The organism is bacterium (assembly GCA_026416715.1).
Taxonomy (GTDB): Bacteria; UBP4; UBA4092; order JAOAEQ01; family JAOAEQ01; genus JAOAEQ01.
Genome location: JAOAEQ010000009.1, coordinates 1 through 57671, shown reverse-complemented (window position 1 = coordinate 57671; position 57671 = coordinate 1). Strand labels below are relative to the sequence as shown.

39 protein-coding genes, 1 tRNA gene and 1 pseudogene (1 of these 41 running past the window's edge) are annotated in these 57671 nt (G+C 42.2%); 9 read left to right on the top strand and 32 right to left on the bottom strand.

Features of this window, described 5'->3' with window-relative positions:
- The 8 genes from N3A72_05305 to N3A72_05270 all read right to left on the bottom strand — a co-directional run.
- On the bottom strand, positions 1-1178 hold the 5' portion of the coding sequence (locus tag N3A72_05305; protein ID MCX7919018.1) for a radical SAM protein. 289 nt of this gene lie to the left of the window's left edge; 1178 of the gene's 1467 nt are visible here — the first part of the coding sequence; its start codon is at positions 1176-1178; the stop codon falls past the left edge of the window.
- A 32-nt stretch (positions 1179-1210) separates the two neighbouring features.
- Positions 1211-3082, bottom strand: coding sequence for an ATP cone domain-containing protein (locus N3A72_05300; protein ID MCX7919017.1), 1872 nt, complete (start codon positions 3080-3082; stop codon positions 1211-1213).
- A gap of 86 nt (positions 3083-3168) precedes the next feature.
- Positions 3169-4161 carry a hypothetical protein gene (locus tag N3A72_05295; protein MCX7919016.1) on the bottom strand — a complete coding sequence of 331 codons (993 nt, stop codon included), beginning with the start codon at positions 4159-4161 and terminating at the stop codon, positions 3169-3171.
- Positions 4162-4208: 47 nt separating this feature from the next.
- Positions 4209-4667 carry a D-aminoacyl-tRNA deacylase gene (gene dtd, locus N3A72_05290; GenBank protein MCX7919015.1) on the bottom strand — a complete coding sequence of 153 codons (459 nt, stop codon included), beginning with the start codon at positions 4665-4667 and terminating at the stop codon, positions 4209-4211.
- Positions 4664-4999 carry a DUF1844 domain-containing protein gene (locus N3A72_05285; protein MCX7919014.1) on the bottom strand — a complete coding sequence of 112 codons (336 nt, stop codon included), beginning with the start codon at positions 4997-4999 and terminating at the stop codon, positions 4664-4666. Before N3A72_05285 ends, dtd begins: the two co-directional genes overlap by 4 nt.
- A gap of 355 nt (positions 5000-5354) precedes the next feature.
- On the bottom strand, positions 5355-6575 hold the full coding sequence (locus tag N3A72_05280) for a hypothetical protein (GenBank protein MCX7919013.1): 1221 nt from the start codon (positions 6573-6575) through the stop codon (positions 5355-5357).
- A 2795-nt stretch (positions 6576-9370) separates the two neighbouring features.
- On the bottom strand, positions 9371-15433 hold the full coding sequence (locus tag N3A72_05275) for a right-handed parallel beta-helix repeat-containing protein (protein ID MCX7919012.1): 6063 nt from the start codon (positions 15431-15433) through the stop codon (positions 9371-9373).
- A gap of 345 nt (positions 15434-15778) precedes the next feature.
- Complete coding sequence (locus tag N3A72_05270) at positions 15779-16975, bottom strand: MFS transporter (protein MCX7919011.1); 1197 nt, start codon at positions 16973-16975, stop codon at positions 15779-15781.
- 222 nt (positions 16976-17197) lie between these two features.
- Between N3A72_05270 and N3A72_05265 the strand changes: the two genes are divergently transcribed.
- The 3 genes from N3A72_05265 (at position 17198) to N3A72_05255 (ending at position 24928) form a co-directional block, all read left to right on the top strand.
- A complete protein-coding gene (locus tag N3A72_05265; protein ID MCX7919010.1) occupies positions 17198-18076 on the top strand; it encodes a CehA/McbA family metallohydrolase in 879 nt (292 codons plus the stop codon).
- A 99-nt stretch (positions 18077-18175) separates the two neighbouring features.
- Entirely contained in the window at positions 18176-20569 is a 2394-nt protein-coding gene (locus N3A72_05260; GenBank protein MCX7919009.1) for a CehA/McbA family metallohydrolase, read from the top strand.
- 291 nt (positions 20570-20860) lie between these two features.
- On the top strand, positions 20861-24928 hold the full coding sequence (locus N3A72_05255; protein MCX7919008.1) for a M6 family metalloprotease domain-containing protein: 4068 nt from the start codon (positions 20861-20863) through the stop codon (positions 24926-24928).
- 209 nt (positions 24929-25137) lie between these two features.
- Here the strand turns inward: N3A72_05255 and N3A72_05250 are convergent, their stop codons facing one another.
- From N3A72_05250 to N3A72_05240, 3 genes are all read right to left on the bottom strand, one after another.
- Complete coding sequence (locus N3A72_05250) at positions 25138-26673, bottom strand: M28 family peptidase (GenBank protein MCX7919007.1); 1536 nt, start codon at positions 26671-26673, stop codon at positions 25138-25140.
- A 3-nt stretch (positions 26674-26676) separates the two neighbouring features.
- The gene (locus tag N3A72_05245; GenBank protein ID MCX7919006.1) at positions 26677-27510 is read right to left on the bottom strand and encodes a TIM barrel protein; all 834 of its coding nucleotides are present in this window, start codon (positions 27508-27510) and stop codon (positions 26677-26679) included.
- A 210-nt stretch (positions 27511-27720) separates the two neighbouring features.
- Entirely contained in the window at positions 27721-28965 is a 1245-nt protein-coding gene (locus N3A72_05240) for a peptidase C1 (protein ID MCX7919005.1), read from the bottom strand.
- Between the two features lie 140 nt (positions 28966-29105).
- On the opposite strand from N3A72_05240, the pseudogene N3A72_05235 reads away from it, so the two are divergent.
- Positions 29106-29261: pseudogene (locus N3A72_05235) on the top strand (DUF5009 domain-containing protein).
- Positions 29262-29270: 9 nt separating this feature from the next.
- Here the strand turns inward: N3A72_05235 and N3A72_05230 are convergent.
- Positions 29271-29984 carry a methyltransferase domain-containing protein gene (locus N3A72_05230; GenBank protein MCX7919004.1) on the bottom strand — a complete coding sequence of 238 codons (714 nt, stop codon included), beginning with the start codon at positions 29982-29984 and terminating at the stop codon, positions 29271-29273.
- Positions 29985-30281: 297 nt separating this feature from the next.
- On the opposite strand from N3A72_05230, the gene N3A72_05225 reads away from it, so the two are divergent.
- Entirely contained in the window at positions 30282-30506 is a 225-nt protein-coding gene (locus tag N3A72_05225) for a hypothetical protein (protein ID MCX7919003.1), read from the top strand.
- 322 nt (positions 30507-30828) lie between these two features.
- On the opposite strand, the gene N3A72_05220 is transcribed toward N3A72_05225, so the two are convergent.
- The 20 genes from N3A72_05220 to N3A72_05125 all read right to left on the bottom strand — a co-directional run bounded on the left by N3A72_05220 (position 30829) and on the right by N3A72_05125 (position 52219).
- Complete coding sequence (locus tag N3A72_05220) at positions 30829-31317, bottom strand: hypothetical protein (protein MCX7919002.1); 489 nt, start codon at positions 31315-31317, stop codon at positions 30829-30831.
- Positions 31318-31383: 66 nt separating this feature from the next.
- Positions 31384-32007, bottom strand: a complete 624-nt coding sequence (locus tag N3A72_05215; GenBank protein MCX7919001.1) for a methyltransferase — start codon at positions 32005-32007, stop codon at positions 31384-31386.
- Between the two features lie 120 nt (positions 32008-32127).
- Entirely contained in the window at positions 32128-33015 is an 888-nt protein-coding gene (locus N3A72_05210; GenBank protein ID MCX7919000.1) for a hypothetical protein, read from the bottom strand.
- Between the two features lie 432 nt (positions 33016-33447).
- Complete coding sequence (locus tag N3A72_05205) at positions 33448-34629, bottom strand: serine hydrolase (protein ID MCX7918999.1); 1182 nt, start codon at positions 34627-34629, stop codon at positions 33448-33450.
- 71 nt (positions 34630-34700) lie between these two features.
- Positions 34701-34937, bottom strand: a complete 237-nt coding sequence (locus N3A72_05200; GenBank protein MCX7918998.1) for a zf-HC2 domain-containing protein — start codon at positions 34935-34937, stop codon at positions 34701-34703.
- 9 nt (positions 34938-34946) lie between these two features.
- The gene (locus N3A72_05195; GenBank protein ID MCX7918997.1) at positions 34947-35540 is read right to left on the bottom strand and encodes a sigma-70 family RNA polymerase sigma factor; all 594 of its coding nucleotides are present in this window, start codon (positions 35538-35540) and stop codon (positions 34947-34949) included.
- A 203-nt stretch (positions 35541-35743) separates the two neighbouring features.
- Positions 35744-36163, bottom strand: coding sequence for an OsmC family protein (locus tag N3A72_05190; protein MCX7918996.1), 420 nt, complete (start codon positions 36161-36163; stop codon positions 35744-35746).
- 388 nt (positions 36164-36551) lie between these two features.
- Entirely contained in the window at positions 36552-37574 is a 1023-nt protein-coding gene (gene waaF, locus N3A72_05185) for a lipopolysaccharide heptosyltransferase II (protein ID MCX7918995.1), read from the bottom strand.
- 8 nt (positions 37575-37582) lie between these two features.
- Complete coding sequence (locus N3A72_05180) at positions 37583-38695, bottom strand: Nif3-like dinuclear metal center hexameric protein (GenBank protein ID MCX7918994.1); 1113 nt, start codon at positions 38693-38695, stop codon at positions 37583-37585.
- Between the two features lie 123 nt (positions 38696-38818).
- A tRNA-Ile gene (locus tag N3A72_05175) sits at positions 38819-38894 on the bottom strand.
- A gap of 46 nt (positions 38895-38940) precedes the next feature.
- Positions 38941-40698 carry an RNA polymerase sigma factor RpoD gene (rpoD, locus tag N3A72_05170; GenBank protein ID MCX7918993.1) on the bottom strand — a complete coding sequence of 586 codons (1758 nt, stop codon included), beginning with the start codon at positions 40696-40698 and terminating at the stop codon, positions 38941-38943.
- Positions 40699-40897: 199 nt separating this feature from the next.
- A complete protein-coding gene (gene dnaG, locus N3A72_05165) occupies positions 40898-42706 on the bottom strand; it encodes a DNA primase (protein MCX7918992.1) in 1809 nt (602 codons plus the stop codon).
- Between the two features lie 20 nt (positions 42707-42726).
- The gene (locus N3A72_05160; GenBank protein ID MCX7918991.1) at positions 42727-43212 is read right to left on the bottom strand and encodes a YaiI/YqxD family protein; all 486 of its coding nucleotides are present in this window, start codon (positions 43210-43212) and stop codon (positions 42727-42729) included.
- 164 nt (positions 43213-43376) lie between these two features.
- Positions 43377-43892, bottom strand: coding sequence for a M23 family metallopeptidase (locus N3A72_05155; GenBank protein ID MCX7918990.1), 516 nt, complete (start codon positions 43890-43892; stop codon positions 43377-43379).
- An 83-nt stretch (positions 43893-43975) separates the two neighbouring features.
- Positions 43976-44908, bottom strand: a complete 933-nt coding sequence (locus N3A72_05150; GenBank protein MCX7918989.1) for a 4Fe-4S binding protein — start codon at positions 44906-44908, stop codon at positions 43976-43978.
- A 99-nt stretch (positions 44909-45007) separates the two neighbouring features.
- Positions 45008-46270: a phosphoribosylamine--glycine ligase gene (gene purD, locus N3A72_05145; protein MCX7918988.1), complete on the bottom strand. Its 1263-nt coding sequence runs from the start codon at positions 46268-46270 to the stop codon at positions 45008-45010.
- 68 nt (positions 46271-46338) lie between these two features.
- Positions 46339-47445 carry a phosphoribosylformylglycinamidine cyclo-ligase gene (purM, locus tag N3A72_05140; protein MCX7918987.1) on the bottom strand — a complete coding sequence of 369 codons (1107 nt, stop codon included), beginning with the start codon at positions 47443-47445 and terminating at the stop codon, positions 46339-46341.
- A 375-nt stretch (positions 47446-47820) separates the two neighbouring features.
- The gene (locus N3A72_05135) at positions 47821-49065 is read right to left on the bottom strand and encodes a tetratricopeptide repeat protein (protein MCX7918986.1); all 1245 of its coding nucleotides are present in this window, start codon (positions 49063-49065) and stop codon (positions 47821-47823) included.
- Positions 49066-49206: 141 nt separating this feature from the next.
- Positions 49207-50628, bottom strand: a complete 1422-nt coding sequence (locus tag N3A72_05130) for a radical SAM protein (GenBank protein MCX7918985.1) — start codon at positions 50626-50628, stop codon at positions 49207-49209.
- A gap of 118 nt (positions 50629-50746) precedes the next feature.
- Positions 50747-52219, bottom strand: coding sequence for a B12-binding domain-containing radical SAM protein (locus tag N3A72_05125; protein MCX7918984.1), 1473 nt, complete (start codon positions 52217-52219; stop codon positions 50747-50749).
- A gap of 427 nt (positions 52220-52646) precedes the next feature.
- Here N3A72_05125 and N3A72_05120 point away from each other — a divergent pair, with 427 nt between their 5' ends.
- The 4 genes from N3A72_05120 to N3A72_05105 all read left to right on the top strand — a co-directional run bounded on the left by N3A72_05120 (position 52647) and on the right by N3A72_05105 (position 57414).
- Positions 52647-53312 (top strand): RNA polymerase sigma factor, encoded by a 666-nt coding sequence (locus N3A72_05120; protein ID MCX7918983.1) that lies wholly within the window; start codon positions 52647-52649, stop codon positions 53310-53312.
- Between the two features lie 70 nt (positions 53313-53382).
- A complete protein-coding gene (locus N3A72_05115; GenBank protein ID MCX7918982.1) occupies positions 53383-54771 on the top strand; it encodes a tetratricopeptide repeat protein in 1389 nt (462 codons plus the stop codon).
- A 145-nt stretch (positions 54772-54916) separates the two neighbouring features.
- Positions 54917-56164 (top strand): RHS repeat-associated core domain-containing protein, encoded by a 1248-nt coding sequence (locus tag N3A72_05110; protein ID MCX7918981.1) that lies wholly within the window; start codon positions 54917-54919, stop codon positions 56162-56164.
- A 26-nt stretch (positions 56165-56190) separates the two neighbouring features.
- The gene (locus N3A72_05105; GenBank protein ID MCX7918980.1) at positions 56191-57414 is read left to right on the top strand and encodes a PQQ-like beta-propeller repeat protein; all 1224 of its coding nucleotides are present in this window, start codon (positions 56191-56193) and stop codon (positions 57412-57414) included.
- Positions 57415-57671: the final 257 nt, after the last annotated feature.

Sequence of the window (57671 nt, the reverse complement as noted above, 5' to 3'; positions counted from 1 at the left end):
CGAAGCCGTCTAACCAGCGCTATAAGCGCTTGAATATCCGCCTCAGTTTCTTGCGGTAATCCGAGCATAAAATACAACTTGATATTTAACAATCCGTTCGATACCGCTCGATAGACTTGTTCCATTAATTCATTGTCCGTGAGCGGTTTACCGATTGAGGTTCGCAACGTTTCGGTTCCAGCTTCTGGTGCGAACGCAATCGTTTTCTGCCCACTTTGTTTTAACAATCTAAAGAGGAGATCCGGCGCTTTATCCGCACGTAATGAAGCAAATGAAACCGGAATCTTCCGTTTAAGCATCTCTGCGCAAAACTGATCAAGTTGCGGATAATCAGCAATGGCTGTGGCAACAATACCGATTCGCGGAATAGCGCCGCTTCCAGAAAATCTGCGAGCAAACTCAATTTGTTCATAGATGTGGTGTAAACTTCGATATCGAACCGGTTTATAGAATGTACCGGCTAAACAGAACCGACAGGAATATGGACATCCGCGGCCGAGTTCAATCAGAACCATGTTCTTAAATTCGGTATAAGGAGTAATAATCTGTGAAACGCTCGGAAATTTATCTAATTCGGTAAGATGTAATCGCGTAATATGTTCCGCAGATGTATTACGATCCGGTAAATAGATTCCCGATAACCGTTCAAGCCGGTCGTTCCGTTTCCGTTTATCGTTCATAGTTGCAATCAGAATCTCTAACATTGGCTCAATAATTTCTTCCGCTTCGCCAAGAACCACCGCATCAACGATATTCGCAATTGGTTCCGGATTTGCGGAAACCGCAATTCCCCCAGCGATAAGATATGGATACCGTTTGCTTCGTTCTATGCGGAAAATCGGAATATTCGCTTGCCGAAGAAGCGCAACTAAATTCAACTCATCTAACTCAAATGATAAAGAACAAGCAATTGTATCGAAAGCGGTTAACGCAGTTCCCGACTCGAGCGATCGCGGGATTCCAGTATACCCTGGGATATAAAAAAACCTTTCGCAAACGATGTTCGGATGCGCGTTGAATAAACGATACAGCGTATGTACGGCTAAGTTTGACATTCCAATCGCATATGTGTTCGGATAAATCAACGCAAGTTTTAGTTTACCACGATGCGATTTTCGAATCGTCCCACGTTCTGCTTGTAAGAGTTGAAATGGAGTAGTCGTTAGTAATCGGGACATGAATTTAAAATAGAAAAATAAAAGATTACTCTTTACTTTGTAATCCGGACTAGCCGACACGGGGTTTCTTGTAACACTTTCCGTAATAACGAACTCAATCCGTTATATTCTGCCAGAATTGATACCGGGATAGTTACTGCGGCCTGTTGGTTTAAATAGCGATGGAATGATGATTCAGCAATGATACGGAAAAATAATTCATGCGAGGTAAATTCCGTAAACTGCGCTCCTACCGTATAATATACCCCGCCGTTGGTTGGTTTCCGCTTAACAACTGGAGTAGCTAATATCGGTTCTCTCTCCAAATCAAGCTTGGCAAACCGATATGCAATTTCCGGAATTTCGGTTGGTTCAAGTCGTAATACAAGATTATACGTTTGACTCAATTGCTGACATTGAGCAGAGAGATAAGCAAGAATTTGTCCTGCTAGTGTGCGTGCTGGTTCCGATTGATGTAATTGCGCACCATAGAATGATTCAACAAGTTCATTCAATCCGAGAAGTCCGATTGCGTAGGTTACCTGGGGCACAGTTTCGGCAATTGATGTGAGTAGCTCTCTCAACCGAGCGCCATAAACTCGATTCAAGAAAACCTGTTTTTGCAGATGAGCTTGGATAATAAGATGTAAGCGGGTCTGAATGAGCTGGAATAAATATGGTTCACTTTCCGCTTTTACCGCTTGATACGCGATGTTTGGTAAATTTAACGTTACTTTATGTAAGACCCATTCGGGAGAAATTGATTGGGAATCGTTCAATAATCGGAAATAAAGTTTAGGCACCGGACATGTCGAGGTTTGCTCTTGGGAAAACTCTGCCTTTCGTTCAAGTATCCAATATTCAATGGCATCTAGCAGCGCTTGGCTACCATCTGCACACATATCTTGTTCAGTAATTAAAACTTCCCAATTACAGGACGAAAAAAGCGGTTGGGTCAATTGTGGAAGACATTCAGCAAACTTGGCCAGCGGTACTTGAACGCGGAACTGTGCAGCTAGGTTAAGAGTACATAATCGATTAAATTGTAAATCAGTTTCCGGTAATACGAAGCGAAGTTCATATCCTCTAACAATCTCATCGAGGTTATGCAGATAAAGAATCCCTTGCGCATGCGCATCAACCACTTCGGTTGAAAATACCTTTGCCAGCGCATACTGTCGTTCGATAGCCCTAAGAACCGTCTGGGATAAGGTATTATCTGCTGGAATTGGTTGCGATAATAATAATCGTTCGAAATCATAGAGCGGTAATCCTAATCGTGCATGCATCCTTCTCTCTTTTTCTAACCCGTATTCCAGTAATTTGGCGTTAACCAACTCGCGAATCAATCCTGCGGTGATAATGCGCAGATTCGATTCGATTATTTGCAATTCAACTTCCTTACTGATTTTGGTTGCGACCTGAATATCAAGTTGTGTTTCCCGAACTAGCGCATCAATAATCCGTTGTCGGTTCCAAGCGATAATTTCTTCATCAGAAGTTCTGACTTGGAGTTCCTGCGAAACAAGCGAGGCTTGCGCCGAAGACGTCGATTGTGTCAATTGAATTTGTCGATGTCGTTGCCGAGCCGCGCGATAGAGAATAAACGCTTTAGCGGTTTGCGCATGTCCATGTTCAATCAAAACTTTTTCGATAGCATCCTGCACCTGTTCAACGTTCAACAACCCATCTGGATACGTCCGCGATAAATAGAGAATAACCCGGTCGGCTAACGAATCCGCTAATGCATAATCTTTCCCGCCAACTGATTGTGCCGCTTTAAAAATTGCGGTGGTTATCTTATTCTTATCGAAATCAACCAATGTTCCGTCGCGTTTCTGAATCCGGCGAAACATGAGTTTCGGAACGGTTAATTCAGCAATCGTTTCCTTCGGAAATAAGAAATTATTTTCTGCATCTATCATAATTATTATTCCTCATTAGATTAGCAAGAACGATTCAAGTACCAAAGCTTTTTTATTTTCTAACGTTATACCTCTATTGAATTTAATCAAACTCGTTTTTTCTTTTTCGGTTTCTTAACCGATACTTGAAATGAAGCCGTGGCAATCTGCGATGGCGTGAGTAACCGAACTATAACCGCACAGTCTTTTTCCGGCATAGATAACAACAGAATCCCAGAAAGAGTCGGATTATTCGAATCGGTAATCTCATGTATCCGATACGCATGTAATGGCTCTTGCAAGCTTAATATCGGCGTTGAAAACATCCCGATTGTAGGATGTGGAACACGTTCAGGCAACACCGCGCCCCATTCAACTACTTCCTGGTCAATAACGGTAACAGATAAATTGGTTTCTGCGATAATTTGGGTTTCGTTCCAGTACGCTAGTAGTTTAATGAGATATTCCCCAGGAGATAACGGCGGAATAAGATAGGAGACGGTTTGTTTTTCTCCCGGATATAATTCCATTTCAGATTTTGGAGTTAACAAGATACCTGAAACCGTGCCCATATCTGTTAGATTAACGACATCGAGTCGGTACGTTATTTTGCCAAATCCGAATGATTTCAGCAGAGTTCGGCCGACATTGCGGATTTCGAATAATAACCGATAATATCGGTTACTTCGGAAGCGATTGGTCAATTTCGGAATCGCTGATTTCGAATACTCGCCAGATTTTTTCGTCTGCATCGCCCCTAGATAATTAAACACTATTTCCATTTCTTTCGGAAATGCTGACGTCGTATATACCCATCGGGATAAATACTTTGGGTTCTCAAACGCAGTCGCTTCAACAGCAGCCAATCCGAGACCGGATAATTGATATTCGATAGCTAAATTATTTCCAGCTGTACCTAATTTGGGCACGATAAAATGAGCGGTAATCAAACTGGCGGTTATCGTTGCTGTATATATTTCCGGCTTATTGTCAGGGAATGGCTCGATAGCGACATACATTTTTTGTTTTCCTATGGTTGACACTGAACGTGCTGCGATACATAATGAATGACCAGCTAAGAATAAGGTACATATAACCATTGGTACAACTATCCGCTGATACATAACAATTTCGTTAGTCAGAAAATTTAACCCGTTAATTTCATTAGTTTGCTATCGACAACAAATGTTACTGGTCCATCATTCACCAGTTCTACGAGCATATACGCTCCGAATCTACCAGATTTAACAACTATTCCCTGGGAACGAATTTCAGTAGTTAATATTTCTAATAGTTCAATAGCACGGTCTGGAGATGCTGCCTGCGTAAAACTTGGACGTCGACCACTATAAACATCGGCACATAGAGTGAACTGAGACACTAACAGTAGTTCTCCGTGAATATCCATCAAGGATAAATTCATTTTTCCATTCAGATCTGCAAAAATCCGCATCGTTGGAATTTTTTTTGCCAACAACCGAGCATCTGACTCGGCATCTGTTTGGTCAACACCAACCAATCCTAATATCCCTTGCCCAATTTCAGCAATACATTCCGTATTGACCGTAACTTGTGCGCGTTTAACCCGCTGAAGCACTGCAATCATTGTTTATTCACCTTAGCCACATATTGCATCCGAAGATTAAACAACATTTCCTCTAATGTCTTTTCTTCCTCGGAAGTAAGATTGCCTTTAGTTTTTTGTTGTAAAATTTCTAATAGATCAATGTTAAACTTCGCGAGTGGTAAATTTGGTTCCGATTTATTCGTCCCCGGGTTCGGAATCAGACCGAGCGATTGCATCGCTTGCATACCCAGAATCAACGCTAGTTGAATAAAACTTGCTTCTGGAAGCATGTGTGATTCTTCCGGTTTCTGGTTCGAAGAACTTTCAAATGTTGCTTGATTTGATGGTTCATTTTTTTTCTCTTCTGACATAAGGGTGAATGCTGGTCTCAGTTGGCGCTTCTATGTTCTGATGGAAAAAATAGAAGAACACAGTAGAGACCAAAATGTTCGAGGATGGCAATACCAGATTTTGTCTGATAATTATTGTTAAAAGAAATTATCGCAGAAATTGCCTGTAAAGTCTAGCGGAGGTTACCTAATGCCGTTTAAGGCTAAAGCTTATGCAACCCTCGACTAAAGTCGAGTTGAAAAAAGCAAGTCGCACAACGGGTTCAATTCATTTAAATCTGTCCAAACGAATTACGAAAGTTAGCTCGCGATATTTCGCGTGCATAGACGGTTGGGGTGAGGATCTCATCGGTAGCCCAACCGTTTACTTAGTTCATTATTCTTGGTCAACATAAACATCATCGAAATAAATCGATTGCAACGGTTTCCCGATTGGGTTAATCGTAACAAACTGTACCGCGTTATAGTTCGACATTGGTGTATAGGCAAACTGAATCTGTTGCCAATCCCCCGGATCCCATTTTCCAGGCTGAAGTATTCCATTCCCACTTTCTATAATTTTAGTATATCCGCTATCGAAACTATAAAAATAGAGGTATACTTTCTGAGTATTACTCTTCGAAGTCGAAGTGCTAAACAACCAAATAGAAGCAATACAATTTTTCCCAGCAGCGGGCACAGTACAAAACTGACTCACTTTTCCTTTTTCAGCGCCAAGTTGATTTGCTCGAATCACGCCGTTATGCCCCGACCAGCTCGATACCCAACTCCAAGTTCCGGTACCGGTTCCATCACCATAGATTTCGACTAACCAGTTGTTCGTATTACTTGCAAAACTGCGATTAGCTATGGATACAGTCGTAGAGCCTGGATACCCATTCGGTGGCTCTCGATATACTTCAATTTCATCGAAATAAATCGCTCCGGTAACCTCGGAGTTTGTCGGATTTATTCCTACTACCTGAACGGCGAGAATCGTGCTGGTAGCATAATGCCCTATTTCTAGCTGTCTCCAGGAACCAGCCGTCCCTAATCCGCCTGACCCCGACGCAATAACCTGATTTGCAGTTTTCGCTACCGAACTATCATTCGCTAACTCCTGCAGATAGAGATATACTTTCGGTTGTTTGGAAACGTTACTGATATTCGTTGCGACTTTTGTTTTGGCAATATACCAGCCAGGCGATGAAACCGAGAATACCTGAGTCAATTTCGCTTTTTCACCTGGCGCTTGATTGATTTTCAATACTCCGCTCTGCCCGCTATAACTCGCAAGCCGCGATAGTGTTCCTGGTGAACTCGCATCACCATATCTCTCATAGTACCAATATGTAGTATCACTACTGACCGTGAAATTGCCGTAACTATTGACTGGCCATTTCAGAGTATAGAGGAACCCACGGTCGAGTTTATACATTCCACTAGCTGAAACGTTTAGACCCGGTTGACCGATAGCATCAATTGCTACTTTACGTTCGCTCGTTCGAGTTTTCCCACCCATATCCATGATTTGCGATGGAACGGTATAGGTCGTTCCGTCAACGAATTGATTTGCAGCCCGTGCTAAAACTCCGTTACCGAGAATCCTTATTATCATTAATATCGAAATCGCAAATCCGAAACAAAATCTAACCGAAAAACACGCAAACATTGGGGAAAAAATATTTTTTAGGTTAGTACTAAAAAATAATTTTAGCGAATTCGGCAAGCTCAGTAGTGAAGATTTTGTTTTGATTTCGATATTCGAATATTTGCATTTGTTTTTATAATTATTCATAGGTCACCTTTGCCTTTCGAAATTTTTTGATTACACAGATGTAAGTTTTTAATCAGCGAAATCGGGAAAAATCTATGTAATCCTTTTATGTTATTGATGACCTACAAACACCGGAATTTTCCCTTGACCGCTGGCTAACGAACCGAGCGCTTTCCCAATAACGGTTCCAACCCTCGTTTGGTTCGGGTCTGCTTTCATCGCATATCCCGGATTCGGAGATGTAACCAATAAATCCCCAGGCTGAATCGCACCATAACTCGCATCAACTTTAATCGCTTGATAAGCGCCAAGGGTAACTACACTCACATATTCATTCGGCATAACTAATTGTGCCGCACTGGGCGCTACTTCGACTTCTTTCTCCGGTAATTCAAATTCAGCTAATCCTTTCGCATCACGAGTACAGGTTCGAATACTCCAACATTGATTAACGACCCCAACTACTGCGGAATCATATCCGATATTGGTTTTCGCAATATGCATTAGGGGTATCTGTCCAAGAATCGGAGAACTACTCCCTTTAATCACTACTACATCACCAATTTCAAGCGTTCCTGTCCCGATATTCTTACAGAGGTCAACCACAAATCCGGATTTACTCCCGGTAACAGTTAAATTGCCAGCAATATAAACATTACCGCTAGCATAGATTGCTTGGCTGGCAGTATTTCCAGTATAAAAATATCCTCCTCGAGAGTTCTGGCTTCGTGCTTGGATGCCGTAAGCTAATGCACCGGTAGCAATTGCATAAACCGCATCATAGGTATTACTATCGGTTCGTGCATATACGCCATAACTAGTCCGGCTATACCCATAGACTCCCCTAGAACTATAACTCTCTCCATAAACTCCGTATCCGGTAGAACTATAACCATAAACACCTCTTCCGCTTCCCTCGTTTCGTCCATAAACTGCATTATTGGTGCTATTCGTATACCCATATACACCGGTACCATCAGGAGCTTTTGCATATAATCCATAAGCGTTAGTAGTACCATACGTATATCCATATAACGCTATACCACCCGATGCATATGCTACACCATAAACACCAATTCCATTCGACCCATACGCGATGCCGCCAACCCCGGTTCCGCCTACAGTAGAATAATTATACCCACTTACTGCGCGCCAGTCACCATATTGTAGAGCATTAATAGTTGAATATCCATCGCTCTTGTTGGTAGCTCTTACCGCATTTCCATTCCATCCATCACTTTGTGCATAAATTGCATCGCTAGTAGTTGCATAAGCATATATGCCGAGACCGTCACCGTAATTTTGCACCTGTAATATCGTATTGGATGTTGTTCCAATACCATATAAACTACCCACCCAGGTATCTCCATTAGCGTTCAGGAACCGACTATCAAACGCGCTTCCATCTTGATAACCGCTCGATAAACCTACCGTATCATTACTGATACTTAAACCATTACCAACATTTACATCGAGCGTTACCGACCCGGAACTCCCACCACCACGTAACCCATCTCCTGCAGTCACACCGGTGATATCACCGAAATCACTCGGCACTGACCCCTGTAATGTCTGTGCAGTTATCGCACTTACTGCATTATCCGCATAAAACGCATAGCCGACACTAGTCAACCGTTCCCGTGGAGTCATCTCACTATCCCCAGCAACCTGCACCCNGAGATAATAATTCTGGTTAAACGTCAGATTCAATGTGGTCACGCTCCCTAACTGATGCGTTAAGATCCCGTTGGTTACCGTGACCGTCGCCGTCTCCGCCCACAACGCACTCCCGCCAGTACTCGCCGTGTATAACCGAAACGTTACCGTATAATTCCCATCCGGTAATACTCGTCCTGTCGCTTTATCTTTCAATACCGCTTGATAATTTATTCGCTTCGGTATCGCACTCGCAAGCACTGCAAAACTTAATACTGATATTACTACAACTACCATTAACTGCGGTATTCTACATTGCATAACCGTTCTCCTTTCTCAATAAACTAAACCCATATAACCACACAGTTCCATAAGTTCATCGAACTACATTTTATGGAAATAATTTCGCTTAGTGCTCATTGGGTTTTGTCTCGAGATTTCAATTTCAATCTCAATGTAAACTATTTTTTTCTCCTTTCTTAGAATTGTAGTTATAGCTACAGCGAATGAACTCCAACATGGATTTCAAGTATAGAACTATAAGTCTAGCTCGGCAACTTGTTGTTGACTACGGTGAATCCGATAATGAAATGCACTAACCGGTATAACGACCTTATTTCTCAATCCATCGAATTAGGAATTTTTCGACCCAACTTCAGCTTGAAAAATCTTGAGTTTTATCGCAAATACTGCGAGTTTACAATGATTAGCTTCCGGTGATAAACCAAACCGTTTGGCTCAACGAAATCTCCGTGTCGGTGGTTAGATGTAATTTCAGAATCCGTGTAGAAGTTAGCTTTTGCCTTCAACCGCACTCTAGGAACGATAATTACCACTTAAAGTTGATGAACCCAAATCGCATTCACGGTAGGAAAAAAGAAAATGACAAGACGTTGAACATGATTCAAGATACACGATAATTTCTAGAGAATTCGTTTCCTTCGCACGTGGATACCAGTTTTAAAGTTCAAATTTCGAATTTAAAATAACCTATGGTCCCAGTAATATACAGTATCCTGGTCTTGTTCTATTTTAACGTCATCGAAATAAATCGTCGCAGTCGGTTTCCCGCTCGGATTAATTGCAACAAGTTGTACCGCATTATAATTGGTTAATGGCGTATATCCAAACTTCAGTTCGCGCCATTGACCTGGTGTCCATCTTCCCGGCTGCAATATCGCATTTCCGCTTTCAATAATTTTAGTATAACTACTATTCCAACTATAGAGATAGAGATATATCTTTTGAGAATTCTCGATACTGCCCGCTCCACTATATATCCAGACTGACCCGGTCGCACTCAATCCTGGATTCGAAAACCGATATAACTGACTCCATTTCGCCTTTTCTCCGCCGCTTTGACTTCCTTTCAAGATTCCGCTCATTCCAGCTAATCCGGTATCCCAACTCCAAGTACCAGTACCGCTTCCGTCACCATACACTTCTAATGACCATCCGCTTGTCGTGGTATCAAAACTCGGATTCAGAATATCTACCTGCGTCGCTCCAAAACATCGGGTTACTAGCGGTGGCGCAGGATATACCCAGATATAATCTACATATAGATTTGCGGTTATTCCACTACTTGCTGGATTGATTGCAACCAGCTGAACGGCTAAACTTGTTCCTTTTGCATAATAATTAATTTCAACCTCACGCCAGATACCAGCACCGGCAAACGCTCCTGCGCTATTCGATAATACCTGATTCGCAACTTCAACAACCTGATTCGATGCATTGAGCTCCTGCAAGTAGAGATATACTTTCTGCTGTTTACTTGACGAAGTTACATCAGTCACAATCCGTGCCCGAGCGGTATACCAACCTGATTTCGGAACCGTGAATACCTGTGTTAATTTCCCTTTCTGACCCGGATTCTGATTGATTTTTACTACCCCAGAACCATCGGTATACCCAGTTACCCAGGATAATGTCCCAGAACCACTCCCATCCCCATACACTTCAAAAATCCATTTCGTTGTATCACCGGCAACATCAAAATGCCCATTCTGGTTAACAATCTCGTATACACGCAGTAATGCTTTATCATAATCCGTTCCGGTTGTATCTTTCTGCACCGTGAAAATCACGGAAACCGGTGATTTCAATGCCGTACTCGAAACTATTTCTGCTGTTGAACCACTGAGAGTTACAGTTATTTTTCCGTTATCCGCAGGGTCGTCATATTTCGTTGTGGATTTATATATCGTCGGATACGATGAACTTGCATCTTTAATAATCACTGCCCGTAAATCTAACCAGCAATGTTCAACCTCGTTCCCGTTATCTATAATCGCATCACCCAGTCGTTCGAATAGATACGTCGAATATTTAACCAGCGAGGTTGATTTCGCATACCAGTTCGCACAATAGGAAACCGAATCAATCCCGACAAACGCAGTCGTTCGTGTTAAGGTATAATCAACGGTATTATCCGGATTAATCACGATTCGCGCTTGGTCTATATCCGGATTCGTTTCCCAAGTGAAACTCGCTGCTGTATCCAGTATGTATCGGTCTAAATCGAACACTTCATCTTGCTCATACCCTTTCAACAATTTAATATCCGGTAGCCGCCGTGGTTGTTCCGGATTCTCACGTAACCACGGGTCGTAATCAATATAGTTCGAAACCGTATCACCTTTCCCAAACGGATTGTATAACCCTATCGTCGAACCGTCATACGGGCCTGTCGTATCACCCCACCAGTTAAATTCACCGTTAACGGTTCTGGTAGTTACCGAATTTTGTGCTCCGTAGGTAGTATTCTTTGAAATATTGTTATTCTGGAAGATTAAGGCATATGGATTATTTGCATAGATCCCAATTGCATTCTGGCAAATATTATTATTCGCAATTATAGTTTGAGATGCGTTATCTTGAATTTCAATCCCCTTACCTAGATTATTTATAATCGTGTTATGCCGCAGCTCTCCATTTATTGGACCGTAAGCATAGATGCCACAGTAAGCATTCTTTTCAATCAAGCAATACCGCACCTTTAAATTGTCTTGTGCATATGCATTATCGATTCCATAACGTGCATAGCGAATAATGCAATGGTCGAAGACCGAACTCGGTAAGGTATAATAACCGAGATAAATCCGCGACCAATCTCCCGGCGCAGGGCTGGTTGCTGTCCCATCACCATAGGTATCCCCGCCGATAGAATCATCTTTGATTGACGTGAAATATATCGGTGCATAGACGTTACCAACTGCAATCAATCCGCCATATTGGTCGCTAAACGGATCACCGGCATCTAATTCAGAATCATAATCAGCAAATTTGATAATCACTCCCGGATTCAAGGTAAGGATGCATCCACCACCAGTAGTATGTATTGATACCGTTCCGTTAATCACATACGGTACACCCTGATTCGTCCACGTACCAGACGTCTGAACAATATCATACCGAGCCTCTATCCCTTGCCGCTTATTATTACTAAAACTACAACCGGTAACCTTCCGTATCCCTTCCGCTTCAAGCGAAATCGGATACTCCTGATTGTTGGTAAACCGACAGTTGCTTACCGTCGGATACCCATCATTCAACCCATAGATCCCACACTGTTTACTATACTCTACTGTACAATAACTAAACGTCGGATTACTCCCATTAACATATACCACACCATTATACGAATACCCTCCATACCGAATTATACATTGGTCTAACCGCGTCGTCGCTAACGTGTACCGCTCAAAATATATGCATTCCCAATCGCCAGGCGATGGACTCGTCGCTGTACCATCACCATACGTATCGCCACCAACCGAATCATCTTTAATCGAAGTAAAGGTTACCCCGGTCGCAATTAATCCACCCTTTTGCGTCGTTGAACTCCCAGCAATATTTAATTGGGCATAGATGTGCGCAAACTTCAACACAACTCCTGGACTTAGGGTTAAAATACATCCACTACCGGTCGTATATACCGAAACATCGTCTTCGATTACATACGGTACACCCTGATTCGTCCACGTACAGGTGGTACGAACAATATCATACCGAACCTGTATACCTTGTGGAGTATTATTACTAAAACTACAACCGGTAATTTTACGGACTCCTTCCGCTTGAACGCTAATCGGATAATCCTGATTATATTCAAATACACAGGTGCTTATCGTCGGATATCCTTGAGGTGAACCATATATCCCGAAATTCTTACTATATCCAATCGTACAAAAACTGAAGGTTGGCGAACAACTATCCGCATAAATCATCGCATTTGAACTATACCCACCATAACGAATAATACATCGTTCCAGTTTTGTTGAAGAAATCATATATTCACTGATATAGAGATTAAACCAATCACCGGCACTCGGATACGTTATGATTCCATCCCCATTCGTATCGCCACCAACCGAATCGTCTTTTACTGAAGTAAATATAACTCCGATTGCCATCAATCCACCCCATTGCGTAGTCGAACTCCCACCAATTTGCAATTCGGTATAAGTTCCATCAAATTTAATGATATTTCCTGACGCAATAGTTAGCATACATCCCGGACTCGGCGCATACACATTCACATCGCCATTTAATACATACGGTACGCCTTGATTCGTCCACGTACACGAAGTAATTACGATATCCGAACGCACTTGAATCCCCTGGCGATTATTATTATTGAAATTACAGCCGGTAACTTTCCGTATCCCTTCCGCTTCAAGCGAAATCGGATAATCCTGATTATTTTCAAACCGACAATTCGTAATACTTGGATACCCCTGACCGATACCGTAAATGCCACAATTTTTGCTATATTCTACCGTGCAATAACTAAATGTCGGTGAACTATTATAAACATAAATCGCTCCGTTAAATGAATTGGCACCGTACCGGATTTTACATCGGTCTAGATTTGTCGAAGATATGGTATACGTTGCAAAATATATATATTCCCAATCGCCGGGCGCAGGACTCGTTACTGTACCATCACCATACGTATCACCGCCAACCGAATCATCTTTAATCGACGTAAAAGTTACCCCGGTTGCTATCAATCCACCCCATTGCGTGGTCGAACTCCCACCAATTTGCAATTCGGTATAAGTTCCACCAAATTTAATGATATTTCCTGACGCAATAGTTAGCATACATCCCGGACTCGGCGCATACACATTCACATCGCCACTAATCACATACGGTATTCCTTGATTCATCCACGTACACGAAGTGCTTACAGTACCACCGCGAACTTCAACCCCCTGCCGTTTATTATTGGTAAAGGTACATCCGGTAATATTGCGAACTCCTTCTGCATAAAGACTGATGGGATAATCTCCGTTATTTTCAAACCGACAGTTCGTAATTGTCGGATACCCATAAGTAGACCCCCAAATGCCGATATCGGCATTATCGATAATCGTACAAGCAGTAAACGTAGGGTACGTAGAGTTCACAAAAATTGCAGGATTATTTGACGACCCAGCATAGCGAACTACACAATTGGTCAATCCGGTTCCCGCAATACTATACTCGTCGAAACTGATATTATACCAATCGCCGGGTGCAGGAGTGGTTGTGGTTCCATCACCGAATGTATCTCCGCCAACTGAATCATCTTTCATAGAAGTGAAAATAACTCCGGTCGCATTTAATCCACCCCATTGCGTACCCCCGCTTCCAGCAATTTGAAGTCTGCTATACTCCCGATAGTCAAATTTAATGATACATCCGGACTCAAGAGTAAGCATACATCCCGGACTCGGCTTATATACCTGAACAACTCCACTAATTACATATGGCACCCCTTGATTTGTCCAGGTACCCGAAGTGATGACGGTATCTGCGCGCACTTGAATCCCTTGTCGCATATTATTGGTCAACGTGCAATTACTGATTTTCCTGATTCCTTCCGCCTCAACGCTAATTGGAAAATCTGAGTTATATGAGATATTACAACTACTAATAGTTGGATATCCTTGATCTACGGCATAAATGCCATATCCATTGTTAGAACTAACAGTACAATAGCTGAACGTCGGCGCACCCCCGTCAATGTATATTGCATTACTATACGTAGCTCCTGCATACCGCACAACACACCGGGTCAGCGCTGAACTTGAAATGGTATATTGGTCGAAACGAATCCGGCGCCAATCACCTACTGCTGGAGTAGTTGCAGTACCGTCGCCGTATGTATCTCCACCAATTGAATCATCTTTTAATGACGTGAAATGCACTCCGGTGGCAATTAAACCACCAATTTGGGTTGAACTACTTCCAGCGATTCGCAGTTCAGAACCACTCGATGCGAACTTTAGAATTACACCGGAGGGTAAATTTAGGACACAACCGCTCCCGCTGGTATATACTGATACCGCGCCATTTATCACATACGGTACCCCGTGATTCGACCACGTACCAGAGGTTATAATGGTATCCGTACGCGCTTCAATTCCTTGTCGAGTATTACTGCTAAAAGAACATTGCGAAATTTTCCGAATCCCTTCTGCGGGAATACTAATGGGATAATCGTTGATGTTACTAAAGACACAGTTTTTTATTGTCGGATATCCTTTCGTTTCACCATAAACACCATTCTCGCTCATATATCCGATAGTGCAAACGCTTAGAGTCGGTTCCGCATTATTACAATATATGCCATAGGTTCCATATAAAATTCCCGAATTGCTTAAAGTACATAATGTATCTTCACTATAGGTATCGAAATAAATTGTATACCAATCACCGGCTGCAGGAAATAAAGAATTACTGGTAAAAATAACACCTTTTGCAACTAATCCACCACGTTGCGTGCTACTTGTTCCACCGATATGCAACCAGGCACCGCTATTGAATCGAACTTGTACGCCGGATTGAATGGTTAATACTGCTACATATGATGCGGTTGTACTCCGTACCCGCACTTCACCAGTCAGAATATACGGACTCCCAGCAACAGTCCAAGTTGTTGACTCGCTAATTGTTCCGGAAATATTCGTCGAGCCCAATGCTGATACCCAGCCTATTACAACCAACCCTACAATAACACTCAGCTGCAATAATCGATGACGACAGTGCATAAAGAATCCTCCCGATTAATTAAATGGTAATAGGTTTGATTAAAATCTATCTAATAATTTATAATCCTATTTTGGTTTCTTGTCAAGTCAAAATATATAAAATCACGTTAATAATTCAGGAGATAAATTATCCTCATTTGTGACGATATGGGAAGTTCAATCCATTGAATCGAGTTAAGCAGACCACGTTACTTGAGTGCAGAAAAGATGATAAACCTGATTATGAACCAGCGCATTCGAAGTTAATTCCTCATATGGAATGCGAACGTTTTACGTACGCAGTATAGGAAAGTTCCTACCCATTTGAAGTAAGTGCATGAGAATTAATCCCTGCATAATTTAGTATTACGCGTTCCGAAGCTCTGGAACTCGGTATGATGTTGAAGCGGTATAAATGAAGCAGATAGCTGAACCGAGGATAACGGTTGCTGGCGCACCGAGTTTTTGCGCAACTGCGCCAACGAAAAGGTTCCCGAGCGGCATCCCGCCGAGAAAAATCAGCGTATAGAGACTTATCACCCGCCCGCGAAGTTCATCATTGACCGTGGTCTGAATAAGCGTATTTGTTGTCGCAAGATACGCTACGTTGCAGAACCCAACAATTGCCAGCGTCCCAATCGATAACCATAACCATTTCGATGCACCGAAAATCATTAAGCAGAATGCGGAACCGAGCGCCGCGATAAGTACGAGTTTTCCTTTATGTTGAAAATTACCAAGTTTAGCGACAAATAACGCACCGATGATTGCACCAACACCAACCGATGACATCAGCCAACCGAGTGTTCTCGCATCTCCGCCGAGAATTTCCTTTGCGAAAATCGGCAGTAACGCCGCATACGATAATGAAAATAAACTTGAAATACCAACTAATACTATCAGATTCCAAATTAATTTCTGATTTTTGATATATTGAAATCCTTCTTTTAAATTATCATAAAGGTTTGCTTCTTTCGTGTCATTTACCTGTTCTAATCCGGTCATCATCGTTAATGCGAAAATAACTGCAATAAAACTTAATCCGTTCAGGAAAAAACAGCCGGATTCACCAACATACGCAACTGCATAGCCGGCTATTGCCGGACCGAGAATCCGCGCTGAATTGAACGCGAGCGAGTTTAATGCAATTCCATTCATTAAATCTTCTTTTCCAACCAGTTCGATAACGAACGATTGACGTGCCGGCGCATCAAATGCAGCGATAAATCCGCCGAATATCGCAATCGCAAATATATGCCAGATAGCAATAAGTTCGAATTGCGTTAACCCAGCTAAAATGAACGCAGATAACATCATCCCCGATTGAGTCAGTATCAGTAGTTTCCGTTTATTCATTCGGTCAACCACCGCACCACCGAGCGGAGAAATAAACACTATCGGAATCGAGCTAAAAAAACTGGATAAGCCAAGCAAGAACGGCGACCGGGTTAGCCGATATACTAACCAACCGAGTGCCATCGTCTGCATCCATGAGCCGATTAGTGAAATCAGATTCCCAGACCAGAATATGCGATAATTCCGATGTTTAAACGCTGTAAACATAAAGGGTTAATGAAAGAATAGATGAACAAAAAAACGGATGAACTATTTTTGGTTCTTTAGTTCTTCCGTTTTTATATAGTCGATTATAAATAAATATTATATCATAATGATGATGATGAATAGCCGTTCGCTTCTATATCATCTACGGTAATTTATTGAGTTCGTTTTGTGATAAAATATTGTCTTAAGAATTTATTTTTGATAAAGGAGTTATAAAATTCAATGCTGAATCCATTTTTACTACCCGGAAATTGGTATAAAGGCAACCTGCATACGCATACGACTAATTCTGATGGCAAAATGACACCGGAAGTGTTAGCACAAAAATATCTTGATGCTGGATTCCATTTTCTCGCATTAACTGACCACTGGAAAATCACCCGCCCGAATCCTAATCTTAATGGCAAACTATTGTTACTTGAAGGGATTGAAATTGATGTCTGGAAAACGGAATTAAACGAAACATTGCATATCGTCGGTATCGAACCGAAACAAACTTTTGATATCGACCAGAAAACTACACCACCACAACGAGCGATTGATATCTTGAACCAAGTAGGAGCGTTGACCTTCATTGCGCATCCGTATTGGTCATCATTAACCGTTCGCGATATCCTCGATTTACAAGATTACCTTGGAGTAGAAATATACAACCACGGTTGTGAAGTTGAGTTGGCAAAAGGATTCAGTAGTATCCATTGGGACGATTTACTTATCCGTGGGAAAAAATTATTTGGGTTTGCAGTAGATGATGCGCATGAACGAGTTGTTGATTATTGCGGTGGCTGGATTTGGGTTAAAGCGCCAGAGTTAACCAAAGAAGCGATTTGTTCTGCGATTCGGCAGGGAGCGTTTTATTCCAGCACCGGTCCTGAAATATATACAATCGAAATTCAGGATAACAAAATTTTCGTTGAATGTTCGCCGGTATCTCGAATCAACTTTATGTGTAATGGGTGGAATGGATGGACGGTTTGGCCTAATCAAGGAGAAACGATAACCAGCGCAGAATTCCCGATTCGGGATAAGGTACGGTATGTACGAATCGAATGTGTTGATACATTCGGAAAAATCGCGTGGAGTAATCCTTTCTATTTCTAATCTTGCGATGAAAAGTGTAAAATTTGACAATAGTGAACTATTAATTCATGGTACATTGAGTATTGTTAATTGAACATTGAATATTGACCATTGATTATTATGAAATCCAGCCTCATAACGTTTCTCTGTATTCTTTTAATGATAACCATAGTTGTTGCGCAAGAGGTTATTCTCGGTCAACCGATTCCATTTGGTACAAAAATCAATGCGGAATACCCGGCAATCGCTATAGATAGCAAAGATACAATCTGGCTAGCGTGGTCAGAGTTCACTGGAAATAGCGATATGGTATATTTAAGTACATCGGATGGGAAAACGGTTGGTGAACCAATCCTAGTCGGTTTCGGATATCAGCCGTTGATCGTTTGTGATAAGAAAGATGGACTTTGGCTCGTTTGGCAATCGAAACGAGACGCGTATTGGCAGATTTACGCTCGATACTATGATGGCGCCAAGTTGAATAATGAAATCGCTATAACCAATGGAAAAAGTGATGCGATGCATCCTTCGATAGCGCTCGATAACTCCGACAACCTCTGTATCGCATATATGGGAAATGAAACTTTACCTGACGAAGCTTCAGCGAAGTCAGGCGGAAAACATCAGATTTATTTTACTAAACTCGTCAACGGAAAATTTACCTCGGTACAAAATATTACCAATAATACTCTCGATAATTTCCGCCCTTCCTTAGCAATAGATTATCATGGAACTATCTGGATTGCTTATGATAGCTATCTTGGTAACGGGAACTATGATATTTTCCTAGTCGCTGGTAAAAATGGAGTATGGAATAAACCAATTCAGGTTACAACTCACCCTGGAATTGACGCTTATCCATCACTCGCTCTACACGGTAACTCTACCCCCTGGATTGCCTGGCATAGCAACAGAAGTATAAATTCAAAATCTAAAATTTTAGCTAACGAAGATTTAGCGAAGTTGGATAAAAATCCCAGGATTTCGGATTTCGATATTCGAGATTCGGATTTGCCTCCAGGCATAGACATACCCAAATGGGTCTATGTCCGTGGATATGACTCGAAAACCAAACAATGCATCGAACCGATAGGTGAAATGCCAGGGAAAGATTTAAATAAAGTTAACGAAGACCAAGGATTCGAGTTTCCAACCTTATTTTTTGAAAATACACATCGGTTCTGGATTTTCGGTCGTCCGTCTCACGATTGGATAGCGCAATATTACAATGGAAATCAGTGGTCAGACCCGATTCGGTTATCCAACGGAAGTTGGGGCGGACGGGGGCAGTTCATTCGTGTTGCCAAAGATTCACAGCAAAATCTCTGGATGGTTTACCGCGATATCGCTGGTAATTTTCTTCGGAAAATTGCTATCAACCCGAAACCTGAAGCTGACGGAGGTTTGGTTACTACTCCATTTCAGGTTGAAAATAAACTACAATCCATAATCCGCTATCAGAAACCCGCAATTTCCCATGATACGATTGGGATATATACCGTCTATTATGGCGATATTCATTCGCATAGTTGGCTTTCTGACGGTGTCGGCTCGATAGAAGAATCGTTCACGCGCGCCCGCGACGTTTATCAGTTAGATTTCTATGCATTAACCGACCATGAAGAGTTCGTGCAGAATCGGATATCGGCAGCAGAATGGGAAGAATATAAACATTGGACGAAATATTATAACCAGCCAGGTGAATTTGTTACCATCCCGGCGTATGAATGGACACAAGCACGAGTTCCGCTTGGCGACGGACATATCAACGTTTATTTCCCTAATGAGAATTATACGATATATCCAAAACGGGAACCAGCTACTAAAACTGCTTCGGGACTATTTTCTACGTTAGAACCAATCAAAGCACTTGGGTTTGCGCATCATATCGGCTGGACCGGTATCAATTGGTTAGCGCATAATCCGAACGTTCAGACCTGCATTGAGATAATCTCAAATCATGGCGCGTTTGAATATATGGGCAACGAGCCGATTAAACATCGGGGCGGTATCTCCGGCTGTTTCATTCAAAATGGTTTAGCGAAAGGATTAAAATTTGGAATTATCGGCGGGAGCGATGGACATGGTTTGCTCTGGCAGCATGGGGTCGGATATAAACGCGACCCGTGGCGAGCGGGGTGGACTGGCGTGTTAGCGAAATCGTTGACTCGAGAAGAAATTCTGGACGCGTTTCGTAACCGCAGAACGTTCGCTACCACTGGCGAAAAAATCCTGGTCGATTTTCGCGCTGATGGACATTATCTCGGTGAAGAATATAGTACTACCACTGCACCAGAGTTTTCGGTATATGTTAAAGGAACGAATCTTTTGCATTATGTGTATTTGATTCGAAATAACGAAGTGATTTATACTAATGGCGGGGATAGCGACGAAGCCCGATTTAAATTTATTGATACCGAGATTCCACAAGGAACGAATTGGTATTATCTTCGGGTCATCCAGCGGGATGGGAATATGGCGTGGTCAAGCCCAATCTGGATAACTTACCAGTAGAATATACACCTCAGTAATTCTGACCTTTAACTTCCCTTTTTTCTTGGTTTCCTATATATGTTGGTCTTTTTAATAAAAAATAGTTGCTAAAATAATCGCTTTGCGCTATAGTAGGAATGTTAGATAAGGATAACCACTAAATAAAAAGGGAATCGTTATGCAAACGACGAATCCCAATCAATATTAATTTTAGCACACGCCCGAATAAAAACGGTATCCCCGTTTTTTTATTCGGGTTTTTTTATTTTTGATTTTTAACGAAAGTATCGAAAGAAAGGAGGGGAGTAATCTATGAATAGTAAAATTAAAACACTGCTCACTATATTATTATTTATTTTGATAATAAGTATCAGTTTTCAGAGCGGATATGCAGTTCCAGTACCAGCAATTGTAGAAGAATATTTACAACCGGATGGCACAAAATTTTCGGCACGCGCATTCGGAGACGAATGGTATTCTTGGTTTGAAACCGCAGATGGATATACGATTCTGCTTGATGAAAAAGATGGCTGGTGGAAATTCGCAATGCAGGATGCGCAAGGGTTCTTAAAACCCGGTCCATTTCGGGTTGGAATTGACGACCCGACAAAACTTGGTCTATTGAAAAAAATCCAACCGACAAAAGAAGTTATCCAATCAATTCGCCAGCAGAAGTATTTGGGAAAAGGTATCCCGAGTATAAAAGAGATTGAACCAACTACGTTTCCGGAACATCTTATTGAACCCGAACCCGGTCGACCTCCGGTACAAGAAGTTACCCCAAAAGGAAACGTTAAAAATCTGGTTATCCTCTGCCGATTTTCTGACCATGATACTACGAAATATTTTCCGGCGATAATGTATGATTCGGTGTTTAATACCGTCGGATATAATTACGATGGTGCGGTCGGTTCGGTTCGAGATTACTATGTCGAAAATTCGTATGGGCAATTAACCATATTAAGCACGATTGCCGGAAATACCTGGGTAAACTTACCGAAAACCGAAGCTTACTATGGTACTGATGGCGCTTCCCGAGATACTGCAGTGAAAGAAATGATAATTCATGCGCTTGATTCAGTTGATTCTTATGTGGACTTTTCCCAATTTGATACTGATGGTGATGGATATGTCGATTGTATAACCTTCATCCATTCCGGCTATGGACAAGAATACGCTGCAGCTTCCACCACTTGGATTTGGTCGAAGAAATGGTCGCTCGATAGTCCGTATATAACTGCTGAAGGTGTTCGGGTTAGTCATTTCCATACCGAACCAGCGTTACGGGGTATTTCTGGGAAATCTATTGGCCGGATTGGAGTTATTTGTCACGAGATGGGTCATTTTTTCGGACTCCCTGACCTCTATGATACTGATGGGAGTACTGGCGGGCAAGGCGAAGGTGCAGGTGTCTGGTGTTTAATGGCGAGTGGTTCTTGGGGATATGACGGCGGAAGCGAACCACAACGACCGACCCATTTTTCCGCATGGTCGAAAACGCAACTCGGTTGGCTAAATCCAACTATATTGCATAGTAAATCCGGTCAATCGTTAATACGCGTTGAAACAGATAAATCTATTGGGAAAATTATTGAAGGATTCCCGACATCGCAATATTATTTGGTTGAAAATCGGCAACGATATGGTTTTGATTCAAACCTACTCGGTGGAACTAATGGCGGTGGGCTTTGTGTCTGGCATGTTGACGAATCGCAACGAAATAATAACACGCGCTATAATTACAAAGTTGGGCTTATTGAAGCGGATGGAAACTGGTCGCTTCATTTAGCAAGCAGTCGTGGTCAAAATGGTGACCCATATCCTGGTAGTTCAAATAATACTACGTTAAGTCCCTATAGTACACCAAGCACTTATTCTAATCCTATCGGCGCAGGAACGACAAGTTATATTACTTTTTCCAATATCCCTGTTTCGCAAATGACTATGCAGTTTAATCTCGCAACGCTGGTTCCGACCCTTAATAATCCTTCTGATAATACTACCGGTTCTTATACTGTTAGCTGGAGCACTTCCGTCAACGCGACCCAATATATGTTGGCGGAAGGGAGAGCTACTACGGTATATTCTTATTCCGACGGAGCAGAAGATGAGACTCAATCCCGTGATGATTGGACGAAACTCGGCGAATTCAAACGAACGAACCAAAATGCTAGCGCTGGGTCGTATTCGTATGTAGCCCGATGGTGCGATGACCCGGCATCTAGCGGTGGATGGACGCTATGGAACTCCGACTATCAATTTTTATCGCTAAACCAGCCATTTTTAGTGACTGCAACAACTCAGGTTACGTTTAAAACTCGATACTATCTCTATAGTTCAACGGTTCCTTGGCAACGAGCGTATTTTCAGATTCGGCGTGCTACTGAAGATACATGGAATACTATCAGTACATTCCGTGGTGATGTGACTTCAAGCTGGGCATCAGTAACCATCAGTTCTTCGTTATTTTCAGGATTTTCTGGTTCAACCTGCTATGTACGTTTTGCCGCGATAAATCTTGCTGGTCCGGTTTATTCTTACTACACAACTACTCCAAACTGGCCTTGGAATGGATTTGCGTTTGATGAATTTGCTATTAACAACGCTGTATTCGCGACGTTCAGTTGGAGTACCGTAGATAATGCGATACCTTCTTCATCAACATCAACCACGTTCACTGGGAAAGCTGTAGGAACCTATGCATATAAAGTTGCTGGATATGCGAATTCTGCGTGGCAGAACTGGAGTAATATTGAAGATGTAACCGTTAGTTTCTCGACAATCACTGCGGTTGGTGGTGGACCAATCGGTTTATCCAGTGAATGGGAAGCGACGGGATTTAATAACGGTCGTCGGCTCGTTCGTGATTCGAACGGATACTTTCATGCGTTCTGGCATACGCAATGGCCGATTACCGCAACGAGCGGCGCAAATTGTCAGATATTCTATTCCTACACCACGGTAACTGCGATAGAACCGCCAGCGATGGCCGCACAAGGAAAATGGGCGACTCCGATAAATCTAACGTCTGGTCTCGGGTTCTATGATAACCGATATCCATCAGTCGCAATCGCGTATGATACCGCTACTGGTGCTTGGCAGACAACGAATGTACTCCATATAGTTTGGCAAGCGATCACCGCGAGTCCATATTTCGGCGGACGATATGAAGTGTATTACGGAAAAATTACGGTTAATCGACCACCAACGGCTCCAGCGCCTTGGGTTCTAGCGCAAGTAATGAACCTATCGAATACAACGACGGATTCACTGGTTCCAGCAATAGCAATTAATCGCCATACTGGGGTCGCAAATCAGCATATTCATGTCGTCTGGCAGGAAGAAGATTATAATAATGGCGGGGTACTAGCACCACCGGCAGAAGATACTTGGTTCAGCGATATTCTCTATCGGCGGAGTACAACCAGCGGAACTACCTGGACTGCGAAGATAAACCTTTCAAATTCAGCGATGAACTCACAAATGCCGTCTATCGCCTGTATTCTTGAACAGTATTCCGGCGCGTCGCCAGGAATCGCTACTCGAAGTGATTATGGATATAATTCTGACGATGTCCATGTTTCGTATAATGAAGATTTTGGACCAGGAATGATCCATGTGTATTATTTACGGAGCCTGAACGATGGGGTAACCTGGAATCCGAAAATTGATGTTAGCGCTTCGATAGGTGCAAGTACCGCGGATGCGTATTCAAATATCGCAGTGGATATGTGCGATAATCCGCATATTACCTTTATGCGATATAACATCACCCAAATGGAACCGCTACGAACTGGCGCGCCAGCATTGCAATATCTTCCGGGAATTAATCCGTTATCGTCCAATTCATTCCCCGGACCGGATATCGGCATGTATGGCTCGAAACCGAACGTTATTGTCTATGCATATTCAACCACAACAGGCACGAACTGGTATTGGCTCGATTTCCTGAGTAGTAACGACCGCGAGTTCCCAACCGTCGGACTTGACCGATGGCAGCATGTGAATGTTAACTGGCAGGAATATCAATCTGCATCGCTGATTCCGGATTATGAAATTATGCGAGTTACTAGATTAAATACATATATCCCATCGTATCCACTTCTTCAACCGAAATATGCGGGAACATGGTCAACGGTAACCAGCGATAGTTATGACCCACATAATGATGATTTATTCCCGAATTTCGCTGACCGGAAAGTAGCGCAGTATCTTAGTCTAACGGAACCCTCACTTGCGGGATATGATGAAGTCTGGACAAAACTAACTGGACGCGGGGAAATGGCAGCAACGTCAGCTCCGAAATTTATCTATCAGGATGGAAATATGAGTTATGATATCCTCGTGCCGGTTGAATTATCTCGGTTCGATGCGCAATAAACTGACCTGGTAAGGGCTAAAGGCAAAGCGGAAAAGAGAAATTCTTTGCCGAGAAATAAGGCGTTACCGTAGTCAAAGGGGCAGAGAAGGTTACCTATTCTCCGCCCTACTTTTTTATCTTGAAGTATCGCCGCCTGTTAGAAAAGAACAACGGTTTTGCTAAATTGGGTTCTCTTATTTTTCTGTCTTTCGTTTTTCGGTTTGGTTCGTTAGGGATAAAGTTGCCAGAACGTAGGTTCTATCAAGGTAGGTGTTGGTAAAATTTGTGCGAATTCCGCTAGGGTTGCTAGTGAAAGTTGAGTTATTTTCGTTAGCAGTGGAATATTGAGAGTAGCTAGGGTATCGCTCGTTTTATGATAGTAAGGATTAGTAGGCCAAAAATGTTCGATAGCTAACATAGCCGGATATCCTTTCTTCCAGAACGGAGAATGGTCGCTTTGCCAGATAGTAAAATCATACATTTTTATAACCGTATCAATGCCGATATGATAAGTGGTATTATTCTTTGCCATAGACTCAACTAATTGATAATCACCGGAAGACGTGCTCCCAATACAATATACTTCGGTTGAGTCTGAAGCATTGAACCCAACCATATCCAGATTAATCACTCCGAAAATACTATCGCCAGCATAATAGGCAGTGCTCGCGTAGGAATTACTCCCGACCATCCCCTGCTCTTCCGCACCGAAGGCAATATATCGAATCGGATATTTTGTATTCACTGAGCTTAAGATACGTGCAATTTCTAATATTGCCGCAGTTCCACTTGCATTATCATCCGCACCAGGTGCAGGTCCACCACTTCCAGCAACATTACTATACGAATCACAATGCGCACAAATGAGATAATACCCAGAACTGTCCTGTCCATTTTGGATTGCGACTACATTCCGAAAATCAGTATATCCGCTAAAAGTAAAATAATCATAATATGCGGTTAATCCATACGACTGGAACGTCGTCAAAATATAATAGGTTTTAGGGAACCATTGCGTAGTATTCGCTGCATAACGTGAACCAAGCGCATCCCAGCCGGGGAGCTTCTCGTTATCCTGCAAAAATAATATATGCGAACTTAAATTACTCCACGAAACTTGGTTAACTAGCGATTGAATCAGGTGCTGTTCGGAAGTTGTCAATAATTTTCGTTCTGGCGGAATTATCCAAGGGAGGTAAGCCCTGCCATCAAGGAGCATCAATTCAAATCCGAGTTCTTTAAGTTTCGCTACATCAACCTTATGCCCGTGAAGCAGATAGGTGCCATAAACATATTCATGCACTAACCCGAATCGAGATAATCGCGCTAAATCAACAGCACGTCGTTCCCATAAACTATGGGTTAGCTCCTGCCCAGAGGGGATATAAGATTGAACTAAATAATATTGGTATTGTAAATGCGGTTGTTCATCAAGAATTCGAACACGGTATTGATTTTTTTCTAGCCATTCCTTCTCGTCCTCTGATATAAACGCGATAAACCGATTATCCTGTTTCAATCCATTTTCGAATGCTGGGAGATTGGTCAGATAATGAAGAAGGTAGATACCTTTTTGGTCAGCTTGTTCGAGTTGCGCATCGGTATCGAAATAAACGATAGCAAGCTGCGCATCTTTCGGCGGCTGCGAAAAACCATATACCACCAAGGCGCTAAGGTACCAAGATAGCATCCAGCATAATAAAAAAACTCTTTTATTACGTAACGCTATTTTAGTGTCTTGGTGTCTTGGTGGTATACTATTCATTATTTACAGCTTTTCATATGTCTTCTGGAGTAGCAACGCATCTTCTTCTAGATTTGGGCTTTCGCAGATAACATAGCCGGAGACATCGAAATCACGCAACGCTTTCAGCAACTCGGTATATTTAAAATCTGAATCTTTAAGGTTTAAATGCTCCCGTTCACCTTTTTCTCCGTATTCAATACCAGAAATATGGATATGCATATGATGTAACCCTTTGTTACCAAGTTTTTTATCCAATAATTCTAAAACACTAGCAAATTCTCTATACGAATTCATTTTGCCATTACTTCGCGCATGGAGATGCGAAAAATCTATGCAAGGTAATACCTGCTCAACCTCAAGACTTAACTGAATAATCTCTTCAACCGTTCCGAACTGACTGCCTTTCCCTGTCGTCTCCGGTCGTATCCAGGTTTGATTATGCTCTTTCTTTAGAATATTAACAATGTTCTGCAGATGCGATTTCACTACTTGATATACTTCTTTCGGGTCAGTATCCTGATAAAACGCAGCATGGAACACGACACTATCCGCGCCACAGAGCCAACCGATTCGCGCTGAATCCAAGATTCGTTTTATACTCGCTTGCTGCTTCTCGATTTCTTTTGAAGTTAGATTGATATAATACGGCGCGTGGACACTTAACCGAATCCCAGTTTCCTGCATGATTGCATTAACCTGTTTTGCGGTCTCTGCGCTCATGCGAACCCCTTGGACAAATTCGAGTTCCATACAACCGAGTCCAAGTTCTGCAACTCGTTTTACCCCATCGACACTAGAAGTTGATTTTGAACTATGCGGTGTCCCCGCCGGACCGAATAATAGTTTCGATTTCATAACTTAAGTATAGCGCAGTTTAACAATAAATAACTCTTGATTGAATTATCTTTTATTCCCTATACTATTGCACTGGGCTATCAAAAGTTAACCGGTAGCGGGATTAAAAATTATGTTCACTCCGTTTTGAACCAACAGTAAATTGCACAGGGCAAAAACCATGTGGAATAATAGATAACACAATCGTCAAACTTCAGCAAAGTGACCAGCTTATTTAAAATATGAACTTTGGATTTTGGATTTATTGAGTATATCCTTATGCACCAACATATTCATCATTTTTAGTTTTACATAATCCTCATGGTAGAAAAAATATCCTCGATTGTGTGGTTTCCCATTCCGAGCGCTACTCCCTGAATCTTTAATTAAATACCAATCCTTACCTTCTTGCTCCAAATACCCGACCAGATGCACTGCATGGTCATCAGTAGTTCTGCGAGAACTGAACCGCACTTGCCGCGCATTTTCATCAATATATTCTGATGGAATATCATAGCTTGGAACAAGCGCAATATTCCTTTGCGGGATGTATCCCGATTCGGAGATGTCTCCAACGATACAAACACTGTATCCGTTCCGAGTTGCAACTTTTATTATTTGCATAAATTCATCCAGTGGAACATTAAGATACTCATTACTATGCCACCAGTTATCCGGTACCGCATATTCTACTTTTTTCCCATACGGCTCCTGTTTTAAAGATAAGACGTCTTGATAGTCATCAAGGTTTAATCGAACGATGTTCTGGAGATACTCTAGTGGCGTCATTTTCACTCCATCAACTATAACTTGTTTCGGTGGAATCCCGATATAATGGTTCAGGATAGATTTAATTGTCGCTAGGATTGCCGGTTTGTTCCAAGCATTCTGTGCTTTAACTGATTCGAGATAACTCTCCATTTCGGTGAACAGTTTGGTATGGTCATAATGTTTCTGATTTTTCCGTTTACCAGGAAATGCTGATGCGGGAACGACCCCATACTTTTTCCAGATGCGGATAACCGCGTTCGGTTGCGACCCTTTACTAAACAGGGATTCTCCTCGGGTCTCGATGAACCGGTCAGCTTTTTCGACATACTCCCAATAAATCGTATACATTTCCGAAAGTTTAATCTCCCGTTTCGAGAGCCGGTATATTTCCGATTCGAAAAATGACGTGGCTGAAAAACACCAGCAACTCCCGGTCATCCCTTGCGATATCCGAGGCGTATGCCAGCATTTAACAAATTCATCCGCTGATTTCGGATATTCATACCCGGTAACATCGAGTTTCGGCACCAGCTTTTTCTCTTGAACAATCTCTATCCCTACATCTTTTTTCATCTTATTCAAAAACACATCTTTATCCTCTTGAAACTTGATTTTATCTTTTGCTGTTTGCTCTGCATATAGTGGATAATTTCCTAAACAAAAAGTTAACCACGCTGTTAAAACGATTATATTAAACAGTTTCATAATGAATTCCTCCGTTTTAAACATACATTTTACCACGAACAAACGAAATTAGAAAAAATATTCCTAAGGTTATTTCGTGCTTTTATACTTTTGTGTTTTTATGGTAATGTTATTATTAAAATGATTTGGGGGAGAATTTTATGACTGATAGTGTTCCGAAGGAACGATTATTATCATTAGACTTATTCCGTGGATTAACTATTGCGGGGATGATTTTAGTTAACAATCCTGGTAGCTGGAAAACTGTCTATGCGCCTCTGAAACATGCGGAATGGCATGGATTAACCCCAACCGATACAAATAAATTAGACATACCCGGTCATAACCACATGCGGGATGACTATAGATGAATTATTGGTTTTACCGACGAGCGGAAAATGTTTTTCGTTTTCTACTCGAGTGAAACCGGCGACGAGCATCATATGTCGTAACGCTGCAGCGCTAATCTTCCAGTATGTATAATAATTTTCATCCGATGCTTTCTGCCCGATGAACTCGCAAATCGGTCGAGATTCAGCGGTATCTTGTTCGAAACATTGCGTTGAAATAATTGCCCGGTCTCGACATACGCGCCGAATCCGTCGAATCGCTTCAAACGGTTCCGGCAAATGCATCAGGAGCGACCCGCAAATCACTAAATCAAACTGACCGAACCCTTGTTCAAGTTCATAGATGCTTTTCTCCTGATAATTGATTGGGATAGCAAGATAGGGAACAATTTTGGGTAGAAAGCAGTAGATATCAATTGCGGTAACCTGTGCGCCACGACGCGCACTTTCTAACGCAAAAAATCCTGATGCAGTGCCAATATCGAGAACCGTTTTTCCGGTCAGGTTTTCAGGAAGATTATAGAAATGGAGATATTTCGTTAAATCGAATATCCCTTGAATAACGATACCACTGCCGAAATTAAGCCGATGGTAGGTTCCCCCTTCTTGATTAACTTGCTCGGTAAAGGAAGCTAACCGCTTTTTGCTTTCAACATCTTGCGGAACTAAGGTATGGAAATCGATATTCATAACTTTTTCCTTAATCATATTCGGTTATTTCGTGGGTAGTGTATATGCATTATTGAGCTTCGCAATCAGCAGATACGGAGGTTACGTTTTGCATCGTCAATTCCGTTCTTGGTACGAGCGTTATCTCCTTCCAGACGCTAAAATCTCATGGTCTCGTTCGTTTTACCTCCAACGCTATTGCGCTACGGTAACTATTTTGCTAACGCTTCGAACCGAGAGAGTTCAACTGGCACTATTAATCCTGACCAGACATAGAGTTGCCGATACTGTCCTTGCCCAGCCCACATCCCAGTTACTATGAGCGACCCGCATTTCCCATACGGGATAACCTCAATTGCGTGCGGCGTAGATTCAATCGCAGTATTTCCAAACCTCGGGTCTTTCGGGGTAGCGGTGCCGAAGGTTGAATCATACCAATCGAGACTCCAGCCAAGGATATTCGCACGACTGCCTAATCCAATGAAATATTGGCCGTCGAATACACCACATTTAACTTCGGGTCATAGACCACGGTTCCATTAACCTGATTCACGCCGGCTAATGAATCGAGCGTTGTCCAGAACGAATATTCGGTTATCGCTGCGAACCCACCTGCGGTAAGTAGTTTACTAATAAAACGATACTTAAAATTTCCGCATTGTCTCCCTGATACTCCAGTTAACGTTATTATCCCCGACTTCTATTACCCCATTCCTCGACTTGTCAATTATACTCTCCGCTACGGACACTGTCAAATATTTTCTTATGTTATACTGATAATAAACGCGGTTAGGCAGCGGAGTTGAGTGGGTATTGCTCAAAGCAATACCCACTCAACTCCGCATTAAATTCGTATTGAATTTGGTTAAGGTAGAAATGGTGAAGGTGGCGTGGTTCCTTGACTGAGAAGTTTTATATATTGTTGCATATAGAGACTCCGACCGGTCATCTGCAATTTTCGTGCTTTATTCCGCCATAGCATGCGAACTGATTCTGATTCGGTCTGATACGCTTGAGAAGCAAGAATAAAATTCGTTCGGGTTTGAACTTGCGCTGCGGTTCGTGGATTGCGCGGTTTCCGATACCGTTTCGAATAATATCTCCCGGATTTCGACCGCTGATGGATTCTTCCTTTATATTTCCCAGTTAATCCGAGAGAATACGCCGGACGGGTTAACAGGGTAATCTGGAATTCGACTGTTTCATACTCGGTTTTAAATGCAGCTAACGCCTGGTTCAGCGCTTTTTGTACCTGGGTTTTGGTTAGTTTCGGCGCGAATTCTTTCGCCAACTTCTCAACTAACTGGTTAAAAAACGCTTTTTCATCTATCGGAATAGCAACTAAATTCGACATAATAAAAATTCCTTTTTTTCTCCAAGACACCAAAATATTATTCTTTGTGACTCGGTGACTTGGTGGTTATATTGTTTCGATTATCAAGCCGGGGTTGACTCCTTTACTCGCTTCAATTAGAACCAAATTCGATTGCGTTTTCTTTTCCGAGAAACTGATTCCGAGTCGTTTCGGTTCAAGGTTCGCTTCCCGCAATAGGAACAACAGATTCAATAAATTACTCGATGGATAACTTAAGTATAACTTCCCTTTATTTTTCAAGAGATACCGCGCGGCGGCAATTATATCCGCAAGCGAACAAGTTAATTCCTGCTTCGCAAACCGTTTCGCCGGATTCGGACTCAACCTCCCTTTCCCCAGCGTGATATACGGCGGATTGGAGACCACAATATCAAAACTATTCGCGGGAAAAAGCTGGCTGATATTTCGGATATCCGCTTGGATAATCTTCATCTTATCCTGTAGTTCGTTCGCTCGAATATTCTGTTCAGCAAAAGAAACATATTCCGGTTGCAGTTCGATGCCGATAATTTCCTTAAACTTTTTGCGCTGTGCAAGGAGAATCGGAATTATCCCAACTCCGGTACCTAAATCGATGATTCGGTCAGATGGTTTGCAAGTAACGAATTCGGCTAGGAGAAAACTATCCTGATTAATCCGGTAGCCGGTTTTAGGTTGGTCAATATGCAAGTTAGAGTAAGTCATCCTTAGGGACGAAGTTAAATAAGTGAATAAGCTAAATAAAAAACCTAGCTGAGAGTTTTTACTTTTTTAACTCATATAACCATTTAACTATTTTTGTAAACTATTCTATGGCTTATTAATAGGCGTGTCAAGGGTAGAATAGAATACGGAAAGTTCGACGGGAACCGGGAGTCCGGCATTAATCCAAGCGGTATACCAGAGCGAGGCGACATTTTTCGCTGCGAGATTAAGCAAAGTAGTCGTAAAACTCTGGGTGCTAGTCCAGAGGGAATAATAATAGGTGCTATTATACGAATGCGCAATATTGTATGCGGTAGTATCCGCTTGTGCGATTTTCGGATAATAGGGATACGCCACGCTGATGATACTAAACGCAAACTCTAGCGGATTGGATTGATATATCATTCCGGTACTCATAGCACTGTAGAGAGCAGGCTGATAGGTACTTAACATATTACTCTCGTATCGGTCATGAACTCCGTTCGGGTCATAGTTCCAGGTAACATGGAGTGGCTGATGTAAATCCGCACAATAATGCGAGACCCGGGTCATCCAATATAAACAGGTAGTAAAATTCGATGCGGTTTTATTTTGGTTCCAATTCCGATATGCAGTCGAAAGAACAATCGTTATCGAATTCAAGGCATACGGATCAACCCCAGCAGAATATCCGCCATATTGGGATAGATATGTGGTTAGATTCCGAGGAACGTTAGCGAACGGCCACGTATATCCCGGTGGACTTTTATCGATATTAATATAATGGAAATAGGTCTCGTTCGGCGCCCAGCCGGTTCGAACGCCATTATCGGTGCTGGTATTCGCGAGCCAGGTTTTATATGGTCGGAACGTTGTCGCCATATTATACGGTAGATTCTCGATTGCTGCTTTGGTGATATCCTGATGCGTAGATGAATTGCCCCAAGGGAAACCAAGTTGGGAAAGTAAAGTTAATACAAGTAGAATAATTAAGAGTTTAAATAGTGTTTGCATTTTGTTATAAAGAAATTCAGTTAGGGTTATTACGCCTGTATTGTTAGAAAAGGTTAAATTTATCGGTTCTATCCTACCCCTAACCTTTTAAGACGATACTTCTATATCCTAACCTTAACCATAACCATTATTATTCCGAATTCGGAGTGTTCTTATCTGATATTATATCAAACAATCCGCTGAACGATTATCCTGATTTGATTAGAGTTAATCAGATTCACCGGCGGTGAATCTGATTTTCTGAAACAAAAAAGCAAAGTCCGAAGTTCGGACTTTGCTTTCTAATCTTGATCATATCAATAGAAAAGCAGAGTGCCCGGTTCGTAACCCGCTTTTCTCCTCTTTATTTCTACTTTTTTTATTCCGTAGATTCCAGATTCTCCATCTTACCTCCTTTCAGAAATCATTACTGACTAATGTTAGTGCTCCAGCTTATTCAACAATTGACCCGGCAACGATATTACTGACCAGAGTGCGGAGTCGGGTAACATCGCCATCTTCAGTCGGATGGTTCCGGTTGCAGAGAAGTATAACAAACGTTTTCGAGTTCAAATCAATCCAAATCGAGGTACCCGTCCAGCCGGTATGACCGAGTGACCCTTTGGGGAAAATATCTCCGCGCAAGGTTGAATAACTGGAACCGATATCCCAGCCATATCCACGCTGGACATCCGGTACCGGCGATTGATTCGAAGTTATCGCTTTAACCGTTAACGGACCGAGGATACGGACTTTTCCAAAACTTCCGCCGTTTAACAGCATCTGGCAGTATACCGCTAAATCATCTACCGTCGAGAATAACCCTGCATGACCGGATACCCCGCCCATAACATAGGCGTTGCCATCATGAACCCTACCCTGAAGTGGTACCCCATTTTGGACTTCAGTCGCCGCACAGCGCGGTTTAAGCGCATCCGGCGGATTATACATCGTATCGTTCATCCCTAACGGTTCAAAAATCCGCTTTTTTGCAAACTGGTCTAATGGCATCCCACTAACTCGTTCAACGATTTCTCCGAGCATGATATATCCAAGGTCGCTATATACGAACTTCGTCCCCGGTTCATACGCTGTGGATTTCGAGCAGATATCTAGAATAACCCCTTGTTTATCTATTCCATCTTTAAGAAAATATTTATCCCATGCTGGGAGTCCGGAACAATGGGTGATTAAATGGAGAATAGTAACTTTTTCTTTCCCTTTTTGACCAAATTCTGGTACGAACATACTGACCCGATCATACATTCGTAGTTTTCCTTCTTCAACCAAGAGCATGATTGAAGTTCCCGCGGCGGTCGGTTTCGTAACCGACGCTAAATCGAACATCGTATCAATGGTCATTGGAACTTTTTTCGGTACCAGCATCCGGTATCCATACGCTTTCCGATAAACGATTTTTCCCCGATGACCAACCAGAATAACCGCACCGGCGGTATTTTTTTCTGCAATCGCCTGTTCGATAACGGTATCAAGATTTTTTAATCGGGAAGAAATCATCCCAACCGTTTCCGGTTTAACAATAGGGAGCCGAGGTTGAGTAACGGGTTGAGTCAATCCTATCATAGGGATAGATAAGAAGAAAAGTGAAGTAGAAAGAACCATATACAATTTCATTTCATTTAATATTCTATCCGGCTTTAGTTGCGGGTCTTACCCGTCGCTAAAGCGCGGTAGAGAAAATATCATCATCCTTTCTTATAGAGATATTTATTTAATTGCTGATGTAATCGGGCATGGGTATCCGGTGGGATTTGGTCTGTCTGTCGCGCCCGAAGGAGATTAACCGTTTTCCGGAATGTATTAATAAACGCTTGGCAAGGTTTACATTCAGCGATATGTTTATCTATTTTATCACAGATGCTCGAATCGAGTTCACGGTCAATATATTCTGATAATTTATTGAAAATAGTTTTACAAAGCATAGTCGATGATTATACTGATTTTAAATAGGCATCCAGTTTCTCCCGGACGAACAGTCGCGCACGATGTAACCTCGATTTAACCGCAGCAATTGATATTCCGAGAATTTTGCTAACTTCTTCGTTCGATAATCCTTCAATATCGCGCAACGTTATCACCGTTCGATATACCAGCGGTAACGCAGTGATTGCAGAGTCGATAACCTGATTCAGTTCTTTTTTTAGCAATGTCTTGTCTGGAATATCGCTCCAGTCAACTATCTCCCGCTGTTTCATTTCCTCATGGTCAATAACAATCGGTTCATCTAGCGATTCCGTTTTCAGTTTCTTTTTCCGAAACCGGGAGATAACCAGGTTCGTAGTTATCCGATGGAGCCAAGTGCTAAAACTTGCTTCTTCACGGAACGAACTGAGATTATTATATGCCCGTAAGAAAGTTTCCTGCAAAATATCTTCTGCATCCTCCCGGTTATTCAAGAGATAATATGCCAGCGTGTATATCTTTTGTTCGTTCCGGTTAACCAGTTCAGTAAACGCATCTACATCACCGGATTTACTCCGCGTTATGAGCTCTTTTTCTTCAAGTTCGGACAATGATGATACCATAGACCTAATCATTATTATTTTTTATCTAGGTATCATATCCGAATTTAAGTCATAGGGCAAGCGATTTATACCACAAAGGCACCAAAACTTCAAAGAATCACCATATCTCATTCATTCAAATTTTTCAATGAATCTTAGTGATTTTAGTAACTTAGTGGCATAGGGTTTTAGTTATTAGTTATTACGTTCTTTCGTCCTTCCGTTCATTCATTGATAATCTGGTATTTATAGGTAATCGGAGCCGCAAATTTGAGCGTCGCACCAACCGGACAATATTTTTCATGCGATAATTCAATCGCGTGTTTAACCTTATTTTCATCCAGATTTTTCCCGTATAGATAATATTCAATTTCGATTGCCGTCGCGCGTTTCGGATGTTCTGGCGCTTGGTGAACTGTAACCTGCATCTCGAACCGAGTCACTTCCTGTCTTGATTTCTTGAGAATTGAAACTACATCCATTCCGGTACATCCACCGAACGATGCAGGAATTAATTCGAACGGCGTCGGCGCTGACCCATCTCCACCAACCTCTTTTCTAGCGTCCATCAAAATCGAATATCCTGACCCAGTTAACGCTTCAAACTTCATATTCCCTTTCCAAACAATTTTCGCTTCTGGCATAACATTCCTCCTTTTAACCAAGGATAATTTTCCTTTTTGTACTTGAACCTTTATACTTGGTACTTTCTTACCCGTTCCCACCGAGAACGATGAGCAATCCCATAATCGCACCGAACGTTGTGCTGATAAACGGATTGCAGGTTATCGCTCACCCACTACCGCCAGCATAACGCGAAACTAAACTGAGCAGGAACCCGATCCCGCCACCAACAGCAATTCCGAGAATGATTTTTAAAATCAACGGCATAGATTTACCCCTTATGATATTTTAATCCTGAATTTACTATAGAAATTTTCCATTGGTTAAACCAGTTAGCACTACTGCAAAAATTGGGTTAATGTATCTAACGTAAATTAGACGCACATGGTTCATTCCCGATTCGTAGAATTATCGGTTAACTAAGAGTTCCTTCACTGCAACTAGCACATCATCTACGGTTATTGCGGTCATACATCGGTGGTCCGTTGGGCATTCTCGGAGTAAACAAGGAGCGCAGTTTACTGGTTTACGAACGATACGATACGGAAATTCACCGAACGGACCGGTGGTTACCGGGTCGGTCGACCCGAAAATCGCTACGGTCGGAACTTTTAATGCCGCAGCAATATGCATCGGACCGGTATCATTCGTTATAAACAGGTTACATTTTGCGATACAGGCGGATAATTGGGCGAGATTATTTTTCCCCGCAAGATTAACTACCGATTTCGGTATATCGATGGTATTCGCTATTTGGGAAACATATTCTACTTCTTGCTGGCTTCCAAACAGAACTAACGTTGCAGAATAATCGATGATTAATCGTTTCCCAAGTTCCGCATATCGCGCGGGTAACCAGCGTTTTGCTGAACCGTATGTTGCACCAGCGTTTATCCCGATAATCACACCTCCAGCAGGACTATGCACTTCAGTGAAAAGACTATCTGCATAAACCTGTTCTTCTTTTCCTAACTTCAGAACCAATTCCAATGGGCTAGTAATTTCTCCAAGTTGACGGATTAAATTGAGATAATACTGTACTTGATGAGTATGCAAAATAATATCCGTCAGCGGAACTCTTTTCGTCAACAAGAATGACCGATATTCCGTTGCATATCCGATCCGAATCGGTATTCGGGATAAGAAAACAGTAAGCGCCGCTGAAAATGAATTTGGAAAAAGAATCGCCCCTTCGAATTTTTTTTGGCGCAGTTGGCTAAGGAGTGTATAGACCGTGCTAATCGTGAGCGTATCCGGATGAACCAGAATTTCGTTTATATCCGGATTATTTTTCCATAAATCATATAAATAGGATTTCGTTAGTAGTGATAATTTTGCCTGCGGATAGAGTTGACGTAACGCATGGATTGCCGGAGTGGTTAATATCGAGTCACCGACCCAATTCGTTCCGCGAATAAGTATCTTCTGCATGAACTATCCTAAGCGATTATAAACGGATTGCTACATTTGCTGGTAATAATTAATTCTATATCTTTTGATAACGCGGTTGCAAGTTTCTTTCTCAAAATCGGAAGGTAGAGCATTTCTGCTGGATAATGCCCAATATCCAGGAGCGCTATATTCAACGATTCAGCTTCTCGCGCTTGATGATATTTAATATCCCCAGTAATGAAAACGTCTATTCCGGGATGCTTCTTGATAGTATCAAAATAGTTCATTCCGCTGCCAGCAATAACCGCTATAGATTGAACTCTTTTCTGTAGGTTACCAACAATACGAATTGAGTCTAATTTAAGGTGCGATTTAACCTCATGAGCAAACTCCATCAACCTAATGGGGCTGGCTAACTTTCCTGATATACATACAACTGCTTGCGGATGCGGATTATCGAGCGGATAAATATCATATGCTACTTCTTCATACGGATGCGCTCGAACCATTGCAGAAATAACCTGAGATAATAATACTTCGGGTACAATCGTTTCGAGCCGAACTTCTGCGGCATATTCTCGTTCTCCCACTTTTCCTAAAAATGGATTCGCTTGAACTCCTGGTCGAAACGTTCCGGTTCCTTCCGTTCGAAACGAACATTCGGAATAATTCCCGATAATGCCAGCACCAGCATCGAACATCGCTTGGGCTACCTTTTCAAGATGCGTTGTCGGTATGAAAACTACCAGCTTCTTAAGCTTCGGTTTATCGAACGGAATAAGCTGTCGTTGTTCTTGCAAGCCAAGAAGCGTCGCCAGATGTTTTGTAGTTCCCTCAGGAGCAAAATCGATATGAGTATGGGCAATATACACTGCAATATTATTTTTAATCAGTTGGGTTATCATCAAAGTAATCGGTGAATTGGTAACTATAGTTGAAATCGGTTGATATATCAGTGGATGATGGGAGATGATAAGGTTACTCTTATCCTTAACCGCTTCTTGAACAACAGCAGGAGTAATATCCAATGTTAGGAGAACCCGACGAACCGGTTGGTTTGGGTCTCCTATTTGTAGCCCAATTCTATCATTCGGTTCAGCGAGATATGGAGGATATATTTTTTCAAAGACGTCTATCAGCTGATGTAGAAGGATTGGCATTTGCAAAATTCAAAACCTATTCTACTATTGCAAATTTTTAACCCCGTTTAATGCGTTAAACGTTTAGCTTTACCCTGATGAAGTTAGGCATAATTTTAACTGGTAGTTGAAGTAGGATAAATATGGTGGGCCCACCCGGGATCGAACCAGGGACCACCCGGTTATGAGCCGGGAGCTCTACCAACTGAGCTATGGGCCCTAACTAACCCTATTTAAATAGTAAATGTAACGTGTAAAACCGTCACCTACGATGCTTGCCCTTCAATAAGCTCACGCAGCCATTTACTCCGACTCGGATGCCGCAATTTCCGAAGTGCTTTAGTTTCAATCTGACGTACTCGTTCTCGGGTGACACCAAATATCGCACCGACTTCTTCCAATGTCCGCGGATACCCATCCCCAATACCGAACCGCAACCGAATCACTTTCTGTTCTCGTTCCGATAGCGTACTTAATATCTTTTCAATCAGCTCTAGCTTGAGTCTGTTCATTGCCGATTCCACAGGAGAACTAACCAATTCATCTTCTATAAAATCACCAAAATGGGATTCGCCATTTTCGCCAATCGGAGTCTCTAATGAAATCGGCTGTTGGGCAATTTTATATACTTTGCGAATTTTATCTACGGTTAATCCTAACGCTTTCGCTATTTCATCCGGGGTCGGTTCCCGACCCAACTCTTGCACTAACGCACGGGTTACCCGATTCATCTTATTAATCGTTTCAATCATATGCACCGGAATACGAATTGTTCGCGCTTGGTCAGCAATCGCACGAGTTACCGCCTGCCGAATCCACCAGGTAGCATAGGTACTAAATTTATATCCGCGTTTATATTCAAATTTATCTACCGCCCGCATCAACCCAATATTTCCCTCTTGAATCAAATCAAGAAAATGGAGACCACGGTTCGTATATTTCTTGGCGATGCTAACCACTAACCGTAAGTTTGCCTCAACCACTTTCATTTTTGCAATATGCGCTTCTCGTTCGCCATCTTCAATCAATCGTGTCATCCAGGTAAGTTCATCACGGGTATTTTCCGCTTCTTCTTCAACGCGTTTGATTTTCATCAGCGAATTTTTAATCACGCGATTGAACTCCGCAAAATGTTCGATGTTTAATCCGGTCTCTTCTTCAATTTGTTTCAATTGTGCTTTATTTTTAATTTTACCGCGCGCGATTTCTTCTATCTGTTCCGGTTTCATCATGGTCAATGCTTCAATCTCACGAATCTCTTTTTCCGCTTCCTGAATTCGCGCATAGAGTTTTTTAATCCGCACCGCAATCCGTTCTATCTCATCGAAGTTCAGGTTCATATTCAACAGATATTCTGTTATTTTCTTATAACTCGCATCAAACTTTTTCTGTTCTGCGGCAGTCGGTTTTCGCCGTTTAATTTTCGCTGTCAGCCGCTGAACATAGGCGACTTCTTTTTCCATCGCTTTAATCAATCGGTTTAACCGGCGGATAATCGGCCGTTTATCTTCAATTACACTTTCTTCTACTGGAAGACGAAACACTTCACTGACCACCGCAGACCCACTTTCAATTCGTTCCTGCAGTTTATGTAATTCTTTTGCGATAATCCCTGACCGCACAACCGCTCGAATAATCTTTTCTCGCCCTTTTTCAATTTTCTTCGCGAGATATACTTCTTCATCTCGGTCTAATAGCGGGGTTCGCCCCATTTCCCGAAGATACATCCGAACCGGGTCATCACCTTTCATTGCATCCGCAAACGGAAAATATTCTTTCATTAAATCTTTTTCTGTTGGTTTCGGTATCGATTCGACCGGCGGTAATGAATCTTCAGTATCAATAACCGGAATATCCATTTCGGCTAAATCCGCTACGATAAGGTCGATTTCATCAGTACTCAAATCTTCCGGGAGCATATCGTTCAATTCATCGTAGGTAATATGCCCCTTTTCTTTTGCATACTGATATATCTGCGCAAAATCTTTTGCGCGTTGTTCTTTTGCGATATCAACAATAGCCATAATTTACCTCAGTATGGTTGTTTTATAGATAAACATATAGTTTATCACAATTTGTTATACTTTAACAATATAACTTACCGCATCTGGGCTTCACATCGTTATCCCAGCGGTATATATTGAAATTATTATTTCATAATAGCATAGCTGACCTCACATTCATCTTGCTCGCTGAGAAATTAAACGCTTGATATTAAACGAGTTAGTGGATCAGGTTCATAATGGTCGATGAGATTTCTATAATTTCCGATTGTAACTGTTTAACCTGCTCCATATTCCCCGCTAACTCCGCTTGTTTAAGATTTTCTTGCAGTTCTTTCAATTGCATTTTCCGTTTGCGCAACAGTATTTTTTTTATGAAATCTGATAATGCTATATTCACATCAGGATAATTCACTTCTTGCAATTCAAGTTCGGATATTAACTGCGGATAGGGTTCTTCCGGCAATGCGGTTAACAGATACTGACCTAGCGCTAGCTTATCCGGTTTCCCATCAGGAAAATTTAATAAAATCGCCACGATTGCTTGATATTCCGGTCGGATGAAATCTTGCGGAGTCAACTGTTCTTTTGCTATAGCAATCAGGTCTGGTTTCTCTAATAACAATGCTAATATATCTTTTTCAACGCGATAACTACTTTCCCGTGCTAAATCCAATATGGTTTTATCTTGACCTGATTGTTCGACGATAGCGGTTTTCCCGCGTTTAATCCGATTAAACTGAGTTTTTACCGCTAGAATATCAAGTCGAACTGATTCAGCGAGCTGTTTCAAATATAAATCCTGTTCAACCGGTTGTGGAATCCGTACAATCAGTGGAAGAATACTATTCACCACTTGCACCTGCGCATCAATTGTTTTAATCCCATATTGCTGGATAGCAACCTCAATCGCAAATGATATCGGTCGTTTCGCCTGATGGATGAGTTCGAGAAATTTCTCTTTCCCTTGGTTAGCAATAAACTCATCCGGGTCTTTTCCCACCGGTAACGCTACAACTTTCACCCCCAATCCAACTGATATCAACTGCTCTAGTCCACGTAATGAAGCCGCGATTCCTGCTGGGTCGGTATCATAAACCAAGACGACTTCCTGAGTATACCGGCGTAATAACCGCGCTTGGTCTGTGGTTAACGATGTTCCCAGCGTGGCGATAGTATGGGTTATTCCAGCTTGATGTGCGCGAATACAATCCATATATCCTTCAACAAGAATCGCATAACCGGATTCGCGAATCGCTTGCATTGCTAGCGGTAATCCATATAAACAATAGCTTTTCCGAAACACCACGGTTTCCGGTGAATTGAGATATTTCGGGAGCCGGTTATCTAGCACTCGACCACCGAACCCGATAACTCGTTCTTGTGCATCCATAATCGGGAAAATTATCTGGTCTCGGAATCGGTCATAATATCCCCTGGTATCAGCGGTTGCTTCTCGCGGGATAATCAATCCTGCTTTTTCTAAAATAGCGGTAGAATATTTCTTTTTCGTTGCTGCAGTTATCAGATTATCCCACCCAGGAAGCGCATAGCCGAGTTTGAAATTTTTTATCGTTTCTACCGTTAGGTTTCGTGATTCAATAAGATATTTTCTTGCAGATTCACCTTGTGGAGAAAACAACACGCGATGATAATATTCCATGGCAAGTTTATTGAGCGTATATATTGCCTCTTTATCTTTCGCCGCTTTATCTTCTTCTTCTGAAACCTTTTGCGTTACCACCGGAATCCCCGCTCGTTCCGCAAGAAACCGCACCGCTTGATTGAACGTCAGATTATTCTGTTTCTGCAGGAAGGTAAAAACATTCCCGCCAACCCCGCAACCGAAACAATGGAATATCTGTTTCTCCCGATGCACCATAAACGATGGGGTTTTCTCGCTATGGAACGGACATAATCCTTTATGATTGCGTCCTGCAGGTTTTAATGTAACATATTCGGAAATTATCTCCACGATATCCACTGCATCCCGGACGCGGTCAATAAACTCTTGGGTAAACTTCTCCATAATAGAAATGATTCCACAGATTATTTTTTAAACCAATTACCCAGATTGCAATCGCTAGAATTTTGCCGTTTAATCGTGGTAATCAATCGTTTTAAATTGTTCTCAAAATTTCGATTATCTTTTTCAGAATGCGGCGTTGGTCCTTTCGTTCTTCCGCCGGATTGACGATATTTTAGTTGAATATGCCGTTCTGCTAACATACCGTCTATTTTCTCTTCAGTATAAATTTTACCGCGTGGCGATATCGCATACGCTCCTTTTCCAAGCACCAGCGCCGCTAACCCATAATCTTGCGTTACGATAATATCAGATTTTTCTGTTCGATTGATGATCGCGATATCCGCAGCTTGCGGTTCCTGATCAACCTGAACGATCTGAACGTTATCCTGCGGTTCTAAAAAATGCGCATAACTGCAGACCATAACCACATCTACCTGCGCTTCTGTCGCAACGTTGACAATAATCTCTTTCACCGGACAAGCATCAGCATCGACAATTATTTTCATAATACATTGATTAACATTGGTCAAACGAAACCGACTTGCACAAATCTAACGCTAAATACTACAATCAAATACCAAATCAAGTCCGAATGTTTAAATGCCTAATAAACACTTCTATGTTTATAATGTAACTTTTGGATTTTGGCATTTGGTATTAATTCGCTTTTCTACGGTAAGTAGAGAAGCGGATTCACCGGTTCCTTCCCTTTTCGGATTTCGAAATGCAGATGCGGGCCGGTCGCGTTCCCAGTCTGCCCGACGAGCGCAATCACCTGCCCGCGTTTAACCTGTTTACCCTTTCTAACCAAATTCTTTGCATTATGCGCATAAACGGTCGAAAACCCTTTTTTATGCTCAATAATGATCATATTCCCATACCGACCGAGTTCATTATCGCTATAGATCACTTTCCCAGACATTGCCGCATAGATTTTCGTTCCTTTTTTCGCAGCGATATCAATCCCCTGATGGATTCTCCCGCTCCGTTCCCCGAAAAAAGAGAGTACTTCACCTTCAACTGGCCAGATGAACCCATATGCTGATACCGCTTCTTTCGGTTTAACTACGTATGGTTTTTGCGGTTGAGTTGAGCTCGGTTTATGTTTCGGAGTATGTGCACACCCGACTATAACGACAAGATAGATTAGCGAGATTAAGATTCCAATCCTAGGTTTCCATTTCATCCGAAATAGTTTAGCACAGCATAGAGAATAAGATACATTGCAAAATGAACCTCCGCCCAGCAAGCTGGGTAAAATTATCAAGTTTACCTAATATTCATTGGCGGAACCGTTGCAGATTCTGATTCTGCAGCAGGAACGGATTCAAGTGTCGGTTGTTCTTTGGAGTTAACCGCATTATGCGCGCAGGCGGTACATTCAAGACATCGGATACATTCCGGGCTGGATTGGTCTCGGAAAATCTCATGGTCTACCGGACAAAGGTCTTTGCAAGTATAACAGGAAGTGCATTTCTCCGCGCGAACTCTCATCTGATAAAAACTAAACCGATTGAATAGAGCGAACATCGCACCGAGCGGACAGAATACTCGGCAGAATGGTCGGTTCCAGGCAACGAAACTTAATAAGAATATACCGAGTAACCCGAGCCGAATGTTACCATAAAAATTCCAGACATGCGTGGTCGGATTGTTACTTTCACTGTCTGTTGTAGTTATAACGGCAGTTCCCTGCAGGTTCTGCCCTAACCCGAGTTTATTCGGGATATAAGCTTCTAATGTTCCTGCTGGGCAGAATGTGCAATAGTAAAAATTTGATGGCGCGGTTAACGTTGTTCCTTTATCTGTTCCAAAGAATATTGGAATCAGCAGAACTAGAATAATTAACACCCCATATTTAATATGTTTACTCCAATCCGGGAGCGACCATTTTTTCGATGGGATTTTATGCAATAGTTCCTGTAGGAAACCAAAAGGGCAAATCCAACCGCATAACATCCTCCCGAGAAAGGCGCCAATGAGTAGAATGATACCGATAACGATGAACGGAACCAATCCTCGAGCGAGGAATTGACCAATAGCACCAATTGGACAAGAAAACGCTGCGCCTGGACAACTCCAGCAGTTTAATACCGGCACGCAGAGCTGCTGATATTGGAAAAAAAACGGGTTCAATGCGAAAACCGAGAACGTCTGCACCGTCCGTCGTAACCGATGATACCCTTTTCTTTTTAAAGCCATAGTTCTTTATCCGCGAATTCAGCGTAACGAGGTTAAAAAGTTAAATAATTTCTTTACATCTTTTGCGTTTTTTCCCTTTAGCACACACCTGGTTATCGGTTAGATTTTCCCGATATCCGTTCGATAATGTTTATCCTTAAACTCAAGCGAAGTAATCGCTTGATATACCTTTTCCCTTGCATCTGCAATATTCTTATCTAAGGCAACGATATTGAGAACTCTACCCCCAGAGGTTACCATTTTTCCTTTTTCAAACCTCGTCCCTGCATGATAGACGAATAACTCATCATTTTGGTTTAATGTATTCACCCCAAAAATTTCATAGCCGGTCTCATATTTACCCGGATACCCCCCTGAAGCAAGAACAACACATACCGCTGCACGGTCATCCCATTCGATATTCATTTCATTTAGTTTATTCGCTAAACATGCTTGAATGATATCAACCAAATCGGTTTTTAGTCGCGGCAGGATAACCTGCGTTTCCGGGTCGCCGAACCGGCAGTTGTATTCTAAAATATACGGTTCTCCATCGACTACCATTAATCCGGCGTAGAGTATCCCAACATACCGAATTCCATCTCTATTCAACCCTTGGATTGTTGGAACAAGAACTGTCTCATATATCTTTTTCGCTAAATTCGGGGTAACATTCGGTGATGGCGAAATCGAGCCCATCCCGCCGGTATTCAACCCTTCATCATTATCAAGCGCGCGTTTATAATCCTGCGCAGTTACCATCGGAACAACCGTTGTCCCATCGGTGAACGCGAGCATCGAAACTTCTTTTCCAACTAGGCAATCTTCGATGATGATTCGGTCGCCAGCCGCACCAAACGCTCTCTCTGACATAATCAGGTCGATTGCTGCGACCGCTTCATCTAGCGTTTTACAGACGAGAACTCCCTTTCCAGCAGCCAATCCATCCGCTTTAACTACGGCCGGCATCGGGATGTTTCCAACATATTTCACTGCTTCGTTCCGATTATTGAAAATATTATAGTTAGCGGTCGGCAACCCATGCCGAGTCATAAACTGTTTTGCCCAGACTTTACTCCCCTCAAGTTGCGCAGCGGTTCTCGATGGACCGAAGATTGCTAATCCCCGAGCTTGGAAATAATCGACTATCCCATCGACTAACGGCGCTTCCGGTCCGACAACCGTTAAATCTATTCCATTCTTAACGACAAATTCTGCTACCTGGTCAAAATTAGGTTTTAAACTGATATTAACGCATTCTGCGAGTTCCGATATTCCAGCGTTCCCAGGAATAGAATAAAGTTTAGTTACTTGACGGGATTGAGCTAACTTCCAAAGTATTGCATGCTCTCTCCCACCACTGCCGATAACTAGAATTTTCATAGGTTTTATGAAAGAGATAGTGGAGTTGGATGAGAATTGAACGGTTCAATTCTCATACCTCTCCACTATTACGAGATAATAACCTTTCGATTCCCTTGCTTTACTTCGCCGATTAAATGAGGAGTTTCACCTGATTTAGTCAATTCTGAGATGATAAAATCTACATTGGTTTCTGAAACGATAAGAATCAGTCCGATACCCATATTGAATGTCCAGAACATCTCCCGGTCTGAAATGTTCCCGAGTTTCTGCAATATTCTAAATATTTCAGGTACTTCCCAAGCTGATTTATCTATAATTACGTTAACATTTTTTGGTAATATTCGCGGGATATTATCATAGAACCCGCCACCAGTTATATGCGCCATCCCTTTAATTATGGAAGATGTTCTCGATTTCGTATCAATAGCGTCATTTCTGTTAAGGCGGGAATTAGATTTTTTCTTTGTATTGAGTTTTTCCGGATAGATGATTGATAAGATTGAAGTTGCATAGCATTTATGCGGGGTTAAAAGCGCTTCTCCGATAGTCGTTCCGAGCGATTCGATATAATCATTAGGTTTATATTTTGCAAGTTCAAAAATAAGTTTACGTGCAAGCGAAAATCCGTTCGTATGCAGTCCTGAGCTGTCAAGTCCGATAACTTTATCACCCGGCTGGATATGTTTCCCATCTATTATTTTATTTCGTTCAACAACCCCAACAATAAACCCGACTAAATCATATTCACCTGGCGGATAGAACCCTGGCATTTCTGCTGTCTCACCACCGATTAGTGCACAACCCGCTCGTTTGCATCCGACCGCGATGCCTTTTATAACTGATTCTAATGTTTTTAGGTCGAGTTTCCCGGTAGCGATATAATCCATAAAAAATAGCGGACGTGCCCCTTGAACCAGAATATCATTAACGCAATGAGAAACAATATCGAGTCCAACAGTATCATGTTTATCCATCATGAACGCAAGTTTGAGTTTGGTTCCAACTCCATCAACACTACTAACCAGAATCGGTTTCTGATATGTAGTTGCATCGATTGAAAAAAGTCCGCCGAATAAACCGAGATCGCTAACTACTCCGGAAGTGAAGGTTGTTCGTGCATATTTTTTTATTCGGGTTAATAGGAGGTTTTTCGCCGCAGTATCTACCCCGGCAGATTTATATGTTAATGCCATAGTTGATTCTCAATATAACACTTTCCTCTTTATAAGAAATTCATATCGGAACCGGTGTTGGGTAGAATGTAATTTAACCCTATACGGTTGATAACCGTGCGCTGAAGCGCTGTCGAAGTGTTCGAACACAGATTTACCCTGAAAAGAAGTCTAATTTGTTACACGAATCGGGTATCAGGTATCGGTTGAGCTGTCACAAACGGAACTAACAGTTTTCCTGACCTAATTCCCGAGCATTCCATGCTGGGCTAAACTCAATCGCCCTTAGCAGGGCTAACCAACTTCGACCCTCGACCTAGCTTTTAACTGAGAGTTTACCCCGATTTATCATCAGCATCGTACCTTGATATTTTAATTGGCTATATATCGCTGTTCTTATTTCTTTTTAGGAGTTGTGGTATCAGTGGTAACCGGTTGTTTCGCCGTATTTTGAGTTAGCCGCTGTACCCCGATATATGCAAATTGGCTCCATTGCGCTTTCGGATATTTCTGTACCGCAAATTTATAGGTCTCGAGCGCTTTCGCTTTATCTCCCAGGTGATATTCATAAATTTCACCGAGTTTAACCGCAGCATACGCCGATTTACCGACATCGCCCATCGGCGGATTTTTCATCATTTCGGTATAAGCTTTTACTGCAGTATCATAATATCCTTGCGCAGATTTCATATCTTTCAACTCGTTTTTATAAATACTCCCAAGCTCAACATTCGCCCAGAGCGCAAAATCTTGCGCCATCGCATCGTTCATATACTGCTTCTGCACCGATTGATATATTGCAATCGCTTCTTTAAATTTCTTCTGCTGTTTATAACAATCAGCGATTTTCGACTCGAGTTCAGCTCGTTGTATTCGTGGAAGCTTAACAAATTTTGCCGTGATAGATTTATAGGTTTCAATCGCTGCAGGGAACTGTTTTGCTTCTTTATAGGTCTCCCCCATAAACCAATAGGCAGTGAATAAAACCTGTTCTCGGTTCGCAAATTCGGTTTGGATAGCTTTATACGTAGCGATGGCTTGCGGGAACCGTTTTGTTTGCCGATAAATATTCGCTATTTGGAAATAAGCATCAGCCCGCATTCGTTCCGGTGCTGCGGATTTCGTTACTTCAGTATATCCTTGAATCGCAGCAGTCCAGTTTTTCTGCTGTTCCATCGCTCTCGCTCGATTGAACCGAACCATAGCAACTAAATCGGTCTCTCTACTATAGGTGGTCAAAATCTTATCATATTGCGCAATCGCTTCCGGAAATTTTCCGAGTTCAATATATGCAGAAGCGATATCTAGTTCCGCTCGCATAACCCATTCACTTGATGCCGGATATTTTTTTACCACCAGCTGGTATTCTTCAATTGCTTTATCGAACCGACCTAACCCCATATTACTCATCGCATGCGCATATTGCGCTTCAGCAGCTCGCGGGTCGTTCGGATACCGCTGCAAGAAATCTTCCAGTTTAATCATTGCCGTTACAAAATCTCGCTGCTGGAACGCCGCTTGCGCATCCTGCATAATTCGTTCCGGTTTATGCCGGCCGCAACCGGATAACAATAATAGAATCGTAAAAAAGATAAATAATATCGAACGTAATTTACTTACATCTATTTTTGGTTTATTCATAATCTATCCCTTTCATATTTAGTCGTATTTATACTAGGGAGCAAGTGCCCTAGACTCAAAGCGAAAACAAGCTTTCGCAGGTAACATTTTTAAATTTTTAAATTTGCCTTAAGTTTTTATATTAAATATTAAACCAACGGTCTACGTCGGTTCTATCGGGATTCCTTTCGCTGGTTTTAGCGTACTACCGATTAATGATAACCCTTCACGGAACAACGTGCATAGTTCATACCCTGTTCGAACGGAAACCAGTCGATGCCAGAGATAACTCGGCCGTAAATGGAACGACCGTATTGCATGGTTCCGAAGTTTCCATAATGTTTCTTTCGGCATCGTTGGCGTTTCTAGAACCGGAAACGCAACCGAATTATCGAGAATATCTATTTCTGCAGACGTCCAGCCATGGTCAATCGCTTCCTGTCGGAACTTGGTTCCCATCCGCGGGACCGCAATGTTAAACGACGCGAAATCCGGCTGGATTGCTTTCGCAAACTCAATCGTTTTCAATGCGGATTGTTCTGTTTCACCAGGTAATCCTAACATAAAATGCGCTAAGGTGCGAATGCCGAGTTTCCGGCAGAAAGAAAATATTTTTACCACCTGCTCTTTTCGAATCCCTTTCGCATAGGTTTCGAGAATCCGCTCATCGCCACTTTCAACACCAAACTGAATGGTATGACATCCGGCAGATTTCATCAACTGTAATAACTCTTCGTCCACGACATTCACACGCGATAAACATACCCAGCCGTAGTTCAGTTTACTCGCAATCATCGCGTTACAGAACTCAACCGCATGTTTCCGATTCGCTGCAAAGGTTAAATCTTTCACCCAGGCTTCGCGAATTCCGAACCGCTGGGTCAAATACGCTAATTCGGTAACGACATTATCTATCTTGCGTAATTTTAATGGAATTTCGCTCCCGATACAGAACGTGCATTTGAACGGACAACCGAAATTGGTTAAGGTACTCGCAAACGGCATCCGCAACCCGTGCGGTATTCGATATCGTTTCCATGGGAACAATTCATATCGAGCTAGCGGAAGACTAAACTCTTTTTCGTCGGTAATCCGTCTTCCTTCGATTATCTGATGGTGATAACGATAGATGAGATAATCAATCGGTTTCCCATGAACCCCATGCAAATATTTTACGAGCGCATCGCTGGTAAAATCAAGGAGGATAGCATCGAGAAACGGATATTTGTTCATCATTTCTATCCCACGATGCAGCAGAATGTCGCCGGTTGCTATAACGGTCATCGGTTTCTGCGAAATCAGGGTCTGTATAAATGCGAAATCCGCTCGCCAGGAAACTGCTCCAGTCAGGAAAAATATCGTATCAATATCCAACTGCTGAATTCGCTTGAACGTTTCTTGTTCCGATAACCTGAGCAGATTCGCATCTAGCGCATGAACCTGATGTTCTTGCGATAAGAACCCACTTTGCACCAACAAATCATACGGATGCCAATAATATCTCGCTTTCGAAACATGACTGCAATAATAGTCCCGGAGATAAAGCTGGTCACCTGGAGGATTGAGTAAAAGGATTTTTGCCATTGAATTTTCTATACCACAAAGATTCGAAAATAACTTAGATACCGCGAAGTTACTATCTTAATTATTTTTACTGGTCGCCTTTGTGTCTAAGTGTCTTGCTAGCAAAATGGTTGTTAGTTTAATCCGCTAAATCCGCTAATTGTTTGAATCCGTAACGGAGATAATTAACCATCTGTTTAACTGTTCCCGCATTTTTTAACGTTCGGAAAACATAACTCGGTCGAAAGTAGAACTGCCGGAGCGCTTTTGTGCGTAACTGTTTTAATTCTTCTATGGATAAATATAAACTCGGTATCGCTGGAGAATCATATGCGGATTTTGGAATTTCACCCGGCGCTAATAATTTCTCAGCGACTGCAATTTCGTAAAATTCCGTTCCCGGGAATGGATACGCATAGAAAAATTCGATAAACTCCGGATCAAGTTCTTTCGCAAACTGAACCGATTCCGCAAACGTTTCTTTCGATTCCCAAGGAAGCCCGATAAGAAAATATACGCTAGTTTTAATCTTATATTGTTTACATAATCGGATAGCGGCTCTTGCCTGATCTAACGTCGTTTGTTTTTTAATGTTAACCAGCATCGGTTCGTTACCGGTCTCTATTCCAAACGCAATCAGCCAGCATCCGGCATCTTTCATTGCTTGCAACCGTTCGGCATCAATAGTATCAACTCGGCTGTTACACGCCCAACTGATATTCAGGTTCATCTCGCGAATTTTCTGGCATAATTCGAGTATCCAAGGTTTATTGAGCGTGAACGTATCCGCACGGAATAAGAAATTCCGTATCTGATGTTTATGAACACATTCCTGTAACTCAGCAATAATATTTTCTGGTGTCCGCATTCGCAATTTCAATCCGGCAACCTGCGTTGATAAACAGAAAATGCACGTATAGGGACACCCACGGTTGGTTATAACCGTAGTCTGCGGTTCACCGGTATCCGGGCGAATATACAGTCGGTTATCAATCAAATGCCGCGCCGGGAACGGTAATTCATCTAGATTTTCGAGAAACGGCCGGTCCGGATTTCTCATGATTTCAGATTGCGGATTGCGGATTGCGGAATTACCATTTATATTTGTTGGCATTGGGCATTTGGGATGTCTAACCCGGTATGTTATTCCCGCTATTTGCCTCCAATCAGATGAAGTAACCAATTCTTTCGCCGTTAGTTCATATTCTCCGCGAATAACGATATCGAGATTTGGATATTGCTCGAGCGCGGCTATATCCAGGAACGTAAAATGCGCTCCTTTCGCAACGGTGATTAGCCTCGGGTTAACCTCTTTCGCTAGGTTACACGCTTGCATATCCGAATCGAGTGAAGGCGTAGTTATACTAATCACCATCATTTCCGGCTGGAAATCCAGTATATCCTGTTTAAGCGATTCCCACGTTCCACCAAGCACCGGGTAATCTTTAATCCGGCATTGAACTCCAGCGGATTCAAGCGATGCGGCAATATATAGCAAATCTATCGGCGGTCGAGCGGTAACGGTTTTTAGCCGTTCAATTGGCGTTTGGCATCGGTCTTCTCGAATATACAATCCAGTCGGCGGAACAATTAATAATACACGATTTATCATAAAAACCAGTCCAAAATCCGAACTCTGGAGTTTGCTAAGTTCAGACTCATTTCAGTAATTATCATTCTACACGGAAACGCTCCAATTAGACAAGGAAAGGAACATCTACCGATTAATCTCATAACTCCGATATAATTAGCCTACCTAGACTATTTTTAAAATATAATTAAAGAAATGTTTACTCTTAAAAAATAAAATATTATATAATTATGATTTGGCAGCTTTAAATAAGTGCGTTCAACATGTGGGTTACACCGTTGCGGGAATTAAGATATCTAGTTATTCCCTCTGGTTTCAATGCTTATTAGTAGGATAGAGATTTTTTTTCAGGGATTTGCGGTTCAATTTTGGGTTACCCGCTAGGGTTTTCAGGCACTGTTGGGATATAATCCATTTCCGTGTTTTGCAATTTCGTGTAGGGTTTTATATGGTCTACTCCCGTCTATATATAAGAGGAGCAGGTTACGGAATTATTAACCCCAATATTTTAGCGATACCGATTAGTGCGGTGGTGCCTACGCTTTCTTCTAGACAGGAGATCGAATTAATCCAGCGGAGTCAGAAGGGAGATCGGTTTGCCTTTGATCGACTAATCCAGCCGCATTTATGGTGGATGTATAGTGTAGCGGTAGCAAGGGTGCATCATCGGGCGGATGCGGAAGACGTTGTGCAAAATACTTTATCATGCGCTTGGAAGGGTTTAAGCAACCTGCGGGAACCGGCGAAATTCCCGCGCTGGTTATACAAGATTGTGTTACGTCAATCCCACGAATTGCTGGAGAAACGCCGCGTGCAAGGGAGGGTAACGGTGTTTAGCGAATTATCCGAATCTGAGCTTAACTATGTAATCGAGAAATTGGAGGGAGGAAGTGACCCGCAAACCATACAGGAGCAGCGGCTTGATTTCTTGAAATGTCTCCACCAGTTACCGGCGAAATATCAGGAGGTGCTCTATTTACGGTATCTTGGTGAGTGTAGTTGGGAGGAAATTGGTGCAATCATGGATTTGCCGAGGAAGACGGTAGAGATGCGGATTCATCGGGGAAGGAAATTATTACGGAAACTATTAGCGAAACAAAAAGAGCAGCGGTAAATTGTGGGAGTGGCTATTCTGTATTTGTTCCGCTTGATTAGCAAGAACCTAAGGGAAGAGAGATTGAGGTATGATGTCACGGTGTACACGGATGCATAAACAGATTAGGTATGTATTCAGTGGCGGTAAACTCGCTGCGGACGCGCTTCAGCGTCTCGAAACGCATCTTGCGGAATGTGCTCGTTGTCAGGAGATTTATGCTCAGGAACAAGCCTTAACTACTTTATTCCGACGTAGTTTTGCGCCATACCACGCCCAGAAAGAAGCGATACTCGTTCGGCTCCGTGCTTCGGTGCAGGCAGCGACCCAAGAACCTATTGTTCCCTCGGTCTCGTGGTGGTCTATGTATCGGAAGGTATGGGGTCCCGCTTTAGTCGTAGTAGGTATGCTCCTGCTAGTCCTACTGCCCGTATACTTTAAACAAGTCTCACAGCTGGTGCTCGTAAAAGCGGTTCGTGGTACCGGGATTTTTTACCTCTCACCGGGAAGTATCCAATGGCTTCCGGTGCAGGAAGGGACGAAATTCCCGCTGGGTAGCCAGCTTACCACCAACCGCTGGAGTCAGGCAGAACTCCATTTAGGGGGAAGCACACGGATTTGGATAAATGAAAATACCTACGTCCACCTCTCTCAAGATAAATCGGGAGGTCTATTCCTCCAGCAGGGCGAGCTATTTATTCAGCAGCCGCACCTAAAAATACAAGCTTTCCGACAGGTAAGAACCCCGGCCGGCGTGGTTATTCCGGTGGGTACCAGCTATGATATTTCCGTGCTCGATACTGGGATCACCCGGGTCGCAGTGGTTCTCGGTCGGGTGCGATTGAGTAACGCCGTCGGTGCCGTCGTGATTCCAGCTGGGTATCAAGCGGAAGCAGAAGTGACGCAGCAGAAAGCACCGTCACTTCCTGTTGCGATTGATACTTCGGCAGTGTGCAGGTGGGTTGAAACATTCAGAGAAGTGACCCGGTATCCACGGCAGACCCGGGAACAATTGGCGTACGAAGCTATCCGTTTAGGCAATCAATATTATCAGGAGCAAGACTACTATGCGGCATTAACCAGTTACCAGCGAAGCGTTGCGTGGGAACCGGAGTTAGCCAGTGGGTATTATGGAATAGGACGAAGCTATTATCGGCTGAACCGATATGGGCAGGCGATGAGTGCCTATTCCCAAGCGCTCCGTTTGGATCCGACTCTGAATGATGCTCGGTACCAGTTGATTCTATGTTTAATCAAGCTCGAACGATTTACAGAAGCAAGACGACAGGCGGAATGGTTAGTGCATCAAGTCCCTACGGACCATGGGTATGCGATTATTTTAGCGGAAGTGTATCGTCATCTCGGGTATCTCGAGATAGCAGAACAATGGTATCGCTATGGGCTGACGTTATCACCCTGTGCGGAATGTATCCAAATCGCACACACCGGACTAGCTGAAATCGCTCGGAAACGGAAGTAGGACGTCTTGCTTGCAAGAAGCGATAGACTATATCTTGCTGCTAGTATCTTTCATTTTTTTCTGATTAGGCGCAAATATATGGTACGGGGTTAATGCAGAACAGGTTTTCAGGAGTATAACCGAAAAAAAAAAGTAACTATTTCCCTTGTTTATTTATTTTATTTATTTTTTTTGTAGGGTTTTTGCCTTCTCAACCCGTCTATTACATATAGAGGCTCTAAAAATCTATTTTTGGGGTTATACGCTTTCGGGGCAAAAACAAAATAACCATATGGTTACAGAAAAACAGGGGCATTCCGAAGAGACACGCTTCGGGCTAAGTGAACTACTCATGGTCGGATCAGTTTGGTACGATGCGGTAGGGAACCGCACTACGATGGTGTATAATAATGCGACGACCCGGTATACTTATAACAATTTGAATCAGCTGACTTATCGGTATGCAGGGAATACAGAGTATAGCTATGGTTATGACCAGAATGGGAATTGTGGTGGTTTTAGTGTAGAAGGAGAAGGGCCGTTTGCACTGTATACCTACGATAGGGAGAACCGTCTGACCCGCGCAACGAGATATGCACCAAGCTATGCGATGGTTGACTACATTTATTGCGCCCTCGGCAAGCGGATGATGAAAGGGTATAATAATAACACGACCGTATATTTCTTCGACGGAATCAATACAATACTAGAGAAATACAAAGCTAGCAATTGGTCTTCATTCAGCACCAGCGCGGTGTATACCTTAGCCCCGGGAGTGGTTGGGCATATCATTAGCGTCAGAAAAAATAATACTGATTACTATTATCATTATGATCAAATAGGTAATGTGATGTTTATAATAGATAATTCCGGCAACAAAGTAGCTGACTACGTTCAAGAAGGTTTTGGCAATGTGTTAGCAACAAACGGCTCCTTTACATCTAATACCTATCATCTCACCACGAAAGAGCAGGAACCTGAGACTGCTCTTTATTACTTCTATGCAAGGTGGTATGATCCCGTGGTGGGAAGATTTATAACCAGAGATCCAATTGTAACTGGATGTGGGAAAGCGATACAAAATGTTAGACATCCATTAAACACAAATTATTTATATGTAGAAAATAATCCGTTGGCTTTCACAGATCCTGAAGGTATGGTTAAGCGTCCAAGTCGCGATGAAATATGTGAAGGACTTAAGGAAAATTGGTGTAAAAAATATTGGTCTGATAGCCTATGTACTCTATGTGAGAGTCAGTGTAAGTATTCTCACAAAGACCCAAAAACAGGGAAAGAACCTGTGGAGTTACAAGCCTATTTAGATTGCTTAAAAAAACATGAAGATTTAGAGTGCATCACTTTTTGGGGAGAAATAGCTCACGGGATAGAGTGGGTAATCGGCATCATATTTTAGTTATTTTTATTCCAGGAGATTAAGAGATGGGAAAAATTTTCTATAAGATAAGTATTTCGATGATGATTTTGTACGTTCTAGCTATATTCGTATTTGCTTGTGGGCGCCGGTCTGGTATACAAATTATTACAGAAACTGACCCGAGGTGGAAGAAAGGTATCTTCACCTTCCCTTCCGCAGGGGAAAATTGGGCTTCCCCTTTTTTGCGTAAGAAAAATTTTTATAGCACTGAGCGAATGATAGTATTTCAACTGAACCAACATATTATTCGCACTCTATTTTTTATATCGCTTCCTGATTTAAAATTGGTCTGGAGATGGATTATTCCCGAGAATTCCACAGCTTATCAAGTACAATCATTGGATGATACTACCTTTTATATGCTTACAGAAACCGGGACTTTATTTTGTATTTCACCATATGAACAACGGATTGTATGGAGGCAAGACTTGGAATGCGACTGCTTTATTCTAGACAAGCATCAAGGATATTGTGCTAGTGATAGAAACTTTTCTTGCATTAACTTAAAGGACGGATCAATACGCTGGTCTCTATTATTGCCGAAAGGTCCAGTTGACCTAATGAGTATTTCTGAAGAGACAGTATATTGCCTAACAGACGAAGAAATAATAAGTGTAGATATTCTCAATAAAAAAGTTGTTGATGTTTTTTCCCTCCCTCCTACTATCAAAAGAAGCCCAAAGTTAGGCTTAGACATGTTTAATGCAATTGACGGATATAAATTATTAGCGATTGCGAACCGACAAAAATCGACTCTAAATAGCTCGTTTATAGCCGTTTTCCGCGAAGCACCAAAAGAATTTTTATGGTCACGTGAAGATCGCCGTCGTATCATGCCCGAGGGTATTACGGGAGATAATACACGTATCTTCGTAGCACTAAAAAAGCCCACGCCTGATGTTCAATACGCTGATTTGCTCGCTCTTTCTGTTTTAAATGGCAAGACTCTTTGGAAGACTAGACTCCCCGGAAGCACGGTATATTATGCAAGCCGCGCTGACGTTATTTGTTTACCTGATTTAGAGGAAATCTTGACCGTACCAGGCAAAAAATTGTTATATCTAATAGATCCGGATACTGGACGACCAAGGTATGCGTTCGACTGTACCCAGTATGAGAAACATACTTCAACGGTAAAGTGGCAAAGCTATGGTTCACCTAATGGTATTTTATTTGCAGGGATAAACAAGGCTGGTACTACTCTGTCTATTGAGTATTGGCATCTTTGAGCGTTTGAGAAGATAGGTAATAGAAATGGAATCCTTATGCTTAGAAAAAAGAATAAAAGCTCAGATTGAGGCTATCTTTAAAAAGCAATACCTTTTCATGCAACTACTTCTAAGGAGGACGGAAATAATTCGTTCCCTCTCCTGGGATAATCCTGAGAATTGATTAACCCAATGGATGTATGTTGATCCAGAACTGGCGACCACAGTAAACTATATTTGTTGCGCTCGGCAAACGGGTCATGAAAGCATATAATAAC

Bases quoted from the DNA above. Each gene is read 5' to 3' on its own strand.
- N3A72_05300 (MCX7919017.1), bottom strand. From the start codon at position 3,082: ATGATAGATGCAGAAAATAATTTCTTATTTCCGAAGGAAACGATTGCT.
- N3A72_05295 (MCX7919016.1), bottom strand. From the start codon at position 4,161: ATGGTTATATGTACCTTATTCTTAGCTGGTCATTCATTATGTATCGCA.
- dtd (MCX7919015.1), bottom strand. From the start codon at position 4,667: ATGATTGCAGTGCTTCAGCGGGTTAAACGCGCACAAGTTACGGTCAAT.
- N3A72_05285 (MCX7919014.1), bottom strand. From the start codon at position 4,999: ATGTCAGAAGAGAAAAAAAATGAACCATCAAATCAAGCAACATTTGAA.
- N3A72_05280 (MCX7919013.1), bottom strand. From the start codon at position 6,575: ATGATAATAAGGATTCTCGGTAACGGAGTTTTAGCACGGGCTGCAAAT.
- N3A72_05275 (MCX7919012.1), bottom strand. From the start codon at position 15,433: ATGCACTGTCGTCATCGATTATTGCAGCTGAGTGTTATTGTAGGGTTG.
- N3A72_05270 (MCX7919011.1), bottom strand. From the start codon at position 16,975: ATGTTTACAGCGTTTAAACATCGGAATTATCGCATATTCTGGTCTGGG.
- N3A72_05265 (MCX7919010.1), top strand. From the start codon at position 17,198: ATGCTGAATCCATTTTTACTACCCGGAAATTGGTATAAAGGCAACCTG.
- N3A72_05260 (MCX7919009.1), top strand. From the start codon at position 18,176: ATGAAATCCAGCCTCATAACGTTTCTCTGTATTCTTTTAATGATAACC.
- N3A72_05255 (MCX7919008.1), top strand. From the start codon at position 20,861: ATGAATAGTAAAATTAAAACACTGCTCACTATATTATTATTTATTTTG.
- N3A72_05250 (MCX7919007.1), bottom strand. From the start codon at position 26,673: ATGAATAGTATACCACCAAGACACCAAGACACTAAAATAGCGTTACGT.
- N3A72_05245 (MCX7919006.1), bottom strand. From the start codon at position 27,510: ATGAAATCGAAACTATTATTCGGTCCGGCGGGGACACCGCATAGTTCA.
- N3A72_05240 (MCX7919005.1), bottom strand. From the start codon at position 28,965: ATGAAACTGTTTAATATAATCGTTTTAACAGCGTGGTTAACTTTTTGT.
- N3A72_05230 (MCX7919004.1), bottom strand. From the start codon at position 29,984: ATGAATATCGATTTCCATACCTTAGTTCCGCAAGATGTTGAAAGCAAA.
- N3A72_05225 (MCX7919003.1), top strand. From the start codon at position 30,282: ATGAGCGACCCGCATTTCCCATACGGGATAACCTCAATTGCGTGCGGC.
- N3A72_05220 (MCX7919002.1), bottom strand. From the start codon at position 31,317: ATGTCGAATTTAGTTGCTATTCCGATAGATGAAAAAGCGTTTTTTAAC.
- N3A72_05210 (MCX7919000.1), bottom strand. From the start codon at position 33,015: ATGCAAACACTATTTAAACTCTTAATTATTCTACTTGTATTAACTTTA.
- N3A72_05205 (MCX7918999.1), bottom strand. From the start codon at position 34,629: ATGAAATTGTATATGGTTCTTTCTACTTCACTTTTCTTCTTATCTATC.
- N3A72_05200 (MCX7918998.1), bottom strand. From the start codon at position 34,937: ATGCTTTGTAAAACTATTTTCAATAAATTATCAGAATATATTGACCGT.
- N3A72_05195 (MCX7918997.1), bottom strand. From the start codon at position 35,540: ATGGTATCATCATTGTCCGAACTTGAAGAAAAAGAGCTCATAACGCGG.
- N3A72_05190 (MCX7918996.1), bottom strand. From the start codon at position 36,163: ATGCCAGAAGCGAAAATTGTTTGGAAAGGGAATATGAAGTTTGAAGCG.
- waaF (MCX7918995.1), bottom strand. From the start codon at position 37,574: ATGCAGAAGATACTTATTCGCGGAACGAATTGGGTCGGTGACTCGATA.
- N3A72_05180 (MCX7918994.1), bottom strand. From the start codon at position 38,695: ATGCCAATCCTTCTACATCAGCTGATAGACGTCTTTGAAAAAATATAT.
- rpoD (MCX7918993.1), bottom strand. From the start codon at position 40,698: ATGGCTATTGTTGATATCGCAAAAGAACAACGCGCAAAAGATTTTGCG.
- dnaG (MCX7918992.1), bottom strand. From the start codon at position 42,706: ATGGAGAAGTTTACCCAAGAGTTTATTGACCGCGTCCGGGATGCAGTG.
- N3A72_05160 (MCX7918991.1), bottom strand. From the start codon at position 43,212: ATGAAAATAATTGTCGATGCTGATGCTTGTCCGGTGAAAGAGATTATT.
- N3A72_05155 (MCX7918990.1), bottom strand. From the start codon at position 43,892: ATGAAATGGAAACCTAGGATTGGAATCTTAATCTCGCTAATCTATCTT.
- N3A72_05150 (MCX7918989.1), bottom strand. From the start codon at position 44,908: ATGGCTTTAAAAAGAAAAGGGTATCATCGGTTACGACGGACGGTGCAG.
- purD (MCX7918988.1), bottom strand. From the start codon at position 46,270: ATGAAAATTCTAGTTATCGGCAGTGGTGGGAGAGAGCATGCAATACTT.
- purM (MCX7918987.1), bottom strand. From the start codon at position 47,445: ATGGCATTAACATATAAATCTGCCGGGGTAGATACTGCGGCGAAAAAC.
- N3A72_05135 (MCX7918986.1), bottom strand. From the start codon at position 49,065: ATGAATAAACCAAAAATAGATGTAAGTAAATTACGTTCGATATTATTT.
- N3A72_05130 (MCX7918985.1), bottom strand. From the start codon at position 50,628: ATGGCAAAAATCCTTTTACTCAATCCTCCAGGTGACCAGCTTTATCTC.
- N3A72_05125 (MCX7918984.1), bottom strand. From the start codon at position 52,219: ATGATAAATCGTGTATTATTAATTGTTCCGCCGACTGGATTGTATATT.
- N3A72_05120 (MCX7918983.1), top strand. From the start codon at position 52,647: ATGGTCTACTCCCGTCTATATATAAGAGGAGCAGGTTACGGAATTATT.
- N3A72_05115 (MCX7918982.1), top strand. From the start codon at position 53,383: ATGATGTCACGGTGTACACGGATGCATAAACAGATTAGGTATGTATTC.
- N3A72_05105 (MCX7918980.1), top strand. From the start codon at position 56,191: ATGGGAAAAATTTTCTATAAGATAAGTATTTCGATGATGATTTTGTAC.